The following is a 55,595-nucleotide window of genomic DNA, read 5'->3' on the forward strand; positions in this document are numbered from 1 at the left end:
CGATTCGGGGGCCGGCTTGGCGATCGGGCTGACGCCGACCGCCTTGGCCACGTCGGCGGCCATGCCGCCGCCCACCCGGATCTTCAGCCCCTCGAAGTCGCCGATCTTGGTGATCGGCTTGCTGGTGGTGAATGCGATGCCGGGGCCGTGCGTGTAGATGCCCAGCAGCTTCACGCCCTTGTGTTCGTCGGCCTTGAGCAGGTATTTCTCGTAGGTGTCCCAGGCCGCCACCGAGCGCGACAGCGCGGTATTGCCCGAGAACGGCATCACCGCGAACTTGGTGAGCTGGAAGCGGCCGGGATAGTACGAGTGCGAAATGAACGTGATGTCGACCAGGCCGTCGCGCACCGCGTCGAAGTGGCCCGCCGGGTTGGTGACCGGCTTGGGCAGCAGGCGCAGCGTGACGCGGCCATCGGTGGCCTGCTCGATCTCTTTCGCCCACGGCATGATGAAGTCCGCTATCAAGGCATGCGTGGGCGGCAGCCAGCTGGAAACGGTCAACTGCACTTTCTGGGCATACGCGGGCAAGGCGGCGGCGAACGCCGCGCCGGCGATCGCGAGTGTGGCCAGGGCTTTGATCATGGAGTCTCTCCTCGGGGTGGTCTTGGTGTTCTGGTTAGTGCCGACGGGGCGGGGTCACGGCGCCTGCGCCGCGTTGTCCAGCAGGGCTGCCAGCGTGCCGTCGTGGCGAAAGCCCGCGGTGTCGGCGGCGGGCGTGGACAGCGGCGGCTGGCTGCCGAACTGCGCCTCGATGGCCGGCTCGGGCGCATAGCGCACCCGGGCGCCGGCCTGGGCGTCGCCGCGCGCCTCGAAGGCCTGCACGATCTCGCGCACCGACACATGCAGCGCGGGCAGGGTCCAGACCGTGCGGTCGCCGGCCGGCTGCGCGGCCAGCCAGGCCGCATGCAGCAGATTGTCGATGCAGCGGCGGCGCGACATCAGCCATAGCGTGGCCTGCGGGCCGACCGGCAGCGTGCAGGGCTCGCCGGCCGCCAGCGCGCGGATCAGCGTGCTGGAGAAGGCCGACCAGGCGCCATTGGGCGCGGGCGGGCGCGGCACGATACCGGGCAGGCGCACCGCGCGGGCGCGCAGGAAGCCGCGCCGCGTGTAGTCCGCCAGCAGGATCTCCATGGCCAGCTTGTGCGCGCCATAGCTCAGGGCTGGCGCCGTCGGCGTGTGGTCGTCGACGCGGTCGGGCAGCGGCGCGCCGAATACCGCGATGCTGCTGGTGAACACCAGGCCGGGCGCCTTGCCCTGCCGGCGCAGGTGTTCCAGCAATTGCAGCGAACCGGCCAGGTTGACCTGCAGGCCCAGCTCGAACTGTTCTTCGGCGCGCCCGCTGGCCACGCAGGCCAGGTGGAACACCAGGTCCGGCGCGGGCTCGGTGATGGCGGCCAGCACTGCCGGGTCGGCAAAGCTGCCGGCGACGGCGCGCACGCGCGGGTCCGCGGGTGGGTCGTCCAGGGCCAGGTCGCACAGCGTGACGGTGGCCGGGGCGCCGTAGCCGGGCAGCTCCGGCAGCGCGCACACCCGCTGCGCCAGCGCGCGGCCGATGTAGCCATTGGCTCCGGTGACGAGGATGTTCATGGCGCGCCGTCCGCATCCAGGGCGGCCTGGTAGGCCTGGCGCCAGCCCAGGCCGGCCGACGTATCGCCCGCCGGGATGTATTCGCAGCCGATCCAGCCGGCGTAGCCGTGGCGGGCCAGGGTGCGCAGCGCGCGCGCCACGGCGGGGTCGGACGGGTCGGGCTCGTGGCGGCCGGCCGGGCTGGCGAACTGCACGTGGCGCACCAGGGGCAGTACGCCGGCCAGCGTCGCGTCCAGGTCCAGGCCCTCGCGCTGCGTGTGGTACAGGTCGAACTGCAGGCGCACGGCGTCGTGGCCGACGGTCGCGATGATGTCGGCGACTTGGTCGGGGCGGTTGTAGAAATAGCCCGGCACGTCGGCGCGGTTGAGCGCTTCCAGCGTCAGCGTGACGCCGGCCTGGCTGGCCAGCACGGCGGCCTTGCGCAGGTTGTCGATCAACGTGGCGCGGCAGGCGCACGGCACCGTGCCGGCCGGCGGCACGCCCGCCATGGTATGGATCATGCCGCACTGCGTGGCCTCGCAGACCTGCAGCGCGCGCTGCAGGGCCTGGCCGAAATCGGCCTCGCGGCCCGGCAGGCAGGCCAACCCCTTCTCGCCTGGCTGCCCGGGCGGGGTGTTGACCAGCACCAGTTGCAGGCCGTGATCGCGCAGCATGGCGGCCAGTTCGCGCGGCGCCAGGTCGTAGGGGAACAGGATCTCCACGCCGGTGAAGCCGTCGCGCGCGGCCGCGGCCATGCGCTGCGCCAGCGGCAGTCCGGGATACAGCAGCGAAAGATTGGCAGCCAGTTTCATGAGGGCTCCTGGAAGGCGGCCGGCCCCGGCCGTTCGGGCCAGGCCACCCGCACGATGTCGGACAGGTCGGCCGCGCCCAGCCCCTGCGCGGCGGCGGCCCGGTAGCTGGCCAGCACGCCGTTCAGGCCGGCCAGTTCGGTGCCGGTGGCGCGCGCCAGCGCGGCCACGTTCTCGACATCCTTGAGCATGGTGGCGACCGTGCCCAGCAACTGGTCGACCGGCGCCGTCATGCGCGGCACGAAGATCTGCAGTAGGGTGGAGTCGGCCCAGCCGCCGGCCAGCGCGCTGTTCAAGGCAGACGCGTCGATGCCGCTGCGCTGGGCCAGCGCCACGGCCTCGGCGATGGCGTTGACGGTGCTGGCGACGATGGTCTGGTTGCACAGCTTGGCGACCTGGCCGGCGCCCACCGGGCCCATGCGGGTGATGCGGCCGCCATAGGCACGCATATAGGGCGAGGCCGCGTCGATGGCCTCGGCCGGCCCGCCCGCCATGATGGACAGCGTGCCGGCCTGCGCGCCGGGCACGCCGCCGGACACCGGCGCGTCGATCCAGACGCGGCCGCCGGCCTGTTGCAATTGTGCGGCAAAGCGGCGCGCCGTGTCGGGCGCGATGCTGGAGTGGTCCACCAGCCAGGCGCCCGCGGCGCGATGTACGCCCTGCGCGCCGAATACGGTGTCTTGCACGGCGCGCTCGTCGGTCAGGCACAGGAACACGCCGTCGCAGCCCTGCGCGGCTTCGGCCGGCGTGGCGGCCGGCTCGGCGCCGTCGGCCGCCAGCGCGCGGGCTTTTTCGGGGCTGCGGTTCCAGACCCGCACGCGATGCCCGGCCGCCAGCAGGCGGCGCACCATGGGCGCGCCCATCAGGCCGGTACCGCAGAATGCCAGGGTCGCGCTCATTCGGCCTCCGGGGTCTCGTAGGGCCATTGCACGTTGCCGGAGTGGGTCACCGCGCCTTCGTGCGCGGGGCGCACCAGCAGCGCGTATTTTTCCAGCGCGCCGGCCAGGCGCGGCGGCGGCGGCGGCGTGTAGGCGGCGCGGCGGGCCGCCAGTTCGGCGTCGCTCAGTTCGACATTCAGGGCATTGGCCTGCGCGTCGATGTGGATGATGTCGCCGTCGCGGATCAGGCCGATGGGCCCGCCGGCCGCCGCCTCGGGACCGGCATAGCCGATGCACAGGCCGCGCGTGGCGCCGGAGAAGCGGCCGTCGGTCAGCAGCGCCACTTTCTCGCCCATGCCCTGGCCATACAGCGCCGCCGTGACGCTGAGCATTTCGCGCATGCCGGGTCCGCCCTTGGGGCCTTCGTTGCGGATGACCAGCACTTCGCCTGGCCGGTAGGTGCGCTGCGAGACAGCGCGCATGCAGTCTTCTTCGTTCTCGAACACCCGCGCCGGCCCGGAGAACTGCAGCGATTTCAGGCCGGCGATCTTGAGCAGCGCCCCCTGCGGGCTGAGGTTGCCCTTGAGCACCGTGACGCCGCCCGACGGATGGATGGCGCGCGAGCAGGGGCGCAGCACTTCGCCGTCGGGATCGGGGGCGTCGGCCAGCGCCTGTTCCAGCGTGCGGCCGTCCAGCGTGGGTACGCTGCCATCCAGGTAGCCGCCCGCCAGCAGGGCCTTGAGCACGGCGGGCACGCCGCCCACTTCGTGCAGGTCGCGGGCCAGGAAGCGCCCGCCGGGCTGCAGGTCGGCGATCAGCGGCGTGCGCTGGAATACCTCGGCCACGTCATCCAGGGTGTAGCGGATGCCCGCCTCGTGCGCGATGGCGGGAATGTGCAGCGCGGCGTTGGTCGATCCGCCGGTCGCGGCAACGGCGGCGCAGGCGTTGTCCAGGCTGGCCCGCGTGACCAGCTCGCGCGGCAGCGGGCCGCCTTGCGCCAGCGCGCGCATGACCTGCTCGCCGGCCCGCTGGGCGATGGCCAGGCGTTCGCTGTACACCGCCGGCATCATGGCCGAGCCCAGCGGCGACAGGCCCAGGGTCTCTGCCACCATGGCCATGGTGTTGGCGGTGAACTGGCCCGGGCACGAGCCCGCCGATGGCGTACAGGTGCGCTCCATGGTCTTGAGGTCGGCCGCCGTCATCGTGCCGTACTGGACACGGCCCACGGCCTCGATGGTGTCCAGGATGGTGGCCTGGCGGCCCAGGGCGTGCCCGGGCAGTGTGGCGCCGCCGTACAGGAACACCGCCGGCACGTTCAGCCGCACGATGGCCATCATCATGGCGGGCAGCGTCTTGTCGCAGCCGGCGAAGGCGACCAGCCCGTCGTAGGCGTGGCCGCGTACCACCAGCTCGACGCTGTCGGCGATCGTCTCGCGCGACAGCAGGCTCATGCGCATGCCGGCATGGTTCATCGAGGTGCCGTCGGATATCGAGATGGTCGAAAAGCTGACCGGCACGCCGCCGCCCGCGGCCACGCCCAGGCGGGCCCGGTCGGCTTGCGGCGCCAGCGCCATCGAGCACGGCGTGTTCTCTCCCTGGGTGCTGACGATGCCGACGATGGATTTCTCCAGGGCGGCGTCGTCGAAGCCGGTGGCGCGCAGGAAGGCCCGATGCGGCGTGCGGGTCAGGCCGTGGGTGACCATGCGGGAGCGGTGCTTGTGCAGGGACATGCGGATTCCTCGTGAGGCTTGCGGGCGCTACGCGCCGGTCAGGGCGGCGCGGTGCGCCGTCAGTTTGTCGAATGCCCAGCAGATGTCGCGCTCCATGGCGGCGCGGGCCTTGCCGGCGTCGCGCCGCGCGATGGCCTGCACGATGGCGGCATGGAATTCAGCCGACGGCCGTTCGTCGGAATGCATCAGCTCGCGGGTGGCGCGCAGGTACGGGCCCGATTGCAGCCAGAGGCTTTCGATGGTGGCCATCATCGAGTCCGAGCGCGCGGCGCGGTAGATCGTGAAGTGGAACAGCTGGTTGTTTTCGAGGCCGTCCGGCACCGAGCGCGGGTCGGCCAGCGACTGGCCGATCTGCGCGGCCAGGCCGCGCAGCGATTCCAGTTCTTCGTCGGTGATGTGCTCGACCGCCCAGGCGGTCACGGTGCCTTCGATCAGCACGCGGGCGCGCCGGATGTCTTCCAGGCGCGCGCGGGAAATGACCGGCACGCGCATCGACCGGCTTTTCATTGGCTCGAGTGCGCGCTGGGCGGCCAGCCGGCGCAGCGCTTCGCGCACCGGCATGGCGCTGGTGCCGAAGGCGTCGGCCAGTTCCTGGATGCCCAGGACTTCGCCGGCGGCGTAATCGCCCCGCATCAGGTGGTCGCGCAGCCGGCGGTAGACGGCTTCATTGACCGAGGTGTGGACCAGGGGCTCCAGGCTGCGAGGGGCGGGCATTTAGATCTTTGATCAAAAATCAAAGACGCTAATTTGCGCAAAAAACCCCGCGCCGCCTATCCAGGTTTGCCCTTAGGGCTGGACGGGCGGCGCGGGGCGGAGTGACGTCAGCGCGCCGCGGCCTGGGCCTTGAACACCTGCCGGTACTTGTGCAGCAGCGGCTCGGTGTAGCCGTTGGGCTGGGTCAGCCCCTCGAACACCAGGGCGCAGGCCGCCTGGAATGCAACGGAGGCGTCGAAGCGGCCGGCCATGGGCTGGTACAGCGGGTCGCCGGCGTTCTGGCGGTCGACCACCTGGGCCATGCGCTCGAAGGTGTCGCGCACCTGTTCGCGGGTGGCGATGCCATGGCGCAGCCAGTTGGCGATGTGCTGGCTGGAAATGCGCAGCGTGGCGCGGTCTTCCATGAGCCCGACGTTGTTGATGTCGGGCACTTTGGAGCAGCCCACGCCCTGGTCGATCCAGCGCACCACATAGCCCAGGATGCCCTGCGCGTTGTTTTCGAGCTCGTTGCGGATGTCTTGCGGCGACCAGTCCGCCGGGTTGCCGACCGGCACCGTCAGCAGGCCGTCCAGCAGCTCGTCGCGCACGCTGGCCAGGCGGGTGGCCTCGAGCTGCTGCTGCACCGCCGCCACGTCGACCTGGTGGTAGTGCAGCGCATGCAGCGTGGCCGCGGTGGGCGACGGCACCCAGGCGGTGTTGGCGCCCGCCTTGGGATGCGCGATCTTCTGTTCGAGCATGGCCGCCATCAGGTCGGGCATGGCCCACATGCCCTTGCCGATCTGGGCGCGGCCGCGCAGGCCGCAGTCCAGCCCGACCAGCACGTTGTTGCGTTCGTAGGCGGCGATCCAGGCGCTGGACTTCATGTCGCCCTTGCGCATCATCGGGCCCGCCTCCATGGCGGAGTGCATTTCGTCGCCGGTACGGTCCAGGAAGCCGGTGTTGATGAACACGACGCGGCCGGCGGCGGCCTGGATGCAGGCCTTGAGGTTGACGCTGGTGCGGCGTTCCTCGTCCATGATGCCCATCTTGACGGTATGGCGCGGCAGGCCCAGCAGGTCTTCGACCCGGTCGAACAGCTCGTTGGCGAACGCCACTTCGGCCGGCCCGTGCATCTTGGGCTTGACGATGTAAACCGAGCCGGTGCGCGAATTGCGCCTGCTGGCGCGGTCCGGCAGGGCCGCCAGCGTGGTGACCACGGCGTCGAGGATGCCTTCGGGGATCTCGTTGCCATCGGCGTCGAGCACGGCAGGGTTGGTCATCAGGTGGCCGACGTTGCGCACGAACATCAGCGAACGGCCGTGCAGCGTGAGCGTGCCGCCGGCGGGAGCCTGGTATTCGCGGTCGGGGTTGAGGCGCCGGGTGAAGGTCTTGCCGCCCTTGGCGACTTGCTCGGCCAGGTCGCCTTTCATGAGGCCGAGCCAGTTGCGGTAGACCAGCACCTTGTCGTCGGCGTCGACCGCGGCCACCGAATCTTCGCAGTCCATGATGGTGGTGAGGGCCGCCTCGACCACCACGTCCTTGATGCCGGCGGCGTCGGTGGCGCCGATGGCGTGGGCGCGGTCGACCTGGATCTCGATGTGCAGGCCGTTGTGCTTGAGCAGGATTGCCCGCGGCGCCTGCGCGTCGCCCTGGTAGCCGGCGAACTGGCCGGGCTGCCGCAGGCCGGTGGCGCCTTGCGCCAGCGCGACGCGCAATTGGCCGTTCTCGACGCTGTAGCCGGTGGCCTCGGTGTGCGAGCCCTGCGCCAGCGGCACGGCCTGGTCCAGGAAGGCGCGCGCCCGCGCGATGACGGCCTGGCCGCGCTGCGGGTTGTAGCCCTTGCCGTCGTCGCCCGGCGTGGGCGGGATCGCGTCGGTGCCGTACAGCGCGTCGTACAGGCTGCCCCAGCGCGCGTTGGCGGCATTGAGCGCGTAGCGTGCGTTCGACATGGGCACGACCAGCTGCGGGCCGGCCTGCTCGGCGATCTCGGCGTCGACGTCGCGCGTTTGCGCCCGGACTGACTCGGGCTGGGGCAGCAGGTAGCCGATTTGTTCCAGGAAGGCGCGGTAGGCGGCCAGGTCTTGCACCGGGCCGGGATGGGCGCCGTGCCAGGCGTCGAGTTCGCGCTGCAGGCGGTCGCGTTCCGCCAGCAGGGCGCGGTTGCGCGGCGCGAGGTCGCGCACCAGCGCGGCGAAACCGGCCCAGAAGCGGTCGCCGTCGATGCCGCTGGCGGGCAGCGCTTCGGCTTCGATGAAGCGGTGAAGAACGGCCGCCACTTGCAGGCCGTGTTGCTGGATACGTTCAGTCATGCGGATCTCGAAAGAAAATCGGGGCCAACCGGCGGCGCCGGCATGGGAACCCACATCATCGACGCTGGGGCGGCCGCTGTCCATATCCGGAACACCTGGTCATACCAGTTTATTTTCGGCGGATTTGCGGAAATAGGTCTTTTTGTGGTGTGATTTCATAAACTTAGAAAACAGCCACCAGCGTCCCGATTGACAAGATCGCTAGTGGTAATACCAGTGGGACGGACATGGATACTGCCACGGCGGCCGCCGGCCGCCAGGTCGCCGACGAGGTGGCCGAACGCATCGAGCGCCTGATCATGGACGGCGTGCTCAAGGCCGGGCAGGCCCTGCCGTCCGAACGCCGCCTGACCGAAAAGCTCGGTGTTTCGCGCACCGCGCTGCGCGAGGGGCTGAAGCTGTTGCGCGCGCGCGCCATCATCCATACCGAGCACGGCAAGGGCTCGTATGTGGCGCCCATTTCGCAGGTGGATGCCGGCCCGCTGGTGCACCTGTTCCACTCGCAGCCGCGCACCCTGTACGACCTGCTGGAGGTGCGCGCCCTGCTAGAAGGCGAATCGGCGCGGCTGGCCGCCATCCGCGGCACCGAGGCCGATTTCATCCTGATTCGCCGCCGTTACGAGGAAATGACCGCCGCGCACGGCCGGGACACCGACGTGGCCACCCACGCGCACCTGGACCACGCCTTCCACCTGGCGGTGTGCGAGGCCTCGCACAACCCGGTGCTGACCCACACGCTGCAGTCGCTGACGGACCTGATGCTGGGCTCGGTGTTCGCCTGCGTGAACAACCTCTATCACCGCGAGCCGCACAAGCGCCAGATCGACCGGCAGCACGAGCGGGTATACCGCGCCGTGACCGGCCGCCTGCCGGACCAGGCCCACAAGGCCGCCACCGACCATGTCAATAGCGTGCGCCAGAGCCTAGGCGAAATCGAACAGGAAGAACAGCGCCTGGTGCGCGCCACCCTGCGGCTGGAAGGCTGGGCCTAGGGCCAGTGCGGCGCTGCTCCAGCGTGAACAGGCCCCAGGGTCAGGCGGCCAGCAGGGCGTCGAGCCGTCGGCCCGCGTAGACGCGGCCATGGCGGTTGGCCAGCAGCGCATCGAGCGCGATACTTTCCTGCCCGACGAAGCCGCGCTGCGGCAGGACGCCCTCGACGACCAGGTCCAGCGCCGTGCAGATGCCGGCGGCGGTCGACAGCTGGATCGCGCTGAGGGCGTGGCCATCGACCGTGTCGCCATGGATGTGCGCCGAGTACGCTTCCTGCAGCAGTTGCCCGCCGCGGTACCCCGACGCCGTGGCCAGAATGACGATGACATCCTGGCCGGTGGCCGGGATGGCGCTTTCCAGGATGTCCTGCAGCAGGTCGCGGCGCTCGCGCAGGCGCAGGTCATTGAGCAGCAGCTTCATGATGGCGCAGTGGCCCGGGTAGCGCACGGATTTGTAGTCGACGTTGCGGGCCTTGCCCCGCAAGGTCTGCGGCAGCGTGCCCAGCCCGCCCGAGGTATTGAAGGCCTCGTATTCGACGCCGTCGAGCGTGAAGGTCTCGTAGCCCTCCATGGGCGGCACCTTGACCAGTTCGCCATCGACGAGGGCCTCGCACGGATTGCAGTACTCGTTGATCAGCCCCTCGGTGCTCCAGGTCAGGTTGTAGCGCAGTGCGTTGGTGGGATAACGCGGCAGGGCGCCGACCCGCATCCGCAAGTCCAGCAGCGTATCGAAGCGGCGCGCCAGGTCGTTGCCGACAATGCCGATGAAGCCCGGCGCCAGCCCGCACTGCGGCATCAGCACGGCGCGTGCTTCGCGGCCCAGCGCGTGGATGGCGTGCGTGCTGGCCACGTCCTCGGTCAAGTCGAAATAATGCACGCCCAGTCGCGCGCACAGGCCGGCCACCGTCACGGCGCGATGGAACGGCAGCGCATTCAGCACGGCGTGGCGGCCGGCAATGGCGGCTTCCAGCGCGGCATCGCCGTCGATGTGCGCGGTCCGGCATCCCAGCGCCGCCGCGGCGTCGAGCCGGGCCGGATCCTGGTCGGCCACGCAGACAGCGTAGTCGCCGGTGCGCTGCAGCAACAGCGCGATGGCGAAGCCGATCTTGCCGGCACCCAGGACGGTGACTGCTTGTTGCGTACGGGACATGGCAGGCTCCAGAAAGGGCTTGGGTACCTCTATGCTAGGGCCTGGTTGTGTCGATATGTACGGTACAGAGTGTCGATATAGCAGGAATTTGCCGTTGAAATGACGGATACGTGGAGCAATATGTCGCCAGCCGGCTGGCGAGCCTGCCGCGCCAAAACACACAGGCCTTCCCGGGGGGAAGGCCTGTATCGTGCGCCGGGCGGGCGTGGCCGCCCGCGCCTGGAAGATCAGCCGTGCGGCGGGTAGTCCAGGTTGCCGAACGAGTACTGGCCGTCGGCCTTGGCTTGCGCCAGTTCGGCCTGCACCTGGGCGCGGGTCAATTGGCTGGCGTGGTCGACGGCCTGGGGCGGGTACTCTTGCTCGCCGTAGGTGACCAGCCCGGCGGTGCGGGCCTGCGCCAGTTCTTCCTCGACTTGCGCGCGGCTCTTGCTGTCGGCCTGCACGGGGGCGGGCGGGTAGTCCAGCTCGCCGAAGGTGTACTGGCCATTGGCCTTGGCTTCGGCCAGCTCGGCCTGCACCTGGGCGCGGGTCAGCGGTTGCGAATCGGTATCGGCGGCCTGGGCGCCGGCGGCTACACCCAGGGAAAGCAGGATCGCGGTGGCTAGGGTCTTCATGGCAAACCTCCAGTTGTTGTCTTGGGATGTCGAACCGGCGGCCTATCCGCGAAGTTCGTGTTTGTTTCCCGTTGACGACATTCTGGGCCGGCGCAGTCTAGGGATAAACCCTAATTTTTCGAAAATATTTTTCCATTCTGCCGGCTAATCGGCAGGAATGTGTCCAATTGATTCCTGAATCGCATGGCGGGCGCGCCGCCATGGGCAGGCCTTACTTGAGCAGTTCGTCCTGGGCCTGGCGCAGCTCTTCCTGGGCGTCGTGCAGCTTGCGCAGCGCCTTGTCGATATCTTCCTGGTCGCCCTCGCGCCGTTCCTCGGCCAAGTCTGCCTCGCGCTCGCGGACTTTCTCGCGCTGCTCGGCCACGGCTTGCTGCCGTTCGGCGCGCAGCGATTCGTCGCTGCACGAGCCGCGCGCCTCGGACAGGGCGTGCCGCAGGCCGGCCTCGCGCCGGCTGTCGCCCTGCGCCTGGGCGGCCGCTATGTCGTTCTCGATGTGGCAGAACTTGGCGGCGCAACCGCGCAGCGCCGTGCAATCCTGGGCGGCCCGGGCGCCGGACGCGCCGGCCAGGAGCGTGGCGGCCGCGACCAGCGGCAGGCAAAATCGAGACAGGGACATGGGCGCTCCTGGGACAGCGGTGAGGGGATTCAAACCAGCGTACCGGCCAGCGCCGCGGCGACCAACAGCACGCCCGTCCAGAGGTTGGCGCGGAACAGCATGAAGTTGCGGTCGGGGCGCTGCAGGTCGAAAGTGTAGAGTTGCCAGGCCAGGTGCGCCGCCACCGCGACCATGCCGGCCTGGTAGGCCCAGCCCAGCCCCATGGCGTAGCCGCCCCAGGCCCACAGCGCGATGGTCGCGGCGTAGAACCCGCCGATCCACAGCTTGCCGTGCGCGCCGAAGCGCATGGCGGTCGAGCGCAGGCCCAGGCGCGAGTCGTCGCGCACGTCGACATAGGCGTAGATGCTGTCGTAGCCGACCTGCCACAGCACCGCGCCGAGCCACATGGCAATGCCCGCCAGGGGCAGGACATTCTGCGTGTCCGACCAGGCCATCAGCATGCCCCAGTTGAAGCAGATGCCCAGCACCACCTGCGGCCAGTAGGTGACCCGCTTGCACAGCGGATAGATGAAGACGAACGGCAGCACCGCCACGGCCAGCCAGCGGCTCATTTCGTTGATGAAGAAGAGCAGCGAGCCGCACACCAGCAACTGGCCCAGCAGGAACCACACCGCGTTGCGCATGCTGAGCTGGCCGCTGGTCAGCGGCCGGAAGCGGGTGCGTTCGACGTGCTTGTCGATGTCGCGGTCGCACATGTCGTTGACCGTGCAGCCGATGCCGCGCATCAGCAGCGCGCCCAGCGAGAAGACGATCAGGCGGCGCAGCTCGGGCAGGCCGCCGGCCGCCTGGATCAGCGCGGCAATGCAGGGCAGCAGGGTCAGCCAGGTGCCGATCGGCCGGTCCAGCCGGCACAGGCGCGCATAGGGCCGCCAGGAACGGGGCAGCCAGCGCTCGACCCAGTCGGTGAAGACGATGTCGTTGAGGTCGGGAGAGGTCTGTTGCGGCGCGCTCACGATAGTCATGGACAGCGGATGGCGTGGGCGATGAAAAGAACGGGCGGCGGCGCGCCGCCGCCCGGCGTTCAGGCGTACTGCTTGATCAGCTTGCCGAGGATGGCGATGCCGGCGCGGATGCGATCTTCCGGCACCGTGGCGAAGCTCAGGCGCAGGGTGTTGGGACGCGGCTTGCCGGCATAGAACGGCGCGCCCGGCACGAAGGCCACGTTCTGCTCGACCGCCTGCGTCAGCAGTTGTGCGCTGTCGATGTGCTCGGGCAGCGTCACCCACAGGAACATGCCGCCTTCGGGCTTGGTCCAGGTGACCGTGTCGGGGAATTCCCGCGCGATGGCGTCCAGCATGCAGCGGCCCTGGGCGCGGTAGATTTCGCGCACGGTGGGCAGGTGCTGTTCCAGGAAGCCGTCTTTCACGACTTCATGGACGGCCATCTGGGTCAGCGTGGGGGTGTGCAGGTCGGTGGCCTGCTTGGCCTGGACGAGCTTGTCGATGATGCTGCGGTGCGCGGCGATATAGCCCAGCCGCAGGCCCGGCGCCAGCACCTTGGAGAACGTGCCCAGGCGGATGACATTGGCGCCGTACTCGCCGGCCAGCGCCAGCAGGCCCGGCTGCGGCTCGCCGGCGTAGCGCAGTTCGCCGTAGGGGTCGTCCTCGATGATGGGCAGGCCCAGCTGGGCGGCCTGTTGCACCAGCGCCTTGCGGCGCGCCAGGTTCAGGGTGCGCCCGGTGGGGTTCTGGAAGTTGGGCAGCGCATACAGGAAGCGCGCGCCCTCGGCCAGCGAGGCGGTGATGGCTTCCGGGATCAGCCCGCCGTCGTCGGTGGGGACCGGCACGTACTGCGGCCGGTACAGGCTGAACGACTGCAGCGCGCCCAGGTAGCTGGGGTCTTCGACCAGGATCTTGCTGCCTTCGTCGATGAGCACCTTGCCCAGCAGGTCGAGCGCCTGCTGCGAGCCCGACACGATGAGGACCTGGTCGGGCGCGACGTTGGCGCCGGCGCGGTTCAGGTCATCGGCCACCCACTGGCGCAGCGGCGCATAGCCTTCGGTGGGGCCGTACTGCAGGGCGGCGCGGCCGTTGCCGGCCAATACCTTGTCGAATGCCGCGCGTACCACTTCTACCGGAAAGCCGCCGGGGGCCGGCAGGCCGCCCGCGAAGGAAATGACCTCGGGCCGTTCGGTGACCTTGAGGATTTCGCGGATGGCGGAACTGGTGAGCTGCTTGGCGCGCTCGGAGAAGGCGCACACGGGTTCGAAAGGCTTGTCCATGGGAAATTTCGGGAAGGAAAGAACGGGAAAAGAGCAAACATTGTCCCACAACGCCGCCGCCGCGCCGCGGCGGGTGGCGGTGCCCCTAAAATCAGTTGGTTCAATAATTGCCTGTACAGTTACATTTGCCGATGTTCACCGCCGCCGAACTGCCCACCGACGACAAGCCCCGTTTCTACGCCGAACTGGCCGCCCAGGCGCGCGCGCTGCTGGCCGGCGAGACCGACCGCATCGCCAACGCCGCCAATTTCGCCGCGCTGGCCTACCAGGCGCTGCCCCGCATCAATTGGGCCGGGTTCTATTTCTACGATGGCCGCGAGCTGGTGCTGGGCCCGTTCCAGGGCAAGCCGGCCTGCGTGCGCATCGCGCTCGACCGGGGCGTCTGCGGCGCCGCCGCCAGCCAGCGCCAGACCCAGGTGGTGGCCGACGTGCACGCGTTTCCGGGCCATATCGCCTGCGACGCGGCTTCGCGGTCCGAGATCGTGGTGCCGCTGGTGCATGGCGGCGAACTGATCGGCGTCTGGGACGTCGACAGCCCCGAGCCGGGTCGCTTCGACGACGACGACCGGCACGGCATGCAGGCCCTGTGCGAGGTCTTCCTGGCAAGCCTGGGCAGCTTCCAGTAATGTGCCCCCATTCGCGCACCGATTGATGCCGCCCAGGCGCGAGGCGGCTTGACCAGAGGAGCAAAGCTTGCAGGAGCCTTCCCCGCGCATGACGATCCAGCGGCCGGTTTTTTATACGGCGGCCGTGTTCACCCTGCTGCTGGTGGTATTCGCTATCGCGGCGCCCCAGTTTGCACAACGGCTGTTCGACACGGTCCAGGGCTGGATCCTGGGCAATGCCAGCTGGTTCTACATCCTGGTGGTGGCGCTCATTCTCCTGGCGGTCGTGTTCCTGGCGGTCAGCCGCTACGGGGATATCAAACTCGGCCCCGATCACAGCGAACCCGACTATCGCAATTTCACCTGGTTCGCGATGCTGTTCTCCGCCGGCATGGGCATCGGCCTGATGTTCTTCGGCGTGGCCGAGCCCGTGATGCACTTCATGACGCCGCCAGTTGGCGAGGGCGCCACGGTGGCTGCTGCCCGCGAAGCGATGAAGCTGACCTTCTTTCATTGGGGCCTGCACGCATGGGCGATCTACGCCATCGTGGCCCTGACGCTGGCATTTTTCTCCTATCGCCACGGCCTGCCGCTGACGCTGCGCTCCGCCCTCTATCCGCTCATCGGCAACCGCATCCACGGGCCGATCGGCCATGCCGTGGATATCTTCGCCATCATCGGCACCGTGCTTGGCGTGGCGACCTCGCTGGGGCTGGGCGTGGCGCAGATCAATAGCGGCCTGAATCACTTGTTCGGCCTGCCGGTCAGCGTGCCGGTCCAGATCGTGCTGATCATCGCGACTTGCGCCCTGGCGACGGTGTCGGTCGCCAGCGGCCTGGACAAGGGCATCCGGATCCTGTCCGAATCCAACCTGGCGCTGGCGGTGATCCTGCTGGTGTTCGTGCTGGTGGCCGGACCCACCGTATTCCTGCTGCAGACCTTCGTGCAGAACACCGGCGCCTACCTGTCGGACATCGTCAACAAGACCTTCAATCTCTATGCGTACGAGCCCACCGACTGGATCGGCGGCTGGACGCTGTTCTACTGGGGCTGGTGGATCGCCTGGTCGCCGTTCGTGGGCCTGTTCATCGCCCGCATTTCGCGCGGCCGCACCATCCGCGAATTCGTCAGCGGCGTGCTGCTGGTGCCGACGGGCTTCACGCTGTTCTGGATGACCGTGTTCGGCGACACGGCCATCCACATGATCCTGATCGACAAGGTCCAGGGCTTTGCCGAGACGGTACAGAGCGACACCACGCTGGCGCTGTTCGCCTTTCTCGAGCAGATGCCCTGGGGCAACGTCATTTCATTCGTGGCCATCGCCATGGTGGTGGTGTTTTTCGTCACCTCGGCCGATTCCGGCGCGCTGGTGGTGGACCTGCTGGCGTCCGGCGGCGCGGAGCGCACGCCGGTCTGGCAGCGCATCTTCTGGTCGCTGTCGATGGGCGCGGTCGCCATCGCGCTGCTGTTGGCCGACGGCCTGACCGCCTTGCAGACCGCCACCATCGCCAGCGCACTGCCCTTCTCGATCATCCTGTTGCTGGCCATGTGGGGCTTGTTCAGGGCGCTCAAGCTCGACGCCACCAAGCGCGGCATCCGCTACCAGTCGCTGACCCTGTCGCGGCCGGCGCGCGGCGGGCAGTCCTGGGAACGCCGCCTGCGCAATATGGTGATGATGCCGCGCCGCGCCCACGTCCTGCGGTTTATCGCGGAGGTGGTGAAGCCGGCGCTGGAAGACGTCGCCGAGGAGTTGCGCAAGCAGGGGTACCTGGTGGAAGTCCGCGAGAACGACGAGGATGGCTCGGCGGCGATGGAGGTTTCCCACGGCGAGTACCTGGATTTCTCCTACGCCGTGCAGCCCCAGGCCTTTGTCCGCCCGAGCCTGACGCCGAACGACGGCACGGACGAGGAAGAGCGCAAGTACTTCCGCGCCGAAGTCCACTTGCGCGAGGGCGGGCAGGACTACGACATCATGGGATGGAGCCGGGACGCCGTCATCGGCGACATCCTCGACCAGTACGAACGCCATCGACACTACCTGCACATCGTGCGCTGAGCAGGGCGCCCGGGCGGCCGCCGGTTGACACCGGCATGGCCGCCCGGTAGATTGCCCTTGTCCCGTTCGCGCATCCGCATCATTTCCATGTTTCCGGCCCCTTGCTTCGCTGCCTGCCGCCTCGCCCCTGGCGCGGCGGCGCGTTGCATCGGCCTGAAATCCAAAAAACAGCGGCTCATCTGACCGGAGCTGGCTGTTCCGTCAGATGGGCGACGGAACGGCGGCACTCCGGCGGCGCGGCGCGCCGCGGCTTTTTCCCCGGCATCCCGAGCACTTCTGCACGGTCCCCAAGCGGTCCTCAGGAGTGTGTCATGCAAGTTTCTTCGACTTCTTCCTCATCGGCAGCTGCCGTGTTCCAGGGCGTCTGGATTCCGCTGGTGACGCCGTTCACCGCGCACGGCGTCGACGGCGGCGCCCTGCGCCGGCTGGTGCGCCATTACGCCGCCGCAGGCGTGGACGGCCTGGTGGTGTGCGGCAGCACCGGCGAAGCCGCGGCGCTGGACGACGCCGAACAACTGGCGGTGCTGGATGCCGTGCTGGCGGAGGCCGGCCGGCTGCCGGTCGTCATGGGCCTGGCCGGCAATCACCAGGGACACGTGCTGCAGCGCCTGGCCGCGTTCGGCACCCGCCCGCTGGCCGGCGTGCTGGCGCCCGCGCCCTACTATGTGCGGCCGGGCCAGCAGGGCGCCCTGGCGTATTTCCAGGCCCTGGCCGACGCTTCGCGCGTGCCGCTGGTGCTGTACGACATCCCCTATCGCACCGGCGCCGTGCTCGACACCGATACGCTGCTGGCGCTGGCCGGGCACGCCAATATCGTCGCCGTGAAGGATTGCGGCGGTTCGCTGGACAAGACCGTGGCGCTCATCGCCCATGGCGGGCTGCGCGTCATGGCCGGCGAGGATTTGCACACCCTGTCCACCCTCTGCCTGGGCGGCAGCGGCATGATCGCGGCGGCCGCCCACATCCGGCCCGACCTGTTCGTGGCGCTGGACCGGGCGGCGCGGGCGCAGCAACTGGAGCCGGCGCGGCGCCTGTTCCATGCGCTGGCGCCGGTGATCCGGCTGGTGTTCGCCGAGCCGAACCCGGGCCCGCTGAAGGCCTGGCTGGCACAGCAGGGACTGCTATCCGATGTGCTGCGGGCGCCCATGCCGCGCGCCAGCGAAGCCTTGGCCGGACAGCTGGCGATGGCCGTGGCCGCGCTGGATCGCCAGTTCCCCGTACAGGCCCTGGCGGCGTGAGGCGGCCGCGGTTCCCGTCTGGCTTGCAGTACCCATCCGCAGGCGGCATGCCGACCCCGCGGCTGCCGTCTGGACCTGTCCGGTGTCCCGCGCGGCGCCGGCCGCTTCAAGACGCCGTGGCCTGCCGCGGCCGCGCCATGCGCAGCAGCGGCAGGCCGGCCGCCAGCACCACGATGCCCAGCAGCGCCCCCAGGCCGGCATAGCGCGCGCTCGACCACACCAGGCCGGCGCAACTCAGCGCGAACAGCAGGGGCGTGAGCGGATACAGCGGCACGCTGAACGGTCGCGGCCGGTGCGGATCGAGGCGCCGCAGCCGCCACACCGAGGCCGCCACCAGCAGCATGAAGAACCAGAATACCGGCGCGGTATAGGCCACCATGGCCTGCACGCCGTTCTCCGCCAGGGCGCCGAAGCCCACCAGCGCCAGCGTGATGGCTCCCTGCGCCAGCAGCGCGGCCGAGGGCGCCTGGCCGCGCGCCGACCAGCCGCCCAGGCGGCGCAGCGCGGGGATGTCGTCGCCCAGGGCCACATAGACGCGCGCGCCGGTCATGATGGTGCCGTTGATGGTGCTCAGCGCCGTGCAGCACACCAGCAGGCTGAGCAGGATCGCGGCATACGGGCCGGCGGCGATGCGCATGACGTCGGCGCCCACCGCGCTGGCCTGGCGCAGCCCGTCCAGGCCGAAGATCTCCAGCAGCGCCAGGTTGGTCAGCAGGTAGACCGCCGTGACCACGGCCGTGCCGATCAACAGCACCCGGCTCATGTTGCGGGCCGGGTCGCGCAGTTCGCCGGACAGATAGGCGGATTCGTTCCAGCCGCCGTAGGTCAGCAGCACGTAGACCATGCCCATGCCCACCAACCCGAACACGCCGCCCGGCGCCGGCGGGGCGGCGGCGCCCAGCGCCCGGGCCGGCGCGTCGCCGGCCAGCATGCCGGCCACCGCCATTGCCGCCAGCGCCGTCACGGTCAGCGCGGTGAAGACGAGCTGCAGCCGCTTGGTCGGTTGCGTGCCGGCGATGTTCAGGGCGGTCAGCACCACCACGGCCAGCGCCGCGTGCAGGGCCGCGCCATAGCGTCCCAGGTCCAGCAGCTGCTGCGCGTAGTCGCCATAGATGAACGCCACCGCCGCGATCGCGCCGGTCTGGATGACCGTGCAGCGCGCCCAGGCGAACATCAGGCCCGTGCGCGCGCCCCAGGCCAGGCTCAGGTAGCGGTATTCGCCGCCGGAATCGGGGTAGGCGGACCCCAGCTCGGCGTAGCACAGGGCGCCCAGCAGCATCACGCCGCCGCCGGCCAGCCACAGCGCGATGTACATCAGGGGCGAACTGGAATGCTGCGCGACCAGCGGCGGGAAGCCGAAGATGCCGATGCCGATTACCACGCCGACCAGCACCGCGACCGCATCCAGCACCGACAGCCCGGCATGCGGGGCGGCCGCCTTCACGGGCGGGCTCATTGCTGCGACTGGCGGCTGGCCCGCCAGCCTTGTTCGCTGCCGGGCTCGGCCAGCGCGACCATGGTCGCGCCGTCGACCTTGCCGAGGAATTCCATCGGCTGGCCGCCGTCGTCCAGCACCAGGCGCAGGCGGTCGCCCCGCAGCGCGGCCGCCGTCACCCCCAGCGGCGCGTCCCCGCGCCGGGCGGTGGCCGTGATCTTCTGGAAATGCTGCTGCACCTGCAGCGTGATCGGGCCGCGCGGATGCTCGATCCGCCAGGTGCCGGCCACCCGCGCCGGCACGATCCACAGGTACAGCGAACGGCCCTCGACGCTTTCGTAGCGGTCGCTGTCCCAGTCGTCCATGGTGAAGGCGTGCGACACGACCCGCGTGCCCGGCGCCAGGGTGCTGAGAATGCGCGGGCGCAGCTTCAGGTTGACGTCCGGCAGCAGGTACATCGTCAGGACCGTGGCCTTGGAGATGTCGGTCTTGAACAGGTCCTGCTGCACGAAGCGCACCCGGTCCTCCACCCCGGCCTTGCGGGCATTGGCGCGCGCTTCGGCGATGCGCTCGGGGTCGATGTCGATGCCGGTCGCCTGCCGGGCATTGCGGTCGCGCACCGCGGCGATGGCGATCCGGCCATCGCCCGAGCCGAGGTCGATGACCGTGTCCTGCGGCCCCACGTCGGCCATTTCCAGCATCTTGGCTACGGCGTGCTCGGGCGTGGGCACGAACGGCACGTCCAGCTGCACCCGCTCGCCCTGTGCCCAGGCGGGGGTGGCGGCCAGGACGGGCGCGGCGGCCAGCACGGCCGAGCCGGCCAATGCGGCGAGAGTGTGGCGACGGGCGGCCCGGTACGGTACCGCGGCGGGCGGATTGGACGGCATGTGGATCTCCGGTGGGGTGCCACCGGCCCGGCAACACCGGGGCCGCGGCACGTTGCTGACAATGAGCTGAACAAATCATCAGTGCTACGCTCGGATCTTTCAACCCCTGTTACCTCTCGTCTCAGCCGCGCCGCAGCGGGCGGCGACGGCGCGGAATTAGGGCGTGTCCGGGTAGCCAGGGGCACGGTTGTGTTCTACAACGCAGCACCAGCGGCCGGCCCGCAGAGCCGGTCCGTCCTTATCTATATAGAAAGGAGACGAGTTCCATGGCCGCCGATTCCGCCAGTACCGATCTGGTGTTCGACTACATCGTCGTGGGGGCCGGCTCGGCCGGCTGCCTGCTGGCCAACCGCCTGTCGGCCGACGCGGACAAGCGCGTCCTGCTGCTGGAAGCCGGCGGCCGCGACAATTGGCACTGGATCCATATCCCGGTCGGCTACCTGTATTGCATCGGCAACCCGCGCACCGACTGGTGCTACCGCACCCACCCCGACCCGGGCCTGAACGGGCGCAGCCTGGGGTATCCGCGCGGCCGCGTGTTGGGTGGCAGCTCGTCGATCAACGGCATGATCTACATGCGCGGCCAGCGCGCCGACTACGACGGCTGGGCGGCGCTGGGCAACCCCGGCTGGAGCTGGGACGAGGTGCTGCCGTTCTTCAAGCGCAGCGAGGACCACCACGGCGGCGCCAACGATTTCCATGGCGCGGGCGGCGAATGGCGGGTCGAGCGCCAGCGCCTGTCCTGGGACCTGCTCGACGCTTTCCGCGCCGCCGCCGCGCAGGCCGGCATCCCTTCGGTGACCGACTTCAACCAGGGCGACAACGAGGGCTGCGACTACTTCGAAGTCAACCAGCGCCGCGGCGTGCGCTGGAGTGCCGCCAGCGCCTTCCTAAAGCCCGCCGCCGGGCGGCCCAACCTGCGTATCATGACCGGCGCGCGCGTCTCGCGCGTCGTGTTCCAGAACCGCCGCGCCGAGGGCGTGGCGTTCCGGCTGGACGACGGCAGCGAGCAGATTGCCCGCGCGCGCGCCGAAGTCATCCTGGCCGCCGGCGCCATCGGTTCGCCGCAACTGCTGCAGGTGTCCGGCGTGGGGCCGGCCGCGCTGCTGCAGGCGCGCGGGGTGCCGGTGGTGCACGACCTGCCCGGCGTGGGCGAGAACCTGCAGGACCACCTGCAACTGCGCCTGATCTACCGCGTGACCGGCGCCAAGACCCTGAACGCGATTGCCGGCACGCTGTGGGGCAAGGCGCTGATGGGGGCGCAGTACGCCTTGTGGCGGCGCGGCCCGCTCAGCATGGCGCCGTCCCAACTGGGCGCGTTCGCCCGCTCGGGACCCGAGCACGAGCGCGCCAATGTGGAATATCACGTGCAACCGCTGTCGCTGGAAAAGTTCGGCGACCCGCTGCATGCCTTCCCGGCCTTCACCGCCTCGGTCTGCAACCTGCGGCCCACCAGCCGGGGCCATGTGCGCATCACCAGCCCGGACGCCGGCGAGCATCCGGAGATACTCTGCAACTACCTGGCCACCGAGGCCGACCGCCGGGTGGCGGCCGAGAGCATCCGCCTGACGCGCCGGATCGTGGCGCAACAGGCGCTGGCGCGCTATGCCCCCGAGGAATACAAGCCGGGCAGCGCCATCGAGACCGACGCGGACCTGGCGCGCGCGGCCGGCGATATCGGCACCACCATCTTCCACCCGGTGGGCACCTGCAAGATGGGCGTGGACGCCCTGGCCGTGGTGGATCCGGAATTGCGCGTGCACGGCCTGCAAGGGCTGCGGGTGATCGATGCGTCCATCATGCCCACCATCACCTCGGGCAATACCAATTCGCCCACCGTCATGATCGCCGAGAAAGGCGCGCACATGCTGCGATGAGCCGGCGCGCCATCCCGCCCGCGCGGCCCGTGCCGGGCCGCTGCGGTATAGTCCGACAGTTTTCCGTCACACGCGGCAGCGCTGGCCCCGCGGCCTGCCGCCCGCTTGTTCCTGGGTTCTCCTCTCATGCCTGACGTCATCGAAATCATCGCCACCGTCTTGTTCGCGGTGGCGGTCATCCATACGTTCTCGGTTCCCGTTTTTGCGCGCCTGGCGCACCGCAATGGGCCGCATGCGGGATGCTGGCACCTGTTGTCGGAAGTCGAGGCCGTGTTCGGCGTCTGGGCCTTCGTGCTGATCGTCTGCATGGCGCTGCTGCGCGGCAGCGACACCGCCATCCAGTACATGGACACGCGCAACTTCACCGAGCCGCTGTTCGTGTTCGTGATCATGGTGGTGGCCGCCAGCCGGCCCATCCTGGAACTGGTGGGGCTGCTGGTGCGCGCCCTGGCGCGCCTGCTGCCGCTGCCGCGCGAAGTGGCGACTTTCTTCGTGGTGATGTCGGTGGTGCCGCTGGGCGGCTCGTTCATCACCGAGCCGGCCGCCATGACCCTGGCGGCCATCCTACTGCGCGACGGCTACTTCCGCGTGGCCGGCCACACGCGCTTCAAGTACCTGGCGCTGGGCGTGCTGTTCGTCAACGTGTCGATCGGCGGCGTATTGACCGCCTACGCGGCGCCGCCGGTGCTGATGGTGGCCTCGACCTTCGGCTGGGACTCGGCCTTCATGGCCACGCACTTCGGCTGGCGCGCCGCCATCGCCGTGCTGGTCAATGCCGCCGTCCTGACCTGGATCTGCCGCGACGCCCTGACCAGCCACAGCATCGGCACCGGCAGCGGCGTCAACGCGTCCGATGACGAGCCGGCCCGGCGCCCGCCCGTGCCGCTGGCGGTGATGCTGGTGCACCTGGTGTTCCTGGTGGGCGTGGTGCTGACCGCGCACCACCCGGCCGTTTTCCTCGGCCTGATGATGATGTTCATCGGCTTTTCGCACGCCTATCGCCGCCACCAGGACCGCCTGCTGATCCGCGAAGGCCTGATGGTGGGCTTCTTCCTGGCCGGCCTGGTGGTGCTGGGCGGGCTGCAGAAATGGTGGCTGCAGGACCTGCTGGGCGGGCTGGAGCCCACTGTGCTGTTCTGGGGCGCCACCGCCCTGACCGCGATTACCGATAACGCGGCGCTGACCTACCTGGGCTCGCTGGTGGAAGGCACCAGCGACCTCTGGCATTACATGCTGGTGGCCGGCGCCGTCACGGGCGGCGGCCTCACCGTCATCGCCAACGCGCCTAACCCCGCCGGCTATGCGATTCTGCGGTCCTATTTCCCCAACGAGGCCATTTCGGCGGGGCGGCTGTTCCTGTCGGCCCTGTTGCCCACCCTGGTGGCGGCCGGCATGTTCCTGCTGCCGCTGGGGCGGTAGGACGGCGGGGCACAGCCCCGCCGGGAAAAACCGCTAAAATTCAACACTTTCCCGTATTGATCCGGCGCCGCCTGGCCGCCGCCCGCTTGCCGCGGGTGGTGAAATGGCGGTTTTTGATGCGCCGGTGCGCCTGGAAACCCCCACCATGCCTATCTATGCCTACAAATGCAGCGCCTGCGGCCATGCCAAGGACGTGCTGCAGAAGTTCTCCGATGCGCCGCTGTCGGTCTGCCCCGAATGCGGCCAGGACACGTTTTCCAAGCAGGTCACGGCCGCCGGCTTCCAGCTAAAGGGGTCCGGTTGGTACGTCACCGATTTCCGCAACGGCTCGGGCGGCCAGGGCGCGGCCAAGTCGGGCGGCGCCACGGCTGACAGCGGCGCGGCCAAGGCCGATGCCCCCGCCAAGAGCGACAGCGCCGCGCCGGCCGCTTCCCCGCCGGCGCCCGCGGCCTCGGCCTGATACGCACACAGGCCGACGGGCATGCGCGTCATCAAGAAGTATTTCATCACCGGGTTGCTGATCTGGGTTCCCCTGGTCATCACCGTCTGGGTGCTGGGCCTGCTGGTCGCCACCCTGGAGGGCTTCGTGCCCAGCTTCTTGTCGTCGCAATCCCTGATGGGCATCGATATTCCCGGTTTCCGGTTCGTGCTGGTGATCGTGGTGGTGCTGCTGACGGGCATGTTCGCCGCCAACCTGCTGGGGCGCACCCTGCTGGAGCAATGGGAGGCCCTGCTGGGCCGCATCCCGCTGGTGCGTTCCATCTACAATTCGGTCAAACAGGTCAGCGACACGGTACTGGCGCCCAACGGCCAGGCATTCCGCCAGGCGGTGCTGGTGCAGTACCCGCGCGCCGGCTCGTGGACCATCGCCTTCCTGACCGGCACGCCCGGCGGGGAAGTGGCCGGCTACCTGCCCGGCGACCACGTCAGCGTGTACGTGCCCACCACGCCGAACCCCACCTCGGGGTTCTTCCTGATGATGCCGCGCGACCACGTCATCGAGCTGCAGATGAGCGTGGACGCCGCGTTGAAGTACATCGTTTCCATGGGCGTCGTGGCGCCGCCGGCCCAACCGGCCGCGGCAGCCGCGCCCATCCCGGCGGCCCCTTCCGCCGATTCGTAACCTTTTACGCTGAACACAGCACCTAGGAGTCATCCCGCAATGCGTACCTGCTACACCGGCGAGGTTTGCCGCGATCATCTCGGCCAGACTGTCACCTTGTACGGCTGGGTGAACCGCCGCCGCGACCACGGCGGGGTCATCTTCATCGACCTGCGCGATCGCGCCGGCCTGGCGCAGATCGTGTTCGATCCGGACAATGCCGCCTTCGCCACCGCCGAGCGCCTGCGCAACGAGTTCTGCATCCGCGTCACCGGCCTGGTGCGCCTGCGTCCGGAAGGCACGGCCAACCCCGAGCTGGCCTCGGGCGAAGTGGAGGTGCTGTGCAAGGAAGTCGAGATCCTCAACGCCTCGATCACGCCGCCGTTCCAGCTCGACGACGACAACCTGTCGGAAACCACCCGCCTGACGCACCGCGTGCTGGACCTGCGCCGCCCGCAGATGCAGCGCAACCTGATGCTGCGCTATCGCGTCTCGATCGAGGTGCGCAAGTTCCTCGACCAGCTGGGTTTCATCGACATCGAGACCCCCATGCTGACCAAGAGCACGCCCGAAGGCGCGCGCGACTACCTGGTGCCCTCGCGCGTGAACGCCGGGCACTTCTTCGCGCTGCCCCAGTCGCCGCAGCTGTTCAAGCAGATGCTGATGGTCTCCGGCTTCGACCGCTACTACCAGATCACCAAGTGCTTCCGCGATGAAGACCTGCGTGCCGACCGCCAGCCGGAATTCACCCAGATCGACTGCGAGACCTCGTTCCTGAACGAGGTCGAGATCCGCCAGATCTTCGAAGACATGATCCGCCACGTTTTCAAGACGGTGCAGGACGTCGATCTGCCGTCGCCGTTCCCCATCATGTCCTGGACCGAAGCCATGCAGCGCTACGGTTCCGACAAGCCCGACCTGCGCGTCAACCTGGAATTCACCGACGTCACCGACGTCATGCGCGATGTCGACTTCAAGGTGTTCGCGGCCGCCGCCACGGCGCCGGGCAGCCGCGTCGTGGCCCTGCGCGTGCCCGGCGGCGCCGAGCTGTCGCGCAGCGAGATCGACGCCTACACGCAGTTCGTGGGCATCTATGGCGCCAAGGGCCTGGCCTACATCAAGGTCAACGAAGCCGCCAAGGGCCGCGAGGGCCTGCAATCGCCCATCGTCAAGAACCTGCACGATGCCGCGCTGGCCGAACTGCTCAAGCGCAGCGGCGCGCAGGACGGCGACATCATCTTCTTCGGCGCCGACCGCGCCAAGGTGGTCAACGACGCGATCGGCGCGCTGCGCGTCAAGATCGGCCACAGCGAATTCGGCAAGAAGGCCGGCCTGGCTTCCGACGACTGGAAGCCGTTGTGGGTGGTGGACTTCCCGATGTTCGAGTACGACGAGGAAGACGGCCGCTACACCGCCGCGCACCATCCCTTCACCAGCCCCAAGGACGGCCACGAGGACTTCCTCGAGTCCGATCCCAGCAAGGCTTACGCCAAGGCCTATGACATGGTGCTCAACGGCTGGGAAATCGGCGGCGGCTCGGTGCGTATCCACCGCGAGGAAGTCCAGAGCAAGGTGTTCCGCGCGCTCAAGATCGGCCCCGAGGAAGCCCGCGAGAAGTTCGGCTTCCTGCTCGACGCCCTGCAGTACGGCGCGCCCCCGCATGGCGGCATTGCCTTCGGCCTGGACCGCATCGTCACCATGATGACCGGCGCCGAATCGATCCGCGATGTCATCGCCTTCCCCAAGACCCAGCGCGCGCAGTGCCTGCTGACGCAGGCGCCGTCCGAGGTCGACGAGAAGCAGTTGCGCGAGCTGCATATCCGCCTGCGCAACGTCGAAGTGAAGTAAAGTAGCAGCAGACGCCGGGCGCCGCCGCACGGGCGGCGCCGGTCCGCTTCCCGGGGCGGGCGGCCCGCGCCGCCGCCTCCGCACAGAAAGGGCGCCATTCGGTTTATGTCGCTTATCCGCGTAGTCAGCTACAACATCCACAAGGGCCGCTCCTCGCTGGGCCGGCGCGAATCGCTGAACGACCTGCGGCTTGGCTTGTATGGCCTGCGTCCCGACCTGGTCTTCCTGCAGGAAGTACAGGGTCGCAACGAACACCAGTCGATCCTCGACGCCCAGCACGAATCCCTGGCCGCCGCGCTGCGGCTGGACGTGGCCTATGGCTGCAACGCCATCCGCAACCGCACCGATCACGGCAATGCGCTGTTGTCGCGCTACACCATCCTCGAACACGAGAACCAGGACATCTCCGACCACCGGCTGGAGCAGCGCGGCCTCCTGCATGCGCGCATCCACGTGGACGGCCGCGACGTGCACTGCTTCGTGGTGCACCTGGGCCTGTTCGCCGGCAGCCGCAGCCGGCAGATTTCCGCCCTGACCGAACGCATCGCCCGCATGGTCCCGGAAGGCGATCCCATCCTGGTCGCGGGCGACTTCAACGACTGGGGCGACCGCCTGGCGCCGCTGTTCGTGCAGCAACTGGGCCTGTACGAAGTGTTCTCGCATGCGCCGCGCACCCACGGCGGCGAATTGCCGCGCTTGCGCGATTCGGTCAAGCGCCTGGGCAACGTGCTGCGCGGCGTCCCGAATAACGTGGCCATACTCGAACGCAGCAACCAGCTCGGCATGGGCGGCGCCTACTGCCCGCTGCCGCCGCCGCGCACCTTCCCGGCCGTGTTCCCCTGGTTCCGGCTGGACCGCATCTACCAGCGCGGCTTCGCCGTGCGCAGCGCGCGCGTCCTGCGGGGCCGCGAATGGGCCCGGCTGTCCGACCATGCGCCCTTGCTGGCGGAGCTCGAGCTGCCGTGAAGGCCGACATCGTCAAGCTCGACTGGACCGACGACAACGCCATCGAACTGCTGCAGAATGGCGCCGATTTTTTCCCGGCGCTGTGCCGCGCCATCGATGCCGCGCGCACCAGCGTGCACCTGGAAACCTACATCTTCCTGCTCGACCGTACCGGCCGGCGCGTGTTGCACAGCCTGGAACAGGCCGCGCGGCGCGGTGTCAAGGTGCGCCTGGCGCTGGACGGCTTCGGCAGCGCCGAGACGGCCCAGGGTATTGTCGACCGCATCGTGGCGGCGGGCGGTCGAGGCCGCATCTACCGTCCCGAGCCGCCCTGGTACGCGCGGCTGGTGCCGTCGCCCGGCCGCCTGCGCCGCCTGCATCGCAAGATGGCGGTAGTGGACGGCGAGGTCGCGTTCATCGGCGGCATCAACATCGTCGACGATTTCGACGACCTGGACCCGGTGGACGGCATTCCGGGGCCGCGTTTCGACTTTGCGGTGCAAGTACGCGGTTCGCTGGTGGCGCACGCGATCCACGCGCAGGACTTGCTGTGGGTGCGCATGAACTGGGCGCGGTTGCGCCGCCACCCGCGCGACTGGGTGCGCATGCGGCTGGGCCCGCCGCCCCCGCCTCCGGCCGAATCGGCGGACGGCCAGCGCGCCGCCCTGGTGCTGCGCGACAACCTGCGTTTCCGGCAGACCTTCGAGAACGCCTACCTGTACGGCATCCAGCAGGCGCGGCGCGACATCCTGATCGCCAACGCCTACTTCTTCCCCGGCCGCAAGTTCCGCAAGGCGCTGCTGCGCGCCGCCGCCCGGGGGGTGCGGGTGCGCCTGCTGCTGCAGGGCAAGGCCGAATACCGCATGCAGTATCACGCCACGCGCGCGCTGTACGACCAGCTGCTGCGCGGCGGCATCGAAATCTACGAATACATGCCGGGCTACCTGCACGCCAAGGTCGCGGTCATCGACAACATGGCGACCGTCGGCTCGTCCAACCTGGATCCGTTCAGCCTGCTGCTGGCGCGCGAGGCCAACGTGCTGGTCGACGACCAGCCGTTCGCCTGGGACCTCCAGCATCGCCTGGAGGACGCCATCGCCGACGGCGGGCGCTTCGTGCGGACGCTGGACTACCAGCGCCGCGGCTGGCTGCGGCGCTGCGTGGATGCGGTGTCGTATACGCTGCTGCGCATCGGCGTGGCGCTGACAGGGCGTTCGGGGGAATACTGAGCGGCCAGGTCGAAAGCAAGCGCTTGCTGCTCGCGGTCATGCCGCGGATCTGTAGGTCAGTCGGGCGGGCATTCAGGTCCGCCGCGGAATTGCAGGGCATTTAGGCGAATCCGCATTGTCTGAACGTTTGCCGAGCCAAGGTGGCTGCTTGCTTGCAAGGCACGCGCTTCTTCTTTGCGAACGAGGAATATGCCGATTGCCGCTTCGGGGCTACCTCGCCGCACACCCATGCTGCTGTTGGTAGTCGCTGCCCGACAGGCCTTTCAAGTATTCGCAGCCCTGCTCTCTTGGGGCATGGCATTGTAATTAGAGTGCCTTTCCCCACGCCCCTGCCACCTAGGTTTGGCGAGGCGCCGCGGTTTCATCGGTGGAAAGCGCCTTCTTTACAGCGTTCTGCCAGTCCGACCATGCCGCCGGATCGGCGGGGCCGCTGCCTTCCGCCCAGATTTCCCAGGACAGCGAACTGAGCATGCCGCCAATCTCGTCGGATTTCGTCATCTCATATTCGTGCAGCAGAAAGTAGAACATGGCGCGATAGGCCTGCTCGATAGTCAGCTTTTGATCGGTCGTCATGGTTATTTCCAACCCGGGCGTGTCGGCGATGCGAGCCCGGTTTCGGGATTGAAGGGTAAGGGCGTGGGATTCATGCCGCCATTCCAGAGTTGCCCGTTTCGCATTTGAGTCCATACCTGCGATCCATCCGGCAAAGTCCTGGCGGACCAGATCGTGTTGAACCGGTCGGGCCCCAGCCTGGCGGTGGGATCGTTGGCGACGGACAATAGTAGTTCACGATTCTGCGGGGTATCTGGTAGGTGTCCGGGGCGCGAACCGAATATTTTCGGCGCCCGGTTCTCGGGCAGGCTTACCTGGCCGGCACGCCGGGCCGTCGATGTCGCGGTGGTGTCGGCCGCCTGCCTGGGTGTCTGCGAGGTAGGCTCCGACGGCCGCGGCGTCGACCGCCCCACCGGCCGCGGCGCCAGCCTGCTCGCGCCGCGCGTCAGCAGGCCGATCAGCGCGCCCACCCCGATGGCGGTGACGCCCTCGGCGAACTGCCTGGCTGCCTCGTTCAGCTCGCGTTCGCTGGCGGCATTCATGGTCAGGTTGAAAAAGCTCGCCAGGTACTTGATGCCGCCGAAGATGGACCAGCCCGCCAGCGCGAAGCCGATGGCCAGCAGCGCCGCGTCGGCCACGAAACCCACTCCCACCGCGTGCGAGCCGGCCCACACCACCAGCACGCCGACTATCGCGGCCAGCGTCACCGGGTCGAGCAGTTTGTCCCGCACTTCGCGGGCCATGGCGTCCGACATATGCTCCGTCGAGTGGCGCAGCACGTAGCCGAAGCGGTCGGCCAGCGACCATTGCGAGACCGGGCCCGGCGGATTCTCGGCCGGAGTGATCGGTTGTGTGTTGCCGGTGCCGTCGTTGCCCGACATGTCGGGCAGCGCCACCGCGGCGATGTGCCCGTACTGCATCAGGGTCACCATCTGGTCGGTGGTCTGCTGCGGCGAATAGTGGCCGGCGACCGAGCCGGTGCAGACCAGCTGGCGGTACAGCGTGGCCAGCTTGGTCAGCGAGCTGTCGTCGCGCAGGTGCGGATACAGCGCCGCGCGCAGGCGGGAGGCGTCGCGGATGATCAGCGCCGGCGCGATACCGTCGAAGACTTGCGTGGGGCCGACCAGCAACAGTTGGCCGCCGCCGCGCAGAGCGGCGACCTTTCCCGATCTTTCGAGTGATCTGACGTCCATGGGGCTGCCGTTGTGGGGGGAAACCGGTGCAGCGCGCCCCGGCGCGTGCCGCGCCGGGGCAGCGGCATGCTAGCAACCTTTGCCACGGAGCATCAGGAAACTACAAAATTTGTCTCGCTTGTTTCAATTTGACATTGCGCGACCTGTGTCCCGCGCATGCACCTCAACTTGCCTGGGCCCGCGGCCCCGGCCAGCGCACCAGCCCCAGCGCCAGGGCGGTGCCCACCAGGATCACCGCCGCACCGGCCAGGATCTGGCCGGTGACCACTTCGTCCAGGAACCACACGCCCCACAGCACGCCGAACACCGGCACCAGGAAGGTGACGCTGACCGCGCCGGTGGGGCCGACGCTGGCGATGAGGCGGAAGAACATGATGTAGGCCGTGCCGGTGCACAGCAGGGCCAGCGCCACGGTGGCGCCCCAGGCCTGCCACGATACCGGCTGCGCGGGCCAGCCGGCGATGGCCAGCGGCGCCAGCACCAGCGATGCCGCCACCATGCTGCCGGTGGCGTTCGACAAGGCATCCACTTCGCTCAGGAAGCGCTTGGTCCAGTTGGCGGCAATCCCGTAGAACAGCGGGGCGGACACCGCCGCCAGCACGGCCGGGCCGTCCCCGCCAGCGCCGAAATCGAGCTTGTCCCAGACCAGCACCACGATGCCCAGCAGGGCGATGGCCAGGCCCAGGGCGCGGGTCCAGGGCAGCTTGTCTTTCAGCCACAGCCAGCCGATGACGGCGCCCCATACCGGCGTGACGGCGTTGGCCACCGACATGAACCCCGCGCCGAGCGATTGGGCCGCGTACGCATAGAGCAGGAAGGGGATGGCGGAGTTGAGCGTGCCCACCACCAGCACGGCCTTCCAGTGCCGCGCAATGATCGGCAGCTTGCCGCGCAGCAGGGCCAGCGGCAGCAGCGTCAGCGCCGCCAGCCCGACGCGCAGTTCCATGAGCGGCCCGGGGCCGAACTCGGGCACGGCGATCCGCATGAACAGGAAAGAGCCGCCCCACACTGCTGCCAGCAGCAGCAGGTCCAGCAAATCGCGATGACGCATGGATCAGGTTCCGATCAGTGTTTGCGCCGGTTGGTGGCGCGGGTCAGGACGTTCTTCATTTTGACGCGATGCGCCAGGTAGGCGCTGCCCAGCGCCAGCGCCGCGCAGGCCACCAGGCCGATGCGGACCCCGTCCAGCACCGAACTGCGCGAGATGGCGATGCCGACCAGCGCCGTGCCGGCCGCGCTGCCGATGGCGCGCGTGGTCTGTACCAGCGCCGAGGCCACGCCCACGTCGCGCCGTTCGCTGAGCATCTGCATGAACAGCGTCAGGTTGGGCAACATGAATCCCAGCGCGATGCCGTTGACGAAGAAGGCGGCCAGGATCCAGGTCGTGGAGGTGTCCGGGCCGAACATCAGCACCATCAGCGAGCCGGCCGCCAGCAGGCAGCCGCCGAACACCATCAGGCGCTGCGGCTCGCTCTGCTTGGGAAACAGCTGGCCGTTGACGATGCTGCCGATCGGGATGGCCGCCACCAGCGGGGTAAGCAGCAGGCCCGCCTGGCTCGGGGTGTAGCCCATTTCGTGCTGCAGCAGCAGCGGGCTGTAGAAGATCAGGATGAACATCACCGCGCCCACCGCCAGGCCCGCCAGGTTCAGCAACTGCGGCTCGCGGCTGGCGATCACGCGCAGCGGAAAGATGGGCGAGGCCACCCGCCGTTCGTAGGGCAGCAGCAGGGCGATGGCGGCCGCGCCCGCCAGGGCCAGCGCCAGGGCCAGGATGGGGTGGGCATGTTCGCCGGGCGCGAAGGCCAGTTCCATGGCGGCCAGCGGCGCGCCCACCGCGACCACCAGCAGCACGCTGCCGACCCAGTCGACCCGCTGGCCGCCCTGGGGCGCGTGCAGCGGGCGGATGCGCGGGAAATAACGCGCCAGCAGGAACAGCGCCGCCAGCGCCGCGAGCGGGGAAATGAAGAAAGCGGCGCGCCAGCCCAGCGCCTGCGTGGCCGCGCCGCCCAGCAGCGGCCCGATGCCGCTGGCCATGGCGAACGCGGCCGACACCAGCGCCAGCCAGCGCACGCGCTCCTTGGCGTCGGGGAACAAATCGGCGGGCGCGGCGAAAGCGGTGGCGATCATCATGCCGCCGCCGATGCCCTGCAACGTGCGAAAGGCGATGAGCTGCAGCATGGATTGCGCCAGGCCACAGGCGATCGAGCCCAGCGCGATGATCGACACCGACAGCAGCATCAGCGGCTTGCGGCCGAACAGGTCGCCCAGGCGGCCGAAGATCAGGATCGAGGCGGCCGTGGCCAGCAGGTAGCCGGTGCCGACCCAGGCGTACAGCGCCATGCCGTTGAGCGCCGCCGCCACGCGCGGCAGGGTGGTGCTGACGATGGTCGAGTCGAAGGCGGCCAGCACGACGGTGGCCGAGACGCCGGCCATGGCCATCAGGAGGTCGCGCCGCGAGCGGGGAGGGTCGGAAGGGGGAGTGTCGGGCGCAGGTGAGGCTGGCGTCGTCATGGCGCCAAGCATATCACCAGCCTGTTAGGGATAACACTTATTTGTAGAAGGCGTGATACCCCAGGATCACCAGCACCACGGCAGCCACCGCCAGCCAGGACCAGCGCGACGCGGCCAGCCCGCGTTCCGGCTCTTCGGGCTCGGGCGGCGGCGCGGTGCGCGGCTGCTTGGCCATGTGGTCGATGAACCCCGCGAAGAACTTGCCGACCAGCTTGCCGCCCGCCTTCATCAGGGCCGGCTCGCCCACCTTGCCGAGCGTGCCGCCGGCCATGGCAGCCACGGTGTAGGCCAGCCGGGTGCCGTGGTCCTTGGGCGACAGGGTGATCTGGGCGGTGCCGATGGCCAGGCAGGCGGTTTCACTCTTGCCTTCGAAGGCCAGCGTACAGCTATGCGGCGGGTTGAGGTCGGAAAGCAGGATCTCGCCTTCGTAGTCGGCATCCATGCCGCCCACCGCGGCGTGGAGGGCCAGTGCGTATTCGGTGGGGCTTCGTCGTTCCACCTTGACGCATCCTGGCAGACATTTCTGCAGCACGTCGGGATCCAGCAGGGCATCCCAGGTCTGGTGCTGCGTGGCGGGAATCCATTGAGCATCGGCAATGCGCATGACAGTCTCCTTGCGAGCCTGTGGACCCTTTTGTCAACCGCTTTGGAACCTATTCTGGCGCTAAATGCCGGGTTTGACTAGGGTTTGGCGCAGACAATGCAGTGAATAGCGCAATCAGGGTGATATACAGGCTGACGGAGCGCATGCCCCGGAACATCAGTTCGGTCAGCCCGAACACGGCAAAGCCCAGGCACACCGCCAGCCCCATGGCGGCCGCGACGCGCTCGGCCCGGGGCACGCGCGCAGCGAGCCGGCGCGCGAACAGCCATGCCGGCGCGAAGTACAGCATCAGCAGCGCCACGCCGCCGGGCAGGCCATAGGTGACCAGCGCCATGAGGATGTCGTTGTGCGGCTCGCCGAAATCGCGCGCCACGTACGGCGACACGGCGCCGGCGGCGGCGCGCTGCTGCAGCGCGTCGCTGAAGCTGGAGCCCCCGCCAATGCCTGACCAGGGGTCGCTTTTGATCATGTGCCACGAGGCGCCCCACAACTGCAGGCGGATGCACATGGAGGTGTCGGCCGTGGGGTCGACCGTCATGCATTGCTGGATTTCGTGGGCGCCCTTGACCACCCGCTCGCGCAGCGCCGGGCTGGACGCGCCGATGGCCAGCGCCAGCGCCCCGATGCCGGCCAGCGCCGCCAGGGCCCGCAGCGGCCGGCGCAGCCATCCGGCCAGCGCCACGCCGATGAGCGCGAACACGGGGATCGCCATCCAGCCGGTGCGGGTCTGGGTCAGCACGAAACCGGCGAATGTGAGCGCCGCCACGGCGATCTTGAGCGCGCGTTCCGTCCGGGGGTGGCGCGTGAACTGCCAGCCGATGCTAAAGACCGCCAGCACGGCCATCAACAGCATCAGGTTGCCATAGCCCACGGCGTTGAACTGAGGCGTGAGGGGACGCTCCAGCGCCGGGCCGGCCAGGTAGCCGACGATCGCCGCGGCCAGCACGCCGGCCGCCAGCGGCCCCCAGGCGGACTGGCGCAGCCGGTCGCGGTCCACCAGCAGGAACGCCGCCGTCAGGCAGGGGAAGCCCAGCGCGATGCGCAACCCGCGCTCTATCTCGGCGCCGCCCCACTCGGCATTGAGCCACTGGCTCAGCAACGCCGCCGCCAGCGGCAGGCACAGGGCGGCGATCAGCCAGCGATAGGGGCGCAGGAGTGCCTGGCGGCGCGGCGCCGGCGTGGCCGCGATAATGATGAGACAGGCGAGCGACAACAGATAGAACAGCCCGCTGCCGCCCCCCATGGTCAGCGTCAGCACGGGCAGCAGGCCCACCAGAACGGTGACCAGCAGGGAAGCGTGGCGTAGAGTGGAATGCGTCATGGAGATGGCCGTCCGGGCCGCTTGCAGCATGGAGGGCTACCTTCTGCCGCCACGAATACTACAAGATAATGCAAATGAAATAAAATCTATCGAATTGCCCTGGATTTGCATCGAGAATACGCAAAGGAGGACGGGCAAGGGTGCAGCTTGAGTTACCGGACGTACCGAATTGGAGACTGCCGCGCCGCTATGGGGGCGTTTTGCCCGGCCAGTATAACCGAGATGACGTAATTTGCCGGCAAATAGGCGCCTGTTTGCCCCTTGTGGGCCGGCGCGCGGACTAACATCTGCGGACCAATCCAGTATCCGGAAACACCACGCAAGGGCGCCAACCCATACAATCCGCCCGGGATCGGCTCCGGGCCGGTTCTTTACACAGCTTCGATATGCAATATCTGTTGACAGCGTTCCTTACTTCGCTGGTGTTCACCGCGCTGATCGTCCGGTGCCGCTTCTGGCACAACGGCCTGACCATCGACTATGAGCTCGACGGCGTACAGAAATACCATGCCAAGCCCGTGCCGCGCATTGGCGGCGTGTCGCTGGTGGTCGCCATGGCGACCACCTGTATGGTGGCGGCCGTGCGCGAACCGCAGGAGCTGCCCGAACTGCTGTTGCTGTTGCTGGCGGCCGCGCCCGCTTTCCTGGGCGGCCTGGCCGAGGACCTGACCAAGAGCGTGCGGGTGCTCACCCGCCTGCTGCTGGCGATGGCGTCCGGGGCCCTGGCCTATTTCCTGCTGGGGGCGGCCGTCACGCGGGTGGACATCATCGGCCTGGACTGGCTGTTGCAGTTCGGCATCATCTCGTTCGTCTTTACCATGGTGGCGATCAGCGGCGCGGCCAATGCCCTGAACATCATCGACGGCTACAACGGCCTGGCGGCGGTGGTGTCGGCGATGATCTTCGCCGGCTTCGCCTATGTCTGTTTCTATGTGGGCGACCGCATGCTGCTGATCGTGGCCCTGGGCATGCTGGGCGGCGTGGTCGGGTTCCTGATCTGGAATTATCCGCGCGGCCACGTCTTCCTGGGCGACGGCGGCGCGTACTTCCTGGGGTTCATGATCGGCGAGCTGTCCGTGCTGCTGCTGGCGCGCCATCCCGAGGTATCGGCCTGGTTCCCGCTGCTGTTGTGCATTTATCCCATCTTCGAGACCTTGTTCTCCATTTATCGCAAGCGCTGGCTGCGCGGCCGCTCGCCCGGCGCGCCGGACGGCGTGCACTTGCACATGCTGATCTACAAGCGCGTGGTGCGCTGGGTGGTGGGCTCGCGCGAGGCGCACCACCTGACCTGGCGCAATTCGCTGACGTCGCCGTACCTGTGGCTGCTGTCGTCGCTCGCGGTGATCCCCGCGGTGCTGTTCTGGCAACTGCCCGTCATGCTGATGGTGTGCGTGGCGGCCTTCTCGGTGACCTACGTGGTGCTGTACCGCCGGCTGGTGTTGTTCCGCATGCCGAAGTGGATGGTGCTGAAAAAGAAAAAGCGCCACAGGGCCTGAGACAGTACGGCATGGTGATTTTCGTACGTTCTTATATTGCCGATCTGGATGCGCGCCTGGGCAAGTATTTCAAGGCGCTGGATACGGACGGCCTGCCGTGGCGCTTCATCGGCTGGAACAAGACCGGCGCGGCCGCCGCGCCGGACTCCCGCTGCGACTATTTCGAGCGCCGCGCGCGGCTAGGCGCGGGCTGGTCGAACGCGGCCGCGCTGCTGCTCTGGAATCTCTACATTCTGCGGCAGTTGGTCCGCCAGCGCGCCCAGGCGCGGGTCGTGCATGCCGTCGATCTCGACTGCGCGCTGGCTTGCTGGCTGTACTGCGCGCTGTTCCGGCGCCGCCTGGTGTTCGACATCTATGACAAATACACCGCGGTGCGCAACATCCGCGGCTGGCCGGGACGCATCCTGGACGCCCTCGAGCGCCGTCTGGCGCTCGGCGCCCCGCTCACGCTGCTGGCCAGCGAAGAACGGCTGGCGCAACACCGCATTCCGGCCGGCCGCGGCAATGTACTGGTGCTGGAGAACGTGCCGCAGGCCGACATGCCGGAGCCGGCGCCCAGCCCGGCGCGGCCGCCCTGGAAGATCGGTTATTTCGGCGTGCTCGAGGCGCGCCATCGCGGCCTGGAGGACCTGCTGGCCGTATGCGCGGGCCGCGACGACGTCGAACTGCACGTCGCCGGCTACGGCGCGCTGCAGGAGGACTTCGCCGCCGCCGCGCGCCGCCATGCCAACGTCTTCTTCCATGGGCCCATGCCCAGCGGGCAGGGGCTGGCGCTGATGGCGGACACCGACATCATCGCGGCTCACTACTATCCTTCCGTGCCCAACCATGCCTACGCCTCGCCCAACAAATACTATGAACACCTGATGCTGGGCCGCGCCCTGGTCACGACCCGCGACACGCCGCCCGGACGCCGGGTCCAGGCGCACGGCACCGGATGGGCCCTGCCGCCAGGGGCCGACGCGCTGCGCCAGTGGCTGGACGGGCTCACCGGCCCGGCGGTACGGCAGGCGGGCGCCCAGGCGCGCGCGCTATGGCGGCAATGCTACGCCTCGTATTTCCAGGAGCATTACTGCGGGGCCTATGTGGCGCGCGTCCGGGCGCTGCTGGAAGGAGCCGCGCATGGCGCATGAGCATCCGCCGGCCGTCTCCATCGTCATGCCGGCGTACAATGCCGGGCGTTTCATCGGCGCGGCGATCGAATCGGTCCTGGCCCAGACCTGCCAGGACTGGGAACTGATCGTCGTCGACGACGCGTCGGCCGACGGAACCGCCGGCCTCGTGCGTGCCTACCAGCAGCGCGATGCGCGCATCCGCTACGAAAGGCAGCCGCGCAACCAGGGCGTCGCGGCGGCCCGCAACCGCGCGCTGGAGCTGGCGCGGGGCCGCTATGTGGCTTTCCTGGACAGCGACGACGCCTGGGAGCCCGCCAAGCTGGCGCGCCAGGTGGACTTCCTGGAGCAGTCCGGCGCGGCCATTTCTTATGCGGCCTACCTGCGGGTCGACGAGGAGGGGCGGGTGCTGTCCCGGGTGCGCGTGCCCGCCATGGTCACGTACGCCGATATGCTTACGTCGAACCATATCGGCAACCTGACCGGCATTTTCCGCCGGGCCGAGCTGGCCGACCTGCGGTTCGAGCCGGTGCGCCACGAGGATTATCTGTTCTGGCTGCAGGCCATCGAGCGCGTCGGCGAAGCCCGCGCCACGCCTGCGGACGAACCCCTGGCGCGCTACCGCGCCAGCGCGGGTTCGCTGTCCGGCAACAAGCTGCACGCGGCCGGCTGGCAGTGGCGCATCTACCGGCAGACGCTCGGGTTGTCGGTGGCGCGCAGCGCCTGGTTGTTCGTGTGCTATGCCGTCAATGCGCTGCGCAAGCGGTGCGCATGGTGCGGCATGTTTCAATGACTGGTCACATTCAAGTGGAAGCTAGCGTTCGTGTCTAGGCTATCAAAACATAATCCTTCGTTGCTGTACCTGCTCAAGAGCCTGGGTACCCATCGACAGCTGATCGGCAACCTGGTCAAGCGCGAAGTCATCGGGCGCTATCGCGGTTCGGCCCTGGGCCTGCTGTGGTCGTTCTTCAACCCGGTCCTGATGCTGCTGGTCTATACGTTCGTCTTCAGCGTGGTGTTCAAGGCGCGCTGGCCCGGCGGCAGCGAGTCCAAGGCGGAGTTCGCGCTGGTGCTGTTCGCCGGCCTGATCATCTTCAACCTGTTCGCCGAATGCATCAACCGCGCGCCCTCGCTCATCCTGGGCAACGCCAACTACGTAAAGAAGGTGGTGTTCCCGCTGGAAGTCCTGCCCTGCGTGTCGCTCGGCTCGGCCTTGTTCCATATGCTGATCAGCCTATTGGTATGGCTGATTTTCTACGTGATCCTGTTCGGCGTGCCGCACCCGACCGTGTTGCTGTTTCCGCTGGTCGTGCTGCCGCTGGCGATCATGACGCTGGGCCTGAGCTGGTTCCTGGCCGCGCTGGGCGTGTACTTGCGCGATGTCACGCAGTTCATCGGCATCGTCACCACCGTGCTCATGTTCCTGTCGCCCATCTTCTATTCGGCCGAAATCCTGCCCGAGCGCTATCGCCCCTTCCTGCACATCAGCCCGCTGACGCTGATCATCGAACAGGGGCGCGATGTGCTGTTCTGGGGCAAGCCGATTGCCTGGGACACGTGGACGCTATATATGATCGCCGCGATCGCGGTCGCCATGCTGGGTTTCGCATGGTTCCAGAAAACGAGGAAAGGGTTCGCCGATGTCTTGTGAACGTGTAATTTCGGTGGACAACGTCTCGAAGCGCTTCGAGATGTACGCGCAGCCGCGTGATCGCCTGCTGCAGTTCCTGTCGTTTGGCCGGCGCCAGTATTTCAAGGAATTCTGGGCGCTGCGCGACGTGTCCCTCCATGTCTGCAAAGGCGAAACGGTGGGCATCCTGGGGCGCAACGGCAGCGGCAAGAGCACGCTGCTGCAGATCATTGCGGGCACCCTGTCGCCCACCACGGGTGACGTGGATGTCAAGGGCAAGCTGGCGGCCCTGCTCGAGCTCGGCTCCGGATTCAATCCCGAATTCACTGGCCGCGAGAACGTATACCTGAACGGCTCCGTGCTGGGGTTCTCCAAGGCGCAGATGGATGCCCGCTTCGACGAGATCGCGGCCTTCGCCGATATCGGCGAGCATCTCGACCAGCCCGTCAAGACGTATTCCAGCGGCATGTACGTGAGGCTGGCGTTCGCCGTGCAGGCCTGCGTGCAGCCCGACATCCTGATCGTCGACGAGGCGCTTTCGGTGGGCGACGAGAAGTTCCAGCGCAAGTGCTTCGACTATATCGAAAGCTTGCGCGCCGCTGGCTGCGCCATCCTGATCGTGACGCACTCGACCTCCACGGTGGAGAAATTCTGCCAGCGGGCCGCCTTGCTGCATCGTGGGGAACTGCATGCGCTCGGGCCGGCCAAGGACGTCATCGACCAGTACCATGCGCTGCTGTATTCGGACGAGAAAACGTACCTGCGCTATCTGAATGCCAGCCAGCCGCAACAGGCGGCTGCCGATGCAGAGAGCGCTTCGCCCGCCCAGCAGCCTGAGCAGGCGGCTGAAGATGGCGAAGCGCGGGCCCTCATCAGGGGATGGCAGGCTCGCGATGAGCGAGGCGAGCCTTGCGAGGCCTTCCAGAGCGGGCAAAAGGCCGTGATCACCGTCGATGTCGACGTGTTCGCGCCCATTACAATGCTGCAGGCCGGGCTGCTCATCCGCACTATAGAAGGCGTGTCCGCATTTGGCACCAGCACCATGTATCACGGCGCCAGCTACCCGTCGGCCCAGCGCGGCGACCGCTTGCGGATCGAGTTCGACCTGGACCTGACCCTGGGCGAAGGGACGTACTTTGCAACCCTCGCCATTGCCGAAGAGGTGACGCAGGCGCACATGGAATACCTGGACCGCAAGACGGATGCCATTATTCTGAAGATCAGCCAGCGGCCGTTGCGCGGCGGCGGCATTGCCGCGCTGCGCTCGTCGGTCAGCGTCGCCAAATTGTGAGCGGCTCATGCCATCCTTGTTGATCGTTACCGAACAATTCGATGTCGGCGGCCTGGAGACATACATTCGCGGCCAGGTGCATATCTTGTCGCGCCTGGGCTGGGACGTGTACCTGGCATGCGCTGGCGAGCCTCGACCCGAGCTGCTGCCCACCGAGCTTGCCGGGCAGTGTCGCGGCTTGCCGCTGAGTGCCTCGGCCAGCGCGGCGGATTTGCTGCGCTCGACTCGTACATTGCGCGAGTTCATGCGCGAGCACGCCATCACGCACGTGCACGCCCATCCGTTCATCAGCCTCTTTCCCGCCTTCCTGGCCGCCAAGCTCGAAGGTGTGCCTTATGTGGCGACGCTGCACGGCCCCAGTTCGCTGAGCGCGGGCTACGGGCCGCTCAATGATTTTCTGCTCGGCAGCGTGATATTGACCCACGCCGACCGCGTGATTGCCGTTTCTGAAGAGGTCCGGTCGCTGGCGGCCGCTTATGTAGACGACGACCGGCTCGTCATGCAGCCGAATGCGGTTGATTCGCAGGCTTTTCGCCCGCAGCCGGCGAGTAGCGAGCCGGCCCGCTGGCTGGTGGTCAGCCGCCTGGATCCGTTCAAGATCGTGGGCATCCGCCAGTTCGCCAGCCTGGCGCGCGAGGCCGGCCTGCCGGGTATCGACGTCGTCGGGGAAGGCCCGGCGCAGGCCGTGCTGCAGCAGCAGCTCGCGCAGGACGGCGCGGCGGATTTTGTGCGCTTCCTGGGGGTGCGCGCCGATGTGGTGGAGCTGATGCGCGCCAGCGGTGGCGTGGCGGGCATGGGGCGCGTGCTGCTGGAAGGCCTGGCGGCAGGGCAGCGTTGCTGCCTGGTTGGCTACGATGGGGTGAAGGGCATGGTCGACGACCAACTGTTCGAGGCCGCGGCCGTCGCGAATTTTTCGGGGCGCAGCCTGCCCAGTATTTCCGCCGAAGAATTGCGCGCGCAATTGGCAAGGCATCCCGCAGGCGACGCGGCATTGTGCCGGAAAGTCGGGCAACGCCATGCCGAATCTGCCGTGTGGGAGGCCTTTTCGGAGCGACTCGCCGCCCTGCGCGCGTCGCCGGCGCCGCTGGCGGCCGCGCTGCACGGGCTTATCCAGTCCGAGACCGTGCAGGCGGACGTGGCACCCTATCTGCAATCGGATACGCTGTTCTACGAGATTGGCCGTGTGACGCACGGCGCGCGGCATTTTTCGCCAGCGTTGGCGGCGTCCTACAGCTTCTACTTTCAGCGAGCCCAATGGCGAGCCGGGAAAGAAGAGCTGGCGTCGCTGGCTGTTTCATTGGCGGAGAACCGGCGGCGGATGGACGAGGCGAGCAGCCAGCTCGATGCGTTGCGGCAGGCAGAGCGTGAAAGGGAGGCATCGCAGGGTTGGTGGTCGCGCCTGGCGAAGAAAGGTGCCCGCGATTGATCGCGATGACGGGCGCAGGCTGGCTGGCGATAAGCCTGCCCGCTGTCCGGCGCGAATAATTCGAAGCATGTAATCGCACGGCCTGCGTCGCCGCAGCATGGAGCAGGGCCGGCAAGGATGTGGAATGGAATGAAAAAACTCAAAGGTTTTGCTGTCTCCTGGTTTTTTGCGCCCTATATCGGCTCGGCCGATCTGGATTTTTTCAAGCGCATCAAGGACACGGACATCTCGTATACGGTGGTGCAGGCCGCACGCGACCGGCGTGACGATCAAGTACTGAAATACGCGTCCACCGACATCAAGCGGATCGAGGTCCAGGTAGACCATGCCAATCCGCGCACCGAATCGGCGCGTGCCGCCTTCGTGCGCGCCGTGCTCGACGCCTATACCCAGTCGGGCGAAAAATTCGACTTCATCATTTCGCATTCCAATGAGTTGATCAGCCATGCCGCGGCGGCCGAGATCAAGAAGCTGCACCCGGAACTGCCTTGGATCACCTATTTCGGCGACCTGTTCGTGCGCAACCCGTACGTAACACGGGGCTTCCCGTTGGCGGCCGAAGACCGTGCCATCGAACGGGACACGCTGCGCCAGGCCGATCGCGTCATTCTGAACAACAGCTACCAGCGCGATCTCATGTTCACCGGCGATTTGGCGCCGCTGGTGGACAAGGCCGTGGTCATTCCGCATTGTTTCGACCCGCGGATGTACCCTCAAACGGCAACGCAAAGTAACGACAAGTTCGTTTTTTCCCACCTCGGCATGCTGTACTACATCAAGCGTACGGCTACGCCGGTGCTGCGCGCAGTGGACCGCCTGCTGGAAATCTATCCCGAATATCGCAGCCGGTTCGAAGTGCGATTCTATGGCGCTTCGCCCGGCGCACAGGACCTCCAGCAGCATGCTGCAATGCGCAATTCCAGCCACGTGCGGTTCGAGAAACCCGTGTCTTATGCGGAAAGCCTGCGCCTGATGTGCGAGGCGGATGCCCTGCTGCTGATCGACGGACTATTCTCCCCGGAGGAAGACGGCCTGGACTGCAATCCGTTTTTCCCCGGCAAGTTGACGGACTACATGGGGGCGCGCCGGCCGATCGCGTCGGTCACGATGCCCAAGGGGCCCACTGCCGAAATCATGGCGCGGGCCGGCAATCTGGTCGCGGATGCCCGCATCGACCGCATCGCTTATGTATTGAAACGATACATAGACAAGAAAATCACCCCCGATTATTCGGTTTACAACGAGTACACCGTCGACAAGGTGGCGCCGCAGATGGAAAGCGCGATCCGGTCGGTATTGAAGGTTTGAGATATGAGCAATTACGACGTCATCATCGTGGGCACCGGGTTCGCCGGTTCTATCCTGGCCGAGCGCCTCGCTTCCCAGCAGGGCCGGCGCGTGCTGCTGGTCGAACAGCGCGACCATGTGGCCGGCAACATGTACGACTACCAGGACGAACATGGCGTACGGGTGCACAAGTATGGCCCGCACCTGTTCCGCACCAATAGCCCGCGGGTGCTGGAATACATCTCCCAGTTCACGGGCTGGCACCCGTACCAGCACCGCGTGCTGGCCGACGTGCAGGGCCAGCTGGTGCCCGTGCCCTTCAACCTGACCTCGCTGGAGAAGCTGCTGCCGGACCAGGCGGCCGAATTGAAGGACCTGCTGGTGGGCGAGTTCGGCATGGACGTCAAGGTGCCGGTGTCGGTGCTGCGCAAGCACGGCGACCCGCGCATCCGCGAACTGGGCGACTTCATTTTCCAGAACATCTACCTGAACTACACCACCAAGCAGTGGGGCGACAAGCCCGAGAACCTGGATTTCGAAACGATCACGGCGCGCGTGCCGGTGCATCTGTCGTACGACGACCGGTATTTCCAGGAAAGCCACCAGGCGCTGCCGAAGGATGGCTACACGGCGATGTTCGAGAAAATGCTGGCCCATCCGCTGATCGAGGTGCGCCTGAACACCAAGGCCAGCCAGCTGCTGAGCCTGCAGCCCGATACCGGCGCCGTGCTGTTCGAAGGCCACCCGTTCGAAGGCACCGTGATCTACACCGGTGCCCTGGATGAGCTGTTCGGCTACTGCTATGGCGAGCTGCCGTACCGGTCGCTGCGCTTCGACCTGGAGACGCACGACATGGACTACTACCAGCCGACCGCCACGGTGAACTACCCCAACACCCAGGCCTACACGCGCATTACCGAGTACAAGCACCTGATGGACGCCAAGCCGGCCAAGACGACCATCATGAAGGAGTACCCGCAGGAATACGACCGGCGCGTGCCTTCCAAGAGCATCCCGTATTACCCCATACCCAAGGACAGCAACGCCGAGCTGTACGCCAAGTACCTGAAGCTGGCCGAGTCGTTCAAGAGCCTCAAGCTGGTGGGCCGGCTGGCCGAATACCGCTACTACGACATGAACAACATCATCGAGCGGGCGCTCGATGTCTATGAAAAAGAATTCGCGGGCGGGTCGAAGTAATGCCGAAGGTCAGCGTAGTCGTACCGGTATACAACCTGGAATTCTATGTCGAGCGCTGCCTGGCCTCGCTGGCCCGGCAGACTTGCCAGGACATCGAAGTGCTGGTCGTCAACGATGGCGGCACTGACGACAGCCAGTTGATCATCGATGAATACGTGGCGCAGTACCCCGCCATGTTCAAGTCGTTCATCAAGCCCAATGGCGGGCACGGCGCGGCCTGCAACTACGGCATTGACCGGGCGACCGGCGAGTACATCATCATCGTCGACGGGGACGACTTCCTGGACCCCGATGCGATCGAGTTCATGTACGACAAGGCGCAGGAAACGGGCGCCGATCTGCTGATCGGCAACTTGCGTTATTGCTTCAGCGATCGTACCCAGCCGTTCAAGCCGGTACCGTTCGAAACGGAACGCGAACTATCGGCGGAAGACCGCGATCTGCTGTACCGGAATTGGGCGACACCCTGCGGCCGGATCTATCATCGGTCTGTTTTTGCCGACCCCGACGTGCGGCTGCTGCCGGGAATTTTCTTTGCCGACGCGAACTTCGCGCCCAAGAGCTATCTGGTGGCGAAGAAAATCTACTATGTAGACAAAGAGCTCTATAACTACGACATCACGCGGCCTACGCAGTCGATGCAGCAGACGGACAAGCGCATCCTGAATATCGTTCCCGCGCTGCAGGATATGCTGGCCTTTTATCGCAAGAAAGGGCAGTTCGAGGCCAAGCGCCAGCAGCTCATGTGGTACGTGGGCATGCACTGCGTGGCCTGGATTCAGCGCGTGAAAGGGCTGCATGGTTATCCCAGGCTGCGGGCCCTGCGCGAGATTTTCGCGGTAGCGGACGAGAATTTCGGGGCCGACTGGCTGAAAACCGGCATTGCCTGGGACATCTTCGGGCGCAAGGTGCATCGCGGCGTGAAGATCGCGCGCATGCTGAATTATGTGCCCATCGTCGCGTTCTGGAAGCTGATGGCCGTCCTTGGCAAGCTCGATCGGGGCGTAGAGGCCGTCCTGGCCTTTCCGCTGCGCGCCTATCGCGCCGTGAAGCATCGTGTCCGCGCCCGCATGGGGGCGGTGCTCTGACGCTGGCCGGCCCGGCGGGCGTCCAGGGCGTGTTGTGTTGTACATTTCCTGCTTCTACCGCACCGCCCCGCTTTGATGCCTACTCGCATTCTCATCGTCCGCACATCGTCGCTTGGCGACCTGGTGCACATGCTGCCGGCCATTTCCGACATCGCCCGGCATGTGCCCGACGCCGTGATCGACTGGGTCGCGGAAGAGGCGTTTGCCGAAATCCCCGCCTGGCATCCGGCCGTCCACGAGGTCATCAAGGTGGCGCACCGCCGCTGGCGCAAGGCCTGGTGGTCCGAGCCGGTGAAGGCCGAGCGGAGGGCCCTGGCCGAACGGCTGCGCGCCGTGCAGTATGACGTGGTGCTGGACATGCAGGCCTTGTTGAAATCGGCCTGGCTGGTGCGCCAGACGCGCGGCGTGCGCCATGGGCTGGACTGGCGTTCGGCCCGCGAGCCACTGGCTTCGCTGTTCTACCAGGTACGCCATCGGGTGGAGTTCTGGCAGCCGGCCGTCATCCGCCAGCGCACCCTGGCTGCGCTGGCTTTCGGCTACACCTATAGCGGGCCGCCCGATTTCGGCCTGCAGGCGTTCGCGCGCCAGGCGCAGGCCGAGGCCCGCGCGTGCGCCGCGGCGCCCGAGCAATGCGCGCGTCCGCACCATCACCTGAACACCGATCACGGCTATGCGGTCATCATGCCGTCGGCCAGCCGCGACGACAAGCTCTGGCCGGAAGACGACTGGCGCGCCGTGTTCGCGCGCTTGCGCGAGGCGGGTTGCACGCTGCGCCTGCTGGCCGGCAATGCGCAGGAGGCCGAGCGCGCCCAGGCGCTGGTGGCCGGCCTCGACGGCGCGGAAGTGCTGCCGCGCATGGACCTGACGGCCATCGCCCGCCTGCTGGCCGGCGCGCGCCTGATGGTGGGGCTGGACAGCGGCCTGACACACCTGTCGGCCGCGCTCGGCCGGCCGACCATCGGCATCTACCGCGCCTCCACCCCGGTGCGCACGCCGCTGGTAGGGCCCAGTTTCACCGCCAGCCTGGGCGACCGCGGCGCTCCGCCTTCGCGCGAGGCGGTGCTGGCATCGGTCGACCAGGCCCTGGCGGCCGGCTGACATGAGCCGGCCCGCCGCTTTCCGGGCCGGGCGCCGCCCTGTGGCGCGCTGAGATGCGGCGCGGCGTCTATACCCTGGCTTTATACGCGGCGGCGCCGCTGGCCTGGCTGTGGATGGCGCGGCGCGCCCGGCGGGCTGGCGGCGAGTGGGGCATTTTCTCGGCCGCGCGGTTCGGCCGGGCCGATCCGGCCGCCCCGGCGCCGTTCGCCCGGCCGCCGGTGTGGGTGCATGCCGTCAGCCTGGGGGAAACCCGCGCCGCCCAGCCGCTGGTGCAAGCCTTGCTGGAGCGCGGCTTGCCGGTCTTGTTGACGCACACCACCGCTACCGGCCGGGCGGAAGGGGCGCGCCTGTTCCGGGCGGCGATCGCCGCCGGGCAATTGCGCCAGACCTGGCTGCCGTACGACTTTCCCGCCGCTGCGCGCGGTTTCCTGGCCCGCTATGCGCCGCGCTGCGGCCTGCTGATCGAGCGGGAAGTGTGGCCGAATCTGCTGGCCCAGGCGCGCCGCCTGGGGGTGCCCATGGCGCTGGTCAGCGCCCGTTTCTCGGCCTCGTCGCTGCGCCAGGCGGCGTGGCTGGGGCGCGCGCTGCGCGAGGCGCTGGCGGGCCTGGAGGCAGTGCTGGCGCAGACTCCCGAAGATGCCCGGCGCCTGGAGCAGGCCGGAGCGCGCGCCGTGCAGGTGACGGGCAACCTGAAATTCGACCTGGCCCTGCCGCCGGACCAGGTCCAGGCAGGGCAGGCCTGGCGCCGCGCGCTTGGGCGGCCGGTGGTGGCGGTGGCCAGCACGCGCGAGGGCGAGGAGGCGATGTTTGCCCCGGCCATGCGCGCGCGGGCGGGCGGCGGCCGGCCGGTGCTGTACGTGCTGATTCCCCGGCATCCGCAGCGTTTCGACGAGGCCGGCGCGCAGCTGCGCGCGGCCGGGCTGGCCTATGTGCGGCGCTCCGGGGCGGCGGCGCCGGACGAGGCCTTGCCGCCGGTGGCCGGCGAGGTGGATGCCGTGCTGGGCGATACGCTGGGCGAGATGGCGTTCTACTATGCCGCTGCCGACGTCGCCATCGTGGCCGGCAGTTTCGCGCCGCTGGGCGGACAGAACCTGATCGAGGCCTGCGCGGCCGGCGTGCCGGTAGTGGTGGGGCCGCATACGCACAACTTCAAGCAGGCGGCTGAGGACGCCATCGCCGCCGGCGCCGCGCTGCGCGCACCCGATGCCCAGGCGGCCCTGGACGCCGCGCTGGCGCTGCTGGATGACGACGGGCGCCGCCAGGCCATGGGGCAGGCCGCCCGGCGCTGGGCGGCCGGGCATGCCGGCGCCACCCAGCGTACGCTGGCCGCGCTGGCGCGCTGGTTGTAGGCGTGTGCAGGGCCGGTGTCAGCCGCCGGCGAAGGGGTCCGCCACGCCGGGGTCGGCGGGCTGCAGGGTGTAACCGATGTCCCCGGCGACCTCGCGCAGGATGTCCTGGGCCAGGTTGAAGGCCGTGTTGGCCGCCGGCACGCCGGCGTAGACCGCGTTTTGCAGCAGCACTTCCTTGAGCTCGTCGGGCGTCAGGCGCGAGTCATCGCGGGCGGTGAGCGCGGCGCGCACGTGCAGTTCGAATTCTTCCCAGCGGCCCAGCGCCAGCGTCACGGCCAGCACCATCATGCGGCGCGGCTTGTGCGGCAGGCCCGGGCGGCTCCAGATATCGTGCCACGCGTAGCGGGTGATCAGGTTCTGGTAGTCGGCCGTGAAGGTGGTGGCCCGTGCCAGCGAGCGTTCGACCCAGGCATCGCCCAGCACGGCGCGGCGGTTGGCCAGGCCTTGTTCGAAATCGTCTTTGCGGCTCATGGTGCGCGCTCCGGTGTTGGTGATCGCCACGCCGGCAAGAAAACGGCCGGGGACGCGCCCGGCCGTCCTGCCTGCGCGAGGAGGGCTTCAGTTCACGCTGATGTGGTTGGCCTTGACCACATCCGCCCAGCGGGCTTCTTCGGCGGCGATGAATTTGGCGAAGTCTACCGCGCTCGAGCCCACCGCGGTCAGTCCCAGCTTGGCCAGCTTGTCGCGCGTCTCGGGGCGCGCCAGCGTTTTCTGCACGATGTCCTGCAGCTTGGCGACGACCTCCGGCGGCGTGCCGGCGGGCAGGAAGAAGCCGTTCCATTCGGCGACGTCGAAGCCGTTGATGCCCGCTTCGGCCACGGTCGGCACGTCCGGCAGCTCGGGCATGCGCCGGGCCGACGAGACGGCCAGCGCCTTGAGCTTGCCGCCCGTGACGTAGTTCAGGCTGGACGCGGCGTTGGCGAAGTACACGTCGACCTGGCCGCCCATCACATCGACGATGGCCGGCGCACCGCCCTTGTAGGGCACGTGCAGGACGTCGATGCCGGCGTCTTTCTTCAGCAGTTCGCCGGCCATCTGGGCCAGGCTGCCCGGACCGTACGAGGCATAGGTGTAGCGGCCCGGCTTGGCCTTGGCGGCCTGGATGAAGTCCGGCAGGCTGTTGAACGCCGAGCCGGTTGCCGCCACCAGGATGTTGGGCACGGTCACGGCTTGCGAGACCGGGATGAAATCCTTCTTGGCGTCGTAGGGCAGCTTGCGCAGCACGGGGTTGATGGCGAAGGCCGAGGCATCGTACAGGACGGTGTAGCCGTCCGGCTTGGCGCGCGCGACATAGGCGGCGCCGATCGAGCCGCTGGCGCCGCCCTTGTTCTCGATCACCACGCTCTGGCCGGCCACCGCGCTCATGCCCTCGGCGATGATGCGGGCGGCGTTGTCGGCGCCGCCGCCGGCCGAATACGGCACCACCAGGGTGATCGGCTCGCCCGGATACCCGGCCGCGTGCGCCGGCAGGCCAGCCAGGCCGAGCGCGGCGACGACCGCCAGCGCGCTCCAGCGCCATGTTGTGTTCTTGCTCATGTTTATCCTCCTCCTGTGCGGGGACGTTCAGTGATTTCTCGGTTGTGGCGCGCCGCTGTCAGACGGTCGCGATGGGGTTGACCGGCGCGCCCACCAGTCCGGGGACATGAATGGGCGCGGCGGTCAGGAAAAATGCGTGGCGGCCGTGCTCGCGCAGCCAGCGCGCCAGGGGGGTCAGGTGCCAGAGCTCGCCCAGCGGCAGGCCCAGCTTGACCAGGCACTGCTCGTGCAGCGGCAGGAGCGCTCCCTGGCCGGCGCGCAGGCTGTGGTTGCGCAGTTCCACGGCGTGGTTGTCGGCGGCGATGGCGGCGATCCTGCTGTCCTTGATCCAGGCCAGCAGCGCCGGATCGTCGCCGTCGAGGACCGCGCAACTGGTGCGCAGGCGCTCCTGGTCGGCGTCGTCCAGGCTGAGCGCCAGGTCGGCCAGGCCGGTGTGCAGGCACAGTACGTCGCCGGGCCGCACGCTGACGCTGTCGGCGCGCATGACTGCCATCAGGTCGGCGTGTGAAACCTTGCGCTGGCCGTCGCCGAAGTGCGCGCGCAGGTCGACCAGCACGCCGCGCCCCTGGATGCCATGTTGCGCCATGGGCGCGATCGACAGGTCGCGCGTGCCCGCGAAGCCGTCGGCGCGCGGCTCGCTCACCGTGAAGCCGTTGTAGCCGACCGGCGTTGCCGTGCCGCTGCCGTGCGCATCGAACAGCGTGTTGACATGGCCGAGCGCGTCCCATTGAGTGGAATACTGCGGCGACAGCGTCACGCTGTCGTCGCTGATGACGTCAGTAGCGCCAGGGACGTCGCGCGCCAGCGGGTAACGGTAGACCGGCACGCCGTTCTTGTCGGCCGGCCGGATTACCGGACCCTTGCGCCTGGGGTTGAGCACAGGAGCGCGTGGCACGGTCAGCGGCAGGCTCAGCGAGAAGGACAGTCCTTCGCGTATTTCGGCAATCGCGGCGAGCCGCGCCTGGCGGTCCATGAAATTCAGGGTGCCCAGTTGGTCATCGGGGCCGAAATCCCCCCAGTTCGACCCGTCGGGCCGGCGGCTGTAGCGCGGGGCCTGTTCCATGGTTGGTGTCTCCTGTGTGGTTTTGGTACGGGACCGAGCCTACAGCACCGCTGCTTCCCGGAGCAGCCGCTCGATCTCCGCGTCCGCGTAGCCGAGGCCGGCCAGGATCGCGCGGCTATGCTGGCCCAGGCCCGGCGCGCCGGCCGCGGGAATGGCGGCCGGCGAGGCTTCATCCTGCGCGCCGAAGTGGGCCCACCGGCCCAGCCCCAGGTACTTGCCCGCGTCGGTGTTCTCATATTCGCGCAGGAAGCCCATGGCCTGGACTTGGGCGTGGTCGAACATGTCCTCGACCCGGTTGACGACCGCGCAGGGCACGCTCTGGCCGAAACGCCCGGCCCAGTTGCGCGCGGTATCGGCCGCCAGCGCCTGGCGCACCAGGGGGACCAGCACGGCGGCCTGGGCTGCGCGCTTTTTCACGGTGTCGTAGTCGGGGTGTGCGGCCAGCTCTGGCAAGCCCAGGTGGGCGCACAGCGCTTGCCAGAAATGGGGCGTGTTGGCGGAAATGTACAGGTAGCCCTCGCCGGTGGGATGGATGCCGGTGATGCCGCCCGAGCGCATGTCGCGTTCGATATGCAGGGGTTCGCCTTCGGCGTAGACCAGGCGGGCCGATTGCATCGCCAGCGCGGCGCCCAGCAGCGACACCTCGATGGCCTGGCCGCGGCCGGTGCGCTCGCGCTGGTAGAGCGCGGCGGCCACGCCGTTGGAGATCAGCGCCGCGCCGTAATAGTCGACCACCGAGCCGTACAGGATCTCGGGCGGACCATCCGCCTTGCCCTGCGCCGCGCACATGCCCGTCATCGACTGCAGCACCTGGTCGTAGCCGGCGTGGCGGGCCATCGGCCCCTTCGCGCCGTAGCCCGTCATGGCGCAATAGACCAGGCGGGGATTCAGCGCGGCCAGGGTGGCGTAATCGATGCGCAGCCGCTCGGGCACGCCCGGCCGGAAGTTGTGCACCAGTACATCGGCTTCGCGCACCAGGCGCGTCAGCACGTCGTAGCCGGACGCGTTCTTGAGGTTGAGGCACAGGCCGCGCTTGTTGCGGTTGATGCCCAGGAACGCGCGGCTCTCCGCCGCCAGTGTCGAGGGATACTTGCGCAGGTTGTCGCCTTCCGGGGGCTCGATCTTGATGACTTCCGCGCCCATGTCGCCGAGCAATGCACAGCCATAGGGGCCGGCGATGTAGGCGCTCAGGTCCAGCACTTTGATGCCGGCCAGCGGCAGGCCTTCCGGGGAAACGTGTGGTGTCATGGTCCAGTCTGTGTAAAGAAGTCGGCTCAGGCAGGGCGGCCGGCGGCCAGCAGCACCTCGCGGGCGCGGCGCACGAAGGGGGCGTCGATCATCTTGCCGTCCAGCAGGAACGCGCCCACGCCGGGGTGCACGCGGCTGGCGGCCACGATGCGCTCGGCGGCGTCGATTTCCGCGGCGCTGAAGCCGAAGACGTCGTTGGCGATCGCGACCTGGCTCGGATGGATGCAGGATTTACCCAGCAAGCCGAGGGAGCGGGCCAGTCGCGCCTCGGCGCGGAAGCCCTCCGGGTCGGATACGCGGGCGTAGGCGGCGTCCATGGCAAATTTGCCGGCGGCGCCAGCGGCCAGGCGCAGCGCCAGCATCAGGGCGTGCAGGGTGCGGGGCTGGTAGCGGTCGATGCCGAGCGGCTCGCACAGGTCCGCCAGGCCCAGTTGCAGGCCCGCGACGCGTTCATGGGCGCCTGCCAGCTCGGCCGCGCGCGCCAGCCCGAGCGGGGTCTCGACGTTGACCAGGAAGCCACCCTCGAAGCCGGCCCGCGTGGCCGCGTCGATGGCGGCGCGCACGGCGGCGGCGCTTTCGGTCTTGGGCACATTGAGGATATCGACAGGCAGGCCGGCCAGGGCCGCCACGTCGCCGGCGAAGTGCGGGGTCTCGACCGCGTTGACGCGGACGATAATTTTCTTGGCGTATTGCTTCAGCTGGCTGGCGCGCTGCGGCTCCGCCAGCCAATCTGCGAGGCAGGCCCGCGCCCACTCCTTGCGTTCCGGCGCGACCGCGTCCTCCAGGTCGAACGACAGGGCATCGGCCGCGCTGTTCACGGCCTTGTCGAAGAGTTCCGGGCGCGATGCCGGCACGAACAGCTTGCTTCTCATCGGGGTCTCCAGCCCGGTATTCTGGGCGGGCGCGACCGTGCCAGGGGAAAGGCGGAATGCGATCAGACGATAGAATATCTATCATCATGAACACTGATTTCCTCACCACCCTGGTCGCCGTGGCCCGCCACGGCTCGATGGCGGAGGCCGCCCGCCGGCTGGGCCTGACCCATGGCGCGGTGGCGCAGCAGATCCGCGCGCTGGAGCAGGAGCTGGGGGCGCCGCTGGTGGCGCGCGCCGGCCGCACCGTGCACTTGACCGCCAAGGCGGCCGAGCTGCTGGCGCCCATGCGCGATGTGCTTGAACGCATCGAACAAATCCGCTACCTGGCCCGCTCGGACGAGGTCATGGGCGAGTTGCGGCTGGGCGCGGGCAACACTGCCCTGAATTCAATGGTGCCGGCCATCCTCGAGGAACTGGTGCGGCGCCACCCGCTGGTCAATGTCGAGATCCAGCCGGGGCACTCGGCGCGCTTTTATCCCGCCATCGAGAGCGGCGAGCTGGATGCCGCGATCGCGCTGGAGGCGCCTTACCCGCTGTCCAAAAGCCTGGGCTGGCAACTGCTGCGCGAGGAGCCCTATGTGCTGGCGGCCGCGCCCCGCCACGCTGGCGCGGATCCGCACCGCCTGCTGGCGAGCGAGCCGTTCATCCGTTATCGGCGCAGCGACTGGAGCGGCCGCCACGTGGACGATTATCTGCGCCGCGTCGGCATCACGCCGCGCGACCGGTTCGAGCTGAACGCGATCGAATCGATCGCCGTGATGGTCAGTCGCGACCTGGGGGTGGCCATCCTGCCCCGTTCGACCAACGGCGTCATCGAACGGCTCGGACTGGCCACGCTGGACCTGCCGGCGCCGTGCGAGCCGCGCCGCTTCGGCCTGATCTGGTCGCGCGGCTCGCCGCGGCTGGCGCTGGTCGAGGCGTTCCGCGAAACGGCGGTGGTGCAGTACGCGCGGCTGCCACGCTAGGGGAAACGAGCCGGAAGGGCTTGGCCCCACCCGGCCGCCATGCCTCAGGGGCGGATAATCACGCGCTCGGGGTGCAGTTCCTGGCCCGCGGCGGCATCGCGGCCGGCGTCGTCGGGCCGGCCGCCCAGCCAGCCCTGGCCCAGGGCATAGACCCACAGGTTGGCGACCACGATCAGCACGAAAAGCACACGCATGGGCGAAGGCTCAAAGGGTTTGCGGGTCTGGCTGCGCGGCGAGCAGCGCCAGGCCGTCCAGCACGGGGCGGTCCAGGTAGACGGGCGTGGGAGGGACGCCCGCCGCGCCGCCCGCCTCGGCCAGCAGGCGCTCGGTTTCCTGTTGTACCTCGGGCCAGCCGCCGCCCGCCACATAAATGTCGGCCGGCCGGCCGTAATGCCGGCAAGCGGCCAGCCATTGGCGCGCCACCGCGCCGGCCTGCGCCGCGGCGACGCCGGACGAAATGGCCTGGTGGGTGTCGGTGGGGAAGGCGGTGACCGGGCCGTCGGCCAGCGGCAGGTTGGCCGTGCCGCGCGCCAGCGAGCTGCGCATCAGCGCCGGACCGGGGAGGATCAGGCCGCCGATGAAGACATCGTCGGGGCCGACCGTGTCGAGAGTGGTGGCGGTGCCGAACGAGGCCAGCACGAACGGGGCGTGGTCCCGCGGCAGGCGGCTGCGCACGCCCAGCAGCGATACCAGGCGGTCGGCGCCGAGCTGGGCTGGCTGGGTATAGCGGTTGCGCAGGCCGAGCAGTTCGGCGCGCGAGGTGATCCAGCGCATCGGACAGCCGTGGCGCGCCAGCGCCGCGCCGATGCCCTCGCCGCGCGCCGCGCCGGCCACGTTGACGCCCAGGGCCAGCGCCGGGCGGCGCGCCAGGGTGCCCAGCCAGTCGCCCAGGGCGTCCGGGTCGAGGTTCTCGAAAGCGACGGCGGCGGGCTCGCGCGGGCCATCGGGATGGCCGGGGTCCAGCCAGCCCACTTTGAGGCGGCTATTGCCGGAGTCGATGAGCAGGATCATGCTTGGGCCGTGGTTTGCGGGCGGATGGATACTTCGCCGACCGATACGGGCACCAGGCCCTGGGCGGTCTGCAGCTGCAGGCGGCCCTGGTCGTCCAGGCCTCGCGCGGTGCCGCTGAACAGCACCTTGCCCTGGTCCACCACATTGACGGCGCGTCCCGCCAGGGCGTCGACCGCGTCGAAACGGCGGCCGAAGGCCCCGAAGCCGCTGGTCTCGAGCTCGCGCACCGCCTCGCGCCAGGCGGCGGCGACCGCGCAGATGACGTCGGCGGCGCTCACCGGCCGGCTGCCGGATTGCTCGATGACACAGCTCCAGTCCGCCACGGCGCGGCCCAGCGCCTGCGACAGCGTATCGGCGTCGCGCAGGTTCAGGCCCATGCCGATCACCACCGTGTAGCCGCCCGGCACGTGCGGATCGCGGGTAGATTCGACCAGGACCCCGGCCAGCTTGGCGTCGTGCCATTGCACATCGTTGGGCCACTTGACGCACAGCCCGCCGGCGCCGCCGGCCAGCAGGCGCAGCGCCTCGCAGGCCGCCAGGCCGGCCAGCGGCGACAGCGCGGGCAGGCGGCCGGCCGGCATGCGGACCGGGAATGCGCAGGAGAACATCAGGGCCGCGCCGACGCGGTTCTGCCAGGTGCGGCCGGCCCGCCCGCGGCCGGTCTGCTGCAGGTGGGTGCCTTGCAGCCACGAGCCGGCTCCGGTGCGCGCGCGCGCCAGCAGATTGGCGTTGGTGGAGCCGGTGCTGGCCGTCCAGGCGATGTCCTGGAAGCCGTCCAGCCGCGCGGACAGTTCGCGCGCCAGCGCCTCGGGCGCGGGCAGCTCGGTATGGCGGGCGTCAGTAAGCATGGCGGCGATTGTAAGGGCACCCGCGCCGGGCCGGGCCTTGGCGCGGGTTGGTAACATGCAGTCTACGCGTTTTCCGACAGCTTTCATCCATGCCCGCACGCACCGAAACCGATACCTTCACCGGCGAGGCCGGCCGCATCGATTGCGCCATCGACTGGCCCGCGCAGGCGCCGCGCGGCTGGGCGCTGGTGCTGCATCCCCATTCGTTGCAGGGCGGCGCGCGCGACAACAAGGTCGTCACCACCATCGCGCGCGCCTGCGTGCAGCACGGCCTGGTGGCGGTGCGGCCGGATTTCCGCGGCGTGGGCCAGTCCGAAGGCGAGTTCGACAAGGCGCGCGGCGAAACCCGCGACATGCTGGCCCTGGTGGCGCAAATGCGCGAACGCCATCCCGACCTGGCCGCGGCGCCGTGGGTGCTGGCGGGCTTCTCGTTCGGCACCGCGGTGGCGGCGCAGACCTACGCCGGCCTGGCCGAGGCCGGCGATCCCACGCTGCCCGCCGCGCTGATGCTCATGGGCGCCGCGGTGCAGCGCTTCCAGCAAAGCGAGATCGCGGTGCCGGCCGATACGCTGATGGTGCATGGCGAGCAGGACGACGTGGTGCCGCTGTCGGAAACCCTCGACTGGGCCCGGCCGCGCGACATTCCGGTGGTGGTCGTGCCCGGCGCGTCGCATT

At 68.5% G+C, this 55,595-nt stretch carries 52 protein-coding genes (2 of these 52 cut by a window edge); 24 read left to right on the plus strand and 28 right to left on the minus strand.

Annotated features, from left to right (window positions below; genetic code table 11):
• The 7 genes from ACKTT0_RS09380 to ACKTT0_RS09410 form a co-directional block, all read right to left on the minus strand.
• Window positions 1-582 carry the 5' portion of a TRAP transporter substrate-binding protein gene (locus ACKTT0_RS09380; protein WP_407849634.1) on the minus strand. The gene continues 444 nt to the left of window position 1, outside the view, so only the first 582 of its 1,026 coding nucleotides appear in the window; the start codon lies at window positions 580-582; the stop codon falls past the left edge of the window.
• 54 nt (window positions 583-636) lie between these two features.
• Complete coding sequence (locus ACKTT0_RS09385; protein ID WP_407849635.1) at window positions 637-1,587, minus strand: SDR family oxidoreductase; 951 nt, start codon at window positions 1,585-1,587, stop codon at window positions 637-639.
• Window positions 1,584-2,378 carry a hydroxypyruvate isomerase family protein gene (locus ACKTT0_RS09390; protein ID WP_407849636.1) on the minus strand — a complete coding sequence of 265 codons (795 nt, stop codon included), beginning with the start codon at window positions 2,376-2,378 and terminating at the stop codon, window positions 1,584-1,586. Before ACKTT0_RS09390 ends, ACKTT0_RS09385 begins: the two co-directional genes overlap by 4 nt.
• Window positions 2,375-3,274 carry an NAD(P)-dependent oxidoreductase gene (locus ACKTT0_RS09395; protein ID WP_407849637.1) on the minus strand — a complete coding sequence of 300 codons (900 nt, stop codon included), beginning with the start codon at window positions 3,272-3,274 and terminating at the stop codon, window positions 2,375-2,377. The genes ACKTT0_RS09390 and ACKTT0_RS09395 overlap by 4 nt, the downstream gene beginning before the upstream one ends.
• Window positions 3,271-4,983 carry a dihydroxy-acid dehydratase gene (gene ilvD / locus ACKTT0_RS09400; RefSeq protein ID WP_407849638.1) on the minus strand — a complete coding sequence of 571 codons (1,713 nt, stop codon included), beginning with the start codon at window positions 4,981-4,983 and terminating at the stop codon, window positions 3,271-3,273. Before ilvD ends, ACKTT0_RS09395 begins: the two co-directional genes overlap by 4 nt.
• Before the next feature lie 27 nt (window positions 4,984-5,010).
• Entirely contained in the window at window positions 5,011-5,697 is a 687-nt protein-coding gene (locus ACKTT0_RS09405) for a GntR family transcriptional regulator (protein ID WP_407849639.1), read from the minus strand.
• A gap of 107 nt (window positions 5,698-5,804) precedes the next feature.
• A complete protein-coding gene (locus ACKTT0_RS09410) occupies window positions 5,805-7,985 on the minus strand; it encodes a malate synthase G (RefSeq protein WP_407849640.1) in 2,181 nt (726 codons plus the stop codon).
• A gap of 227 nt (window positions 7,986-8,212) precedes the next feature.
• Between ACKTT0_RS09410 and glcC the strand changes: the two genes are divergently transcribed.
• Window positions 8,213-8,977 (plus strand): transcriptional regulator GlcC, encoded by a 765-nt coding sequence (gene glcC / locus ACKTT0_RS09415; protein WP_407849641.1) that lies wholly within the window; start codon window positions 8,213-8,215, stop codon window positions 8,975-8,977.
• A 40-nt stretch (window positions 8,978-9,017) separates the two neighbouring features.
• Here glcC and ACKTT0_RS09420 read toward each other — a convergent pair whose 3' ends face one another.
• The 5 genes from ACKTT0_RS09420 to ACKTT0_RS09440 all read right to left on the minus strand — a co-directional run bounded on the left by ACKTT0_RS09420 (window position 9,018) and on the right by ACKTT0_RS09440 (window position 13,575).
• Window positions 9,018-10,124, minus strand: a complete 1,107-nt coding sequence (locus tag ACKTT0_RS09420; RefSeq protein WP_407849642.1) for a saccharopine dehydrogenase family protein — start codon at window positions 10,122-10,124, stop codon at window positions 9,018-9,020.
• A 227-nt stretch (window positions 10,125-10,351) separates the two neighbouring features.
• On the minus strand, window positions 10,352-10,738 hold the full coding sequence (locus tag ACKTT0_RS09425) for a DUF4148 domain-containing protein (protein ID WP_407849643.1): 387 nt from the start codon (window positions 10,736-10,738) through the stop codon (window positions 10,352-10,354).
• 211 nt (window positions 10,739-10,949) lie between these two features.
• Window positions 10,950-11,354, minus strand: coding sequence for a DUF1090 domain-containing protein (locus ACKTT0_RS09430; protein WP_407849644.1), 405 nt, complete (start codon window positions 11,352-11,354; stop codon window positions 10,950-10,952).
• A 29-nt stretch (window positions 11,355-11,383) separates the two neighbouring features.
• A complete protein-coding gene (gene ubiA, locus ACKTT0_RS09435) occupies window positions 11,384-12,307 on the minus strand; it encodes a 4-hydroxybenzoate octaprenyltransferase (RefSeq protein WP_407852403.1) in 924 nt (307 codons plus the stop codon).
• A 68-nt stretch (window positions 12,308-12,375) separates the two neighbouring features.
• Window positions 12,376-13,575 carry an aminotransferase-like domain-containing protein gene (locus ACKTT0_RS09440; protein ID WP_407849645.1) on the minus strand — a complete coding sequence of 400 codons (1,200 nt, stop codon included), beginning with the start codon at window positions 13,573-13,575 and terminating at the stop codon, window positions 12,376-12,378.
• 131 nt (window positions 13,576-13,706) lie between these two features.
• Between ACKTT0_RS09440 and ACKTT0_RS09445 the strand changes: the two genes are divergently transcribed.
• The 3 genes from ACKTT0_RS09445 to dapA all read left to right on the plus strand — a co-directional run bounded on the left by ACKTT0_RS09445 (window position 13,707) and on the right by dapA (window position 17,474).
• On the plus strand, window positions 13,707-14,201 hold the full coding sequence (locus ACKTT0_RS09445) for a GAF domain-containing protein (RefSeq protein WP_407849646.1): 495 nt from the start codon (window positions 13,707-13,709) through the stop codon (window positions 14,199-14,201).
• 88 nt (window positions 14,202-14,289) lie between these two features.
• Window positions 14,290-16,236 (plus strand): BCCT family transporter, encoded by a 1,947-nt coding sequence (locus ACKTT0_RS09450; protein WP_407852404.1) that lies wholly within the window; start codon window positions 14,290-14,292, stop codon window positions 16,234-16,236.
• A 311-nt stretch (window positions 16,237-16,547) separates the two neighbouring features.
• Window positions 16,548-17,474, plus strand: a complete 927-nt coding sequence (gene dapA, locus ACKTT0_RS09455; protein WP_407849647.1) for a 4-hydroxy-tetrahydrodipicolinate synthase — start codon at window positions 16,548-16,550, stop codon at window positions 17,472-17,474.
• Window positions 17,475-17,580: 106 nt separating this feature from the next.
• Here dapA and ACKTT0_RS09460 read toward each other — a convergent pair whose 3' ends face one another.
• Together ACKTT0_RS09460 and ACKTT0_RS09465 are read right to left on the minus strand one after the other, a co-directional pair.
• Complete coding sequence (locus ACKTT0_RS09460) at window positions 17,581-18,930, minus strand: APC family permease (protein WP_407849648.1); 1,350 nt, start codon at window positions 18,928-18,930, stop codon at window positions 17,581-17,583.
• A complete protein-coding gene (locus ACKTT0_RS09465) occupies window positions 18,927-19,796 on the minus strand; it encodes an SAM-dependent methyltransferase (protein ID WP_051439414.1) in 870 nt (289 codons plus the stop codon). The genes ACKTT0_RS09460 and ACKTT0_RS09465 overlap by 4 nt, the downstream gene beginning before the upstream one ends.
• Before the next feature lie 266 nt (window positions 19,797-20,062).
• On the opposite strand from ACKTT0_RS09465, the gene ACKTT0_RS09470 reads away from it, so the two are divergent.
• From ACKTT0_RS09470 to clsB, 7 genes are all read left to right on the plus strand, one after another.
• A complete protein-coding gene (locus ACKTT0_RS09470; protein WP_407849649.1) occupies window positions 20,063-21,673 on the plus strand; it encodes a GMC family oxidoreductase in 1,611 nt (536 codons plus the stop codon).
• 126 nt (window positions 21,674-21,799) lie between these two features.
• Window positions 21,800-23,092, plus strand: coding sequence for a putative Na+/H+ antiporter (locus ACKTT0_RS09475; RefSeq protein WP_407849650.1), 1,293 nt, complete (start codon window positions 21,800-21,802; stop codon window positions 23,090-23,092).
• A 145-nt stretch (window positions 23,093-23,237) separates the two neighbouring features.
• Entirely contained in the window at window positions 23,238-23,552 is a 315-nt protein-coding gene (locus ACKTT0_RS09480; RefSeq protein ID WP_407849651.1) for an FmdB family zinc ribbon protein, read from the plus strand.
• A gap of 21 nt (window positions 23,553-23,573) precedes the next feature.
• Window positions 23,574-24,215: a DUF502 domain-containing protein gene (locus ACKTT0_RS09485; RefSeq protein ID WP_407849652.1), complete on the plus strand. Its 642-nt coding sequence runs from the start codon at window positions 23,574-23,576 to the stop codon at window positions 24,213-24,215.
• 39 nt (window positions 24,216-24,254) lie between these two features.
• Window positions 24,255-26,042, plus strand: coding sequence for an aspartate--tRNA ligase (gene aspS, locus ACKTT0_RS09490; protein WP_407849653.1), 1,788 nt, complete (start codon window positions 24,255-24,257; stop codon window positions 26,040-26,042).
• Between the two features lie 105 nt (window positions 26,043-26,147).
• Complete coding sequence (locus tag ACKTT0_RS09495; RefSeq protein ID WP_407849654.1) at window positions 26,148-27,008, plus strand: endonuclease/exonuclease/phosphatase family protein; 861 nt, start codon at window positions 26,148-26,150, stop codon at window positions 27,006-27,008.
• A complete protein-coding gene (gene clsB / locus ACKTT0_RS09500; RefSeq protein WP_407849655.1) occupies window positions 27,005-28,216 on the plus strand; it encodes a cardiolipin synthase ClsB in 1,212 nt (403 codons plus the stop codon). The genes ACKTT0_RS09495 and clsB overlap by 4 nt, the downstream gene beginning before the upstream one ends.
• Before the next feature lie 336 nt (window positions 28,217-28,552).
• On the opposite strand, the gene ACKTT0_RS09505 is transcribed toward clsB, so the two are convergent.
• From ACKTT0_RS09505 to ACKTT0_RS09530, 6 genes are all read right to left on the minus strand, one after another.
• Window positions 28,553-28,789 carry a hypothetical protein gene (locus ACKTT0_RS09505; protein WP_407849656.1) on the minus strand — a complete coding sequence of 79 codons (237 nt, stop codon included), beginning with the start codon at window positions 28,787-28,789 and terminating at the stop codon, window positions 28,553-28,555.
• 2 nt (window positions 28,790-28,791) lie between these two features.
• On the minus strand, window positions 28,792-29,961 hold the full coding sequence (locus tag ACKTT0_RS09510) for a hypothetical protein (RefSeq protein ID WP_407849657.1): 1,170 nt from the start codon (window positions 29,959-29,961) through the stop codon (window positions 28,792-28,794).
• 163 nt (window positions 29,962-30,124) lie between these two features.
• Window positions 30,125-31,012 carry a DMT family transporter gene (locus ACKTT0_RS09515; RefSeq protein ID WP_407849658.1) on the minus strand — a complete coding sequence of 296 codons (888 nt, stop codon included), beginning with the start codon at window positions 31,010-31,012 and terminating at the stop codon, window positions 30,125-30,127.
• A gap of 14 nt (window positions 31,013-31,026) precedes the next feature.
• On the minus strand, window positions 31,027-32,400 hold the full coding sequence (locus ACKTT0_RS09520) for an MFS transporter (RefSeq protein ID WP_407852405.1): 1,374 nt from the start codon (window positions 32,398-32,400) through the stop codon (window positions 31,027-31,029).
• Between the two features lie 109 nt (window positions 32,401-32,509).
• The gene (locus ACKTT0_RS09525) at window positions 32,510-33,076 is read right to left on the minus strand and encodes an SRPBCC family protein (protein WP_407849659.1); all 567 of its coding nucleotides are present in this window, start codon (window positions 33,074-33,076) and stop codon (window positions 32,510-32,512) included.
• A gap of 49 nt (window positions 33,077-33,125) precedes the next feature.
• Complete coding sequence (locus ACKTT0_RS09530; protein ID WP_407849660.1) at window positions 33,126-34,397, minus strand: O-antigen ligase family protein; 1,272 nt, start codon at window positions 34,395-34,397, stop codon at window positions 33,126-33,128.
• Window positions 34,398-34,783: 386 nt separating this feature from the next.
• On the opposite strand from ACKTT0_RS09530, the gene ACKTT0_RS09535 reads away from it, so the two are divergent.
• The 11 genes from ACKTT0_RS09535 (at window position 34,784) to ACKTT0_RS09585 (ending at window position 47,374) form a co-directional block, all read left to right on the plus strand.
• Complete coding sequence (locus tag ACKTT0_RS09535) at window positions 34,784-35,893, plus strand: MraY family glycosyltransferase (protein ID WP_407849661.1); 1,110 nt, start codon at window positions 34,784-34,786, stop codon at window positions 35,891-35,893.
• Window positions 35,894-35,904: 11 nt separating this feature from the next.
• A complete protein-coding gene (locus ACKTT0_RS09540) occupies window positions 35,905-37,026 on the plus strand; it encodes a glycosyltransferase family protein (protein WP_407849662.1) in 1,122 nt (373 codons plus the stop codon).
• On the plus strand, window positions 37,016-37,798 hold the full coding sequence (locus ACKTT0_RS09545; RefSeq protein ID WP_407849663.1) for a glycosyltransferase family 2 protein: 783 nt from the start codon (window positions 37,016-37,018) through the stop codon (window positions 37,796-37,798). Before ACKTT0_RS09540 ends, ACKTT0_RS09545 begins: the two co-directional genes overlap by 11 nt.
• Before the next feature lie 60 nt (window positions 37,799-37,858).
• Window positions 37,859-38,656: an ABC transporter permease gene (locus ACKTT0_RS09550; RefSeq protein WP_407849664.1), complete on the plus strand. Its 798-nt coding sequence runs from the start codon at window positions 37,859-37,861 to the stop codon at window positions 38,654-38,656.
• 13 nt (window positions 38,657-38,669) lie between these two features.
• Window positions 38,670-39,926, plus strand: a complete 1,257-nt coding sequence (locus ACKTT0_RS09555; protein ID WP_407849665.1) for an ABC transporter ATP-binding protein — start codon at window positions 38,670-38,672, stop codon at window positions 39,924-39,926.
• 7 nt (window positions 39,927-39,933) lie between these two features.
• Window positions 39,934-41,352 (plus strand): glycosyltransferase, encoded by a 1,419-nt coding sequence (locus ACKTT0_RS09560; protein WP_407849666.1) that lies wholly within the window; start codon window positions 39,934-39,936, stop codon window positions 41,350-41,352.
• 129 nt (window positions 41,353-41,481) lie between these two features.
• Window positions 41,482-42,660 (plus strand): glycosyltransferase family protein, encoded by a 1,179-nt coding sequence (locus tag ACKTT0_RS09565; RefSeq protein WP_407849667.1) that lies wholly within the window; start codon window positions 41,482-41,484, stop codon window positions 42,658-42,660.
• Between the two features lie 3 nt (window positions 42,661-42,663).
• Window positions 42,664-43,839, plus strand: coding sequence for a UDP-galactopyranose mutase (gene glf, locus ACKTT0_RS09570; RefSeq protein WP_407849668.1), 1,176 nt, complete (start codon window positions 42,664-42,666; stop codon window positions 43,837-43,839).
• Window positions 43,839-44,927: a glycosyltransferase family 2 protein gene (locus tag ACKTT0_RS09575; RefSeq protein ID WP_407849670.1), complete on the plus strand. Its 1,089-nt coding sequence runs from the start codon at window positions 43,839-43,841 to the stop codon at window positions 44,925-44,927. The genes glf and ACKTT0_RS09575 overlap by 1 nt, the downstream gene beginning before the upstream one ends.
• Window positions 44,928-45,002: 75 nt before the next feature.
• Entirely contained in the window at window positions 45,003-46,025 is a 1,023-nt protein-coding gene (waaC, locus tag ACKTT0_RS09580) for a lipopolysaccharide heptosyltransferase I (RefSeq protein WP_407849671.1), read from the plus strand.
• Between the two features lie 53 nt (window positions 46,026-46,078).
• A complete protein-coding gene (locus ACKTT0_RS09585) occupies window positions 46,079-47,374 on the plus strand; it encodes a 3-deoxy-D-manno-octulosonic acid transferase (RefSeq protein WP_407849672.1) in 1,296 nt (431 codons plus the stop codon).
• An 18-nt stretch (window positions 47,375-47,392) separates the two neighbouring features.
• Here the strand turns inward: ACKTT0_RS09585 and ACKTT0_RS09590 are convergent, their stop codons facing one another.
• From ACKTT0_RS09590 to ACKTT0_RS09610, 5 genes are all read right to left on the minus strand, one after another.
• Window positions 47,393-47,845: a carboxymuconolactone decarboxylase family protein gene (locus ACKTT0_RS09590; RefSeq protein ID WP_407849673.1), complete on the minus strand. Its 453-nt coding sequence runs from the start codon at window positions 47,843-47,845 to the stop codon at window positions 47,393-47,395.
• Window positions 47,846-47,932: 87 nt separating this feature from the next.
• Window positions 47,933-48,910, minus strand: a complete 978-nt coding sequence (locus ACKTT0_RS09595) for a tripartite tricarboxylate transporter substrate binding protein (protein ID WP_407849674.1) — start codon at window positions 48,908-48,910, stop codon at window positions 47,933-47,935.
• Between the two features lie 58 nt (window positions 48,911-48,968).
• Window positions 48,969-49,973, minus strand: a complete 1,005-nt coding sequence (locus tag ACKTT0_RS09600; RefSeq protein ID WP_407849675.1) for a cyclase family protein — start codon at window positions 49,971-49,973, stop codon at window positions 48,969-48,971.
• Between the two features lie 39 nt (window positions 49,974-50,012).
• On the minus strand, window positions 50,013-51,221 hold the full coding sequence (locus ACKTT0_RS09605) for a CaiB/BaiF CoA transferase family protein (RefSeq protein WP_407849676.1): 1,209 nt from the start codon (window positions 51,219-51,221) through the stop codon (window positions 50,013-50,015).
• 26 nt (window positions 51,222-51,247) lie between these two features.
• Window positions 51,248-52,093: an HpcH/HpaI aldolase/citrate lyase family protein gene (locus ACKTT0_RS09610; protein ID WP_407849677.1), complete on the minus strand. Its 846-nt coding sequence runs from the start codon at window positions 52,091-52,093 to the stop codon at window positions 51,248-51,250.
• Between the two features lie 86 nt (window positions 52,094-52,179).
• On the opposite strand from ACKTT0_RS09610, the gene ACKTT0_RS09615 reads away from it, so the two are divergent.
• Window positions 52,180-53,061 (plus strand): LysR family transcriptional regulator, encoded by an 882-nt coding sequence (locus ACKTT0_RS09615; RefSeq protein ID WP_407849678.1) that lies wholly within the window; start codon window positions 52,180-52,182, stop codon window positions 53,059-53,061.
• A 44-nt stretch (window positions 53,062-53,105) separates the two neighbouring features.
• On the opposite strand, the gene ACKTT0_RS09620 is transcribed toward ACKTT0_RS09615, so the two are convergent.
• The 3 genes from ACKTT0_RS09620 to ACKTT0_RS09630 are packed head-to-tail and all read right to left on the minus strand — an operon-like array spanning window position 53,106 to window position 54,920.
• Window positions 53,106-53,255, minus strand: coding sequence for a hypothetical protein (locus ACKTT0_RS09620; protein ID WP_407849679.1), 150 nt, complete (start codon window positions 53,253-53,255; stop codon window positions 53,106-53,108).
• Window positions 53,256-53,265: 10 nt separating this feature from the next.
• A complete protein-coding gene (locus ACKTT0_RS09625; protein ID WP_407849680.1) occupies window positions 53,266-54,072 on the minus strand; it encodes a type III pantothenate kinase in 807 nt (268 codons plus the stop codon).
• Complete coding sequence (locus ACKTT0_RS09630) at window positions 54,069-54,920, minus strand: biotin--[acetyl-CoA-carboxylase] ligase (protein WP_407849681.1); 852 nt, start codon at window positions 54,918-54,920, stop codon at window positions 54,069-54,071. Before ACKTT0_RS09630 ends, ACKTT0_RS09625 begins: the two co-directional genes overlap by 4 nt.
• An 89-nt stretch (window positions 54,921-55,009) precedes the next feature.
• On the opposite strand from ACKTT0_RS09630, the gene ACKTT0_RS09635 reads away from it, so the two are divergent.
• Window positions 55,010-55,595, plus strand: partial view of an alpha/beta hydrolase gene (locus ACKTT0_RS09635; protein WP_407849682.1) — the 5' portion only. 74 nt of this gene lie beyond the right edge of the window; only the first 586 of its 660 coding nucleotides appear in the window; its start codon is at window positions 55,010-55,012; its stop codon lies beyond the right edge, outside the window.

It is taken from the genome of Bordetella saccharivorans, assembly GCF_045862855.1.
GTDB lineage: Bacteria > Pseudomonadota > Gammaproteobacteria > Burkholderiales > Burkholderiaceae_B > Bordetella_A > Bordetella_A petrii_F.

Bases quoted from the DNA above. Each gene is read 5' to 3' on its own strand.
- ACKTT0_RS09565 (WP_407849667.1), top strand. From the start codon at position 41,482: ATGAAAAAACTCAAAGGTTTTGCTGTCTCCTGGTTTTTTGCGCCCTAT.
- ACKTT0_RS09385 (WP_407849635.1), bottom strand. From the start codon at position 1,587: ATGAACATCCTCGTCACCGGAGCCAATGGCTACATCGGCCGCGCGCTG.
- ACKTT0_RS09430 (WP_407849644.1), bottom strand. From the start codon at position 11,354: ATGTCCCTGTCTCGATTTTGCCTGCCGCTGGTCGCGGCCGCCACGCTC.
- ACKTT0_RS09615 (WP_407849678.1), top strand. From the start codon at position 52,180: ATGAACACTGATTTCCTCACCACCCTGGTCGCCGTGGCCCGCCACGGC.
- ACKTT0_RS09505 (WP_407849656.1), bottom strand. From the start codon at position 28,789: ATGACGACCGATCAAAAGCTGACTATCGAGCAGGCCTATCGCGCCATG.
- ACKTT0_RS09620 (WP_407849679.1), bottom strand. From the start codon at position 53,255: ATGCGTGTGCTTTTCGTGCTGATCGTGGTCGCCAACCTGTGGGTCTAT.
- ACKTT0_RS09410 (WP_407849640.1), bottom strand. From the start codon at position 7,985: ATGACTGAACGTATCCAGCAACACGGCCTGCAAGTGGCGGCCGTTCTT.
- ACKTT0_RS09545 (WP_407849663.1), top strand. From the start codon at position 37,016: ATGGCGCATGAGCATCCGCCGGCCGTCTCCATCGTCATGCCGGCGTAC.
- ACKTT0_RS09405 (WP_407849639.1), bottom strand. From the start codon at position 5,697: ATGCCCGCCCCTCGCAGCCTGGAGCCCCTGGTCCACACCTCGGTCAAT.
- ACKTT0_RS09445 (WP_407849646.1), top strand. From the start codon at position 13,707: ATGTTCACCGCCGCCGAACTGCCCACCGACGACAAGCCCCGTTTCTAC.
- ACKTT0_RS09440 (WP_407849645.1), bottom strand. From the start codon at position 13,575: ATGGACAAGCCTTTCGAACCCGTGTGCGCCTTCTCCGAGCGCGCCAAG.
- ACKTT0_RS09540 (WP_407849662.1), top strand. From the start codon at position 35,905: ATGGTGATTTTCGTACGTTCTTATATTGCCGATCTGGATGCGCGCCTG.
- glcC (WP_407849641.1), top strand. From the start codon at position 8,213: ATGGATACTGCCACGGCGGCCGCCGGCCGCCAGGTCGCCGACGAGGTG.
- ACKTT0_RS09420 (WP_407849642.1), bottom strand. From the start codon at position 10,124: ATGTCCCGTACGCAACAAGCAGTCACCGTCCTGGGTGCCGGCAAGATC.
- ACKTT0_RS09525 (WP_407849659.1), bottom strand. From the start codon at position 33,076: ATGCGCATTGCCGATGCTCAATGGATTCCCGCCACGCAGCACCAGACC.
- ACKTT0_RS09625 (WP_407849680.1), bottom strand. From the start codon at position 54,072: ATGATCCTGCTCATCGACTCCGGCAATAGCCGCCTCAAAGTGGGCTGG.
- ilvD (WP_407849638.1), bottom strand. From the start codon at position 4,983: ATGTCCCTGCACAAGCACCGCTCCCGCATGGTCACCCACGGCCTGACC.
- ACKTT0_RS09630 (WP_407849681.1), bottom strand. From the start codon at position 54,920: ATGCTTACTGACGCCCGCCATACCGAGCTGCCCGCGCCCGAGGCGCTG.
- ACKTT0_RS09480 (WP_407849651.1), top strand. From the start codon at position 23,238: ATGCCTATCTATGCCTACAAATGCAGCGCCTGCGGCCATGCCAAGGAC.
- ACKTT0_RS09450 (WP_407852404.1), top strand. From the start codon at position 14,290: ATGACGATCCAGCGGCCGGTTTTTTATACGGCGGCCGTGTTCACCCTG.
- ACKTT0_RS09515 (WP_407849658.1), bottom strand. From the start codon at position 31,012: ATGCGTCATCGCGATTTGCTGGACCTGCTGCTGCTGGCAGCAGTGTGG.
- ACKTT0_RS09425 (WP_407849643.1), bottom strand. From the start codon at position 10,738: ATGAAGACCCTAGCCACCGCGATCCTGCTTTCCCTGGGTGTAGCCGCC.
- ACKTT0_RS09475 (WP_407849650.1), top strand. From the start codon at position 21,800: ATGCCTGACGTCATCGAAATCATCGCCACCGTCTTGTTCGCGGTGGCG.
- ACKTT0_RS09590 (WP_407849673.1), bottom strand. From the start codon at position 47,845: ATGAGCCGCAAAGACGATTTCGAACAAGGCCTGGCCAACCGCCGCGCC.
- aspS (WP_407849653.1), top strand. From the start codon at position 24,255: ATGCGTACCTGCTACACCGGCGAGGTTTGCCGCGATCATCTCGGCCAG.
- ACKTT0_RS09600 (WP_407849675.1), bottom strand. From the start codon at position 49,973: ATGGAACAGGCCCCGCGCTACAGCCGCCGGCCCGACGGGTCGAACTGG.
- ACKTT0_RS09595 (WP_407849674.1), bottom strand. From the start codon at position 48,910: ATGAGCAAGAACACAACATGGCGCTGGAGCGCGCTGGCGGTCGTCGCC.
- ACKTT0_RS09605 (WP_407849676.1), bottom strand. From the start codon at position 51,221: ATGACACCACACGTTTCCCCGGAAGGCCTGCCGCTGGCCGGCATCAAA.
- ACKTT0_RS09560 (WP_407849666.1), top strand. From the start codon at position 39,934: ATGCCATCCTTGTTGATCGTTACCGAACAATTCGATGTCGGCGGCCTG.
- ACKTT0_RS09390 (WP_407849636.1), bottom strand. From the start codon at position 2,378: ATGAAACTGGCTGCCAATCTTTCGCTGCTGTATCCCGGACTGCCGCTG.
- ACKTT0_RS09460 (WP_407849648.1), bottom strand. From the start codon at position 18,930: ATGAGCCCGCCCGTGAAGGCGGCCGCCCCGCATGCCGGGCTGTCGGTG.
- glf (WP_407849668.1), top strand. From the start codon at position 42,664: ATGAGCAATTACGACGTCATCATCGTGGGCACCGGGTTCGCCGGTTCT.
- ACKTT0_RS09530 (WP_407849660.1), bottom strand. From the start codon at position 34,397: ATGACGCATTCCACTCTACGCCACGCTTCCCTGCTGGTCACCGTTCTG.
- ACKTT0_RS09495 (WP_407849654.1), top strand. From the start codon at position 26,148: ATGTCGCTTATCCGCGTAGTCAGCTACAACATCCACAAGGGCCGCTCC.
- dapA (WP_407849647.1), top strand. From the start codon at position 16,548: ATGCAAGTTTCTTCGACTTCTTCCTCATCGGCAGCTGCCGTGTTCCAG.
- ACKTT0_RS09520 (WP_407852405.1), bottom strand. From the start codon at position 32,400: ATGGCCATGGCCGGCGTCTCGGCCACCGTCGTGCTGGCCGCCTTCGAC.
- ACKTT0_RS09535 (WP_407849661.1), top strand. From the start codon at position 34,784: ATGCAATATCTGTTGACAGCGTTCCTTACTTCGCTGGTGTTCACCGCG.
- ACKTT0_RS09470 (WP_407849649.1), top strand. From the start codon at position 20,063: ATGGCCGCCGATTCCGCCAGTACCGATCTGGTGTTCGACTACATCGTC.
- ACKTT0_RS09575 (WP_407849670.1), top strand. From the start codon at position 43,839: ATGCCGAAGGTCAGCGTAGTCGTACCGGTATACAACCTGGAATTCTAT.
- ACKTT0_RS09485 (WP_407849652.1), top strand. From the start codon at position 23,574: ATGCGCGTCATCAAGAAGTATTTCATCACCGGGTTGCTGATCTGGGTT.
- ACKTT0_RS09585 (WP_407849672.1), top strand. From the start codon at position 46,079: ATGCGGCGCGGCGTCTATACCCTGGCTTTATACGCGGCGGCGCCGCTG.
- ACKTT0_RS09465 (WP_051439414.1), bottom strand. From the start codon at position 19,796: ATGCCGTCCAATCCGCCCGCCGCGGTACCGTACCGGGCCGCCCGTCGC.
- ACKTT0_RS09395 (WP_407849637.1), bottom strand. From the start codon at position 3,274: ATGAGCGCGACCCTGGCATTCTGCGGTACCGGCCTGATGGGCGCGCCC.
- ACKTT0_RS09510 (WP_407849657.1), bottom strand. From the start codon at position 29,961: ATGGACGTCAGATCACTCGAAAGATCGGGAAAGGTCGCCGCTCTGCGC.
- waaC (WP_407849671.1), top strand. From the start codon at position 45,003: ATGCCTACTCGCATTCTCATCGTCCGCACATCGTCGCTTGGCGACCTG.
- ACKTT0_RS09610 (WP_407849677.1), bottom strand. From the start codon at position 52,093: ATGAGAAGCAAGCTGTTCGTGCCGGCATCGCGCCCGGAACTCTTCGAC.